Here is a 46,782-nt window from a genome sequence, read left to right on the forward strand (position 1 = left end):
GCGCCCAGGCTTTCTGCACTGTCAACAATGAGGCGCACGCCGTATTGCGCGGCCAGCGTCTCGAGCGTGTCGAGATCGGCTGATTGGCCGTAAAGGTCGGTCGGCACGATGGCCTTGGGTAGCCGGTCTTCTGCCGCGGCCGTGGCGAGTTCGGCGGCAAGCCGTGCGGTGTCGATGGTCCAGCTTGCCGGGTCGAGGTCGAAGAAGCGCGGCGTGGCGCTGAGGTAATTCACGGGGAAGATGCCGCCAGCGAAGGTCATGGACGAAATCCAGACCTCATCGCCCGGGCCGACACCGGCTATGCGCAGCGCAAGATGCAATGCGGCGGAGCCCGACGACAGGCCGACGCAGTACACATCCGCCTCGAGGTAGTCGCGCATAGATGCCTCGAAGGCATCGAGTTGTGGCCCGAGCGGGGCGACGAAGTTCGACGCAAAAGCCTCGGCCACGTGGCGCTCCTCATTGCCGGACATATGGGGGCGGGAGAGGTATATACGCATGGATCAATCCTTGATAAGAGGTTTTGCCGGATTGCCGACGACGGTCACGCCAGGCGGCACATCGCGGGTGACAACCGCACCCATGCCGACGATGGCTTCCGCGCCGATCGTGATGCCCTGGCGGACAATGGCTCCTGAGCCAATGTAGGCGTGGTCGCCGATGGTGACATTCCCGTTCACCTTGGCACCCGGTGCAAAGGTCACGAAATCGCCGATCACGCAATCATGCTCGACATAGGAATAGAGGTTGGCATGAAAGCAGCGGCCAATGCGGATATTCGCGGTCAGGGTCACGAAAGGGGATAGGCAGGCACCATCTCCGATCACTACATCATCCAATTCAACAACATTGGCTGCTCGTGCTTCAAAAAGCGGCACGCCAGCGGCATCGCATTTCTCGGCAAGACTCTTACGTATCCGCGAATGGGAAATAGCCAGCGAAACCAGTTTTCGATCAGCTTTAAGCGCAAGAAAGCCAGTCCAGTCCACAATATCATGACCATTGGCGCGATCCGGCACCAAACCATCATCAATAAAAACATGTGTTGCAAGCGGGTTGTGGGCCCGCACGAGCGGCATTATCCCCCTCCCGCAACCCGAAGCCCCGTATACACCGATAAGGTGGGTCATGAGCCGCCCTTTCCCATCATGGCCTGCATGGCGTCGACTGTCTGCTCAAGGCGGGCAAGCCGCGTTCTCAGGTCGAAAATCTCGGCCTCTGCGTAATAGCCAAGCAGCGCACCCACTTTAGGTATCCAGCCTGTGCCGGATTGCCATTCGGTGACATGTACAATACCTTCGCCCGCCTGAACAACAAACCCACCATCAGAATGAATGGCCAGAATGCGCCCCGGCACGCCGGTTTCGCGCCGGTCAGAGGCGATCGCCTTCAAGACAAGGATCTTATGGTTTTGACAAAAGGTGAAAGCCCCGGGGTGCGGCGGGGCGCTTGACCGGATGAGGCGGAGCAGGTCATCACCCCTTGCCTGCCAGTCCAGCCAGCCGTCCTCGGGGGTGCGGCGTCCATACCATGTCGCAGCGCCGTGGTCCTGCTCCTGGGCCATAAGATCACCCTGAGCAAGCTGCGGCAGCCAGCGATCCAGTGCAATACGCTCGGCCTCCAAGAGCTTTGCCTCGACATCGGCGGTAACGTCGCCCTCAACAACGACAAAATGTTCCTGTACGAAAACCGGGCCGTCGTCGACGCCGTCGCGCAGCTCGAAGAACGTGGCTGCGCCGTTTTCGCCTTGTAGGATCAGCCACGCCAGCGCCGCGCGGCCCCGCCCACGCGGCAGCGCGGTGGGGTGAAATCCGATATTGGCCTTGGCGGCGATGTTCAGCATCGTCGGCGGCACGATCTGCGACAGGCCGACCACGAAGAGTATGTCAGGGACAAAGGTCCGTAGGCTGGCTTCACATTCGGTTACTTTGCGAAATCCTTCAAAAGGCAGGCCGAGCCCATCCGACAGGCGACGCAGGTCACGCCAGCCCGACACCAGAGAGGTATCCTTGGGCTCGTAGCCCCAAACCGCAATCTCTCCAACTTTGTGGCGCACCAACGCCTGCACTAGCACCTCGGTCGAGACGACTCCCCCAACGACGGCGACCTTCATTTAATTTCTCCGAACTTCTCTTCGCCGAGGATCACCACAAGGACGGTTTTTAGAACCAGCCAGACATCGAGCGGAAAGGATAGGCAATTGACATACTGGATATCCTGTTCCCAGCGTTTCTCCCAACTTAGGGCGACATTGCCCTGAGTCTGGGCCAGACCAGTGATGCCGGGACGCACTTCGAAACGCCGCCTGGCCCAGTCTGGCATCTCGTTGTGGGTTTCTTCCAGACAAGGACGCGGGCCGACGAAACTCATGTCACCGCGAACAACGTTGAAGATCTGAGGCATCTCGTCGATCTTGAAACGGCGCAGAAAGCACCCCGCGGCAAAGACACCGGGATCGTTCTGCCCAACCTGTACAGTGGCCCGCCGCGTAGGGTCCACGGTCATGGTCCGCAACTTGTAGATGCGGAAAGCCTGCCCTTTACGGCCGACGCGGGTTTGGAAAAAGAAGGCCGGTCCGGGAGAGCTAAGTTTGACCGCGAGGACGGCCAGCAGGATTGGCAGGGCGAAGAGTGCGACGGCGCATAACCCCAAAGTCAGGTCCAGCAGCCGTTTTCCACCGTTTCGATAGATCATCGCCGATACTCGCCCAACAGAACAAATCCTTCGGCTGCCTCAACCCCGATATGCGTGCCCCGGAACGTCGCGAGCGCTCGCAGTGCGGCAATCGACCTAGGCAGATTGTCCGGTTGCAACTGGCTGGCATAGGTGCGCATCGCCTCCAGCTTGCGGTCGATCTGTGCCGAGACATCGACAAACACATTCGGCTGGAACGCCGGGGCCAAGTATGGCGGGGCCAGGTGGGTTTCCGACAGGGTTTCATAGGCCAGTACCCGGCGAATGTTGCGGGCCGAGGCCAAGTAGGGCCGCGCAGCGACTGAAACGCCATAGGCTATGGCGCCGTGATCCTTGTGCAGGTCGAAGGCGAAGGGCACGTAGATTTCGTGCGGGTCAACTTCTGACACAAGAGCGTTAATGACTTTGTTGATCTGGTGCGAGGGCGTTGCATCCAGACAGGCTGCTGGCAATTCCCGGAACAACGGGGGCTTGCAGCCCAGGACTTGAAGGGCAGCGCAACACTCGGTGCGAATGATGTCCCAAGTCTCTGGCGGCCAAAGGGGGTGGGGCGCCTCTCCGTGCCCGGTCAGAACTGCGACTTGCACGTCATGGCCTTCATCCACCAAACGGGAAATTGTCCCGCCCATACCAAGAACTTCGTCATCCGCATGCGGGGCAATGATTAGAATTTTCATACCGCTTTCCCAGATTCTAAACTGTGAGACGTCTTTGTTGATACACTTGCGTCGGGCTCAGCCCGCCCTTCAGCATGTTCCAAAGTTCGTCCAGTGAACTTGAGCGCAGGAAACTCCCAAGCTTGGTGAGCCGCTACCCATCTGGAAGCGGGTGCCGATTGGCGTCAAGCGCGTCGCGCATGGTGCGGAGCTTGATCATCTGAAATGGTGTCCCGTGGCGACAGGGCCGCGTCTGGCGAAACATCACAGGAGAGCCCATCTCATGGCGGATTTTATAGGCCACGATCGCCACAACTGGCGACAACAGCAATAAACCCAAGCTAGCCCCGAGAATATCAATAATTCGTTTCATCTATCTCGCCGTTTCGAATTCCCCGCCACTTGCCTTAAAGCTTAACGCGCAGCACCTGTCACCCATTGAACCCAATCGGAAGACAGTTTCGCGCGATCAAAGCGTGTTTTTGCGAGCTCTTGCGCATTGTCCCCTTTCTGTCGCAACGCGTCCCGACTCTCTGCAGCCGCAATCAGAGCGTCTGTAAAGGCGGCAGGGTCATCAGGCGGCACAACGAAACCGCAATCGGTTTCTTTGATTAAGCCCGCAAGCCAGCCCGGATAGTTGTTCAAAACGGGCAGCCCTGCAGAGATGTAGTCGAAGAATTTGTTCGGAGACGTGCCGAAGTAAAATGCAGGAACATTCCTCAAAACTTGCAGCCCTAAATCAGCACCCGCCATCAATCCAGTGAGTTTGGTCTTGGGAACAGGATCTAGGAAAAGAACATTGTCGAGGCCACGTTTTTCAGCATCGGCTATAAGCTTTGGCTTCTCGCGCCCTTGCCCGACCAAGGCGATCCGGATGTCGTCGCGCCCGCGTTCTTTCAGAACCGCAGCAGCGTTTAGAACAGCATCCAAACCGTTCGCGTTCCCATGCGTTCCCGTGAAAATCGCGAGCAACTGATCATCCTGCACGCCGTCCGGCCGCCAAGCCGCTTCGGACGTTGAGAAGAGATCCATATCGCAACCATTGGGCACCAAGGCGATCCGCGATTTATCCACGCCTCGGGCTGCAATTCCCTCTACGATCCCCGGAGAAAGGCCCACCAAGCGATCCGCCGAACGGTACGACGCCCATTCCAGCACGGACATAAGCCAAAGCAACATGGGGTTTGTGATCACGCCCATAGCTTTGGGCAATTCCGGCCAAAGGTCCCGAACTTCAAATACGAAAGGCTTGCGCGTCAGCCAACGCGCGAAAATGCCCGGAATGCCTGCGGTCAGCGGGGTCGTCGTCGCGAACACAACGTCAGCAGGCTCCCGCAGGGCTACCCCGACAGAACCCATAGCAAACTTCAGAAAAACGCCTAGTCGCTGCACAAACCCCATGTGATTGCCATAGTTGAGATCGAACTCAATGACATCAATCCCATCGACAACGCCGCGCCTTCGTCCCTTTTCAAACGGTGCGCTCACCCCCGTCTTTCCTTGGGCATAGCTGCCACACACTATCGTAACGCTGTGCCCAGCCCGGATGAGTGCCTGGGCCATCTCGTAGGAGCGGGTGCCGGCCGATCCCTGTGGGGTAGAGAAATGCTGGTGGAAATAAAGAACGTGCATGATCAGAAGGTGACTTTCGTGACGAGTGTTCCCGGTCGGCTCACCTTGACCGAGATTTCCGGAATCTCTGTTTTTTGCAGGTAGTAGCGAGATTCCACTGTGGTGCCGAGTGCCGGGGAGACCGGCACGCCATCGAATTCAATCGCAATCGAGTAGGCTCCGTTGCGAACGATGTCACCTTCAATGTGCCATTCACCAGGAGCCAGGCGCCAACGCAAGCGTGCCACTTCAAAATTCCCGGATATCGTATCCCGGCAAATCAAGGAACCAGCGCTCAGGGTGATCGCCCGGTGATGCCGGGCACCGCGGGCGTCGGTGTATGCCGCCGCTGCAACTGCTTTAACTCCATCATCCAAAACAGGCTCAACAGCTTCGGCCTTGAGCCAGTCTCCAAAAAGGAAACGCCCAAGTCGGGGCATCTGGTCGCGCCCATCGAACTCGATGGTATTGTGTGCTGCCGTGCCTGCGAACCATTCGGCTCCCTCGGCATTGTAGCTGAAGGTTCCGCCGTCGCGCAGAAGGTTGCGCCCCGCGTGCCACAGGTCGAGATGCAAAGCATCCGCCTGGCTGGGCCGATAGCGGAAGCGGGGATAGCGCAAGACCGCCATGGCCTGTCCGACGCGCAACACATGATAGCCGCCGACATCGGAACTGCGCGACGTAGGTGAGGGCCAGAAATGATCGCCTTGTTTCAAGCCGAGCGCGGACACTCTGGGATCATCGTAATCCGGCCATGGTCGCTCGTCGTCAAACAGTACCGCCGCCAGCGCCACAGTCGGGCGAAAATCGCGGTAGTCTGCTTGCGACACGGTAAACAGGTGCGAGCCGTCGTTCGGACCCAAGTTTGGCGCATCCCCGGTTGCCGGGTCGACGATAGCCTGCAACCAGCGCGCCCCGTCCAAGATACGTGACCGCGCCTCGGTTCCCAGTCGCGGTGCACCGGTCTTTTCCGCCCACAGGCCGGCCAGGCAGAACCCCTCGAGATTGGCTCGGTGATAGGTCGTCGAATACTGACACGGGCTGCCGTCAGCCTGAATCATCCGCAGCGCACGATCATTCAGCCATCGCAACCCGGTCCGTGCACACCGGTCGGCGTCCGGCATCGACCAGCGTTTCCCCCAGCTACCTGCGACGTAGATCCCGCAGGCTTCAGCGGTGCCGTGGTTGTTGTCCTGTCCAAGGGCATATGACAATGTCGGCCGGATCCGCCGTGCATGGGCTTCAACGAGCCACCGCATTGTCGGCGATGGATCGCGCCAGGTGTCCAGGATCAACGCCGCCAGTGCGAGGTTCATCAGGCGAATGGAGGCCTCCTGTCCGCAGGCCCAGTTGATACCACGATAGGACGGGTTTGCGTCAACCCAGTCTCGCAGCCAGTTTTCTATTCGAGTTGCGGCATCCGCGTCCCCATCACGCGCTGCCAGCGCAAATTGGGGCAACCAGTAGAAGCGCGACAGCTCCCAATACCTCTTGACGTCCCCGTCGCCGATCCGTTGCAGCGCGGCGACCCAGTCGACATCGGTATCCTGCCGGGTGCCCGCGCCAAAGGGATCGGCGTGCCAATCTGGTGCTGCCCCCAATTCGACTGGATACCAGCCAAAGAGCTTCAGCGTGACTGAACCGCCCTGTCGGTCACTGTCACCGAGGCCGTAGACCGCACCCTCCGGGCAAGGTGTGTCGGGCGGCCTCGGCCGCCACCCCGACTTAAACCTTGCACGGTAAAGTGCCACGCGTGCGACGTTGCGCAAGCCGAGTTTCGGTGCGGTTCTGGCGATCAGGCCGTAACGTGACATTGCATCTGCTTCTTCAGGTCCTGTTCGATCTCGGCAGCGGTGCCCATCCACAGTTCAAGGGCAAAAGGCGCAAACACGTCACGGAACCAGACATGCCCCCGCCCGGCGCAATAGGCATCGAAGCGTTCGAGGTAACCGGCCTTGTCCACCAAGCCGGTTTGATAGACCCGCGCGTCGTTTCGCCCCATCAAGTCGCGGACAACGGGTTGCAGGTTGCCCTTCAGCCAGTCGTCCTGGGGGTTCACAAACCCTTTCTTGTCCTTGCGCCACGCGATCGAGGGCGGAAGGTCGCGCTCGAAGGCCTTGCGCAAGGCGTATTTCGTCCAGCCGCGCGACAGTTTCAACCGCTCGGGCATTCGTAGCCCCATATCCACGACGCGATAGTCGAGGAACGGAGAGCGGACCTCGCGCGACCACGCCATCGACATGCGATCCTCATAATGGCACAGGTAAGGGACCGAATATTTCGAAACATCCAGCCACTGCCGCTCTCCCAACGAGGTGATCCGGCCGAGAGGTTCCAGATCCAGCGCGCTCGCTGCGGCTTCCCCCAAGATCGACTTGTTCGAAGCACCAGTATACCGCTTGGCGTCGTTCAGGTTGAATTGAGGAAGGATCGTGCCGTTTGCGATGAACCCCGCCGCGAGTTTTGTCGCTTCACCCACACGGCGCGCCCTGAGCAGACGTTTGATTTCCAGGATCGGGTATTTACGATAGCCGCAAAAGGCCTCGTCCGCGCCCTGCCCCGTCAACAAAACGGTGATCCCGGCCGAGCGCGCGCTTTCCATCAACTTGTAGAAAAGCAGATTCGAGAATGACGTGACCGGTCCGTCGGCGTGGCGAATGCAGGTCTGCAAGAGACCGAACAATCCGTCGCCCTCCTCGGGGTCCAGGCGGAAACGACGCACATCGCTGTCCAGATGTCGTGCCATCATATCGATATGTTCGGACTCATCCTCCTTCGAGCCTGGGTTCACGGCTGAAAAATGTTCGGTGCGCTGCCCCCGTGCGCCAACGGTCTGCGCCGCCAGAACCGAGATGATCGAACTGTCAATCCCGCCCGAAAGGGCCACACCGACAGGCACGTCCGCTTGCAGACGCAGGCGAATGGAATCCTGCACCAGCGAGCGAAGTTCCTCGACGGTTTCCTCAGAGCGCTGCTGCGGCAGTGGGGTTTCGTAGCGGGGCATCCAAAAGCGGCGCATGTTGCGCATTCCCGCACCCGGCTCTGCGCCATCGATTTCGGCTATGGATGCGGGCGGAAAGGACTTGATACATTCAAGCCAGCTGCGCTCATCGACATTCTGCAATGATTGCGCCAGGAAGCGCGAAGCCGTGACCGCATCTGGTGTCAAATCCACACCAGGTAAACCCAGAAGGCTGTGCATTTCGGACGCCATGTAGATCCCGTTTGCGTCCTGATGCACATAGAGTGGCTTTTTGCCGAACCTGTCGCGCGAAACATAGAAGCGATTGGCCCCGATATCCTGAACAACCATTGCCCACATGCCGTTGAAATGATCCACGGCGGCATCGATCCCCAGGCGTTCAATCAGTTCGACAATTACTTCCGTATCGCTGCCTGAACGCAGATGCCGTAGCCCGTGTTGCTCGGCCAGTTCACGGAAATTATAGACTTCGCCATTGAACAGAATCCGGAACCGGCCCGAAGCCGAGAGCATTGGCTGCGCGCCAAATTCGTTCAGCCCTACAATCGCGAGCCGCTCATGGGCCAAGCCCAGATGGACCCCTGCCGTCTCTTCGAAACAGAAACCTTCGCCGTCCGGCCCGCGGTGAATTTGCCGCTGATGCGCGGTCGTGACAAAATTGCGCACCGGGCGCGTCGAAAGTGCAAAGACAAAACCGCACATATTATTTGACCTCTGTCAGGTGTATAGTTCGGACGCCTGCGGTGCGGGCACCAGCGCGACGCGGACGTCGCAAGGTCGCGCCCGCGACAAAAATAGGCGTGAAAAACGAGATGAAGAAGGAGAATGAAAACATCGAATGAAACATCATCGAAATAAATCCAAGCATGCATGCAGTCTGAAAATACGACTGGGAATCCCGCCTTGAAAACAGGATGCCGAGAACCTGGACAAGCCAAAGTGCCAGCCCGACGACGCCGAATTTCGCGACAATCGCGAGAGGCGTGAAATGTGCGTTTGACACGGTATTTTCCGAGGCTAGCCTGCCAAAATCCGAGAGAAAGTTGGCATCCAGATTGTAGCGAAAGCCAAAGCCATTTCCAAACCAGAGGGCCCATCCTTCCAGGTAAGGTTTGAGGGAGACATATTCGACAAACCGGCTCGGGTCGAGAAACATGAGGAGTTCCAGCCAATCCTGTGTTTCATTCGCGGCAGATGTGATGGTGGCCAAAGTTCCCGTTAATCGGCGTACGAATGGCGCGTCGCCCGGCAAACTGCTGGCACCGAAAACGGCCACAAAGACGAAAAAAACAATCGCCAGAGCCAAAACGCTCAACACCGCTTGGCCGAGATTCCGGCGCCTCATTAAGCCGAGAACGCCTATGGACATAATTCCAATCATGGTGCCGCGTTTTCCGCCCATCGCCGCTAGCGCCAAAATGATCAGATATAACGGCATTTTCCCCCGAGCGACCGCGAGCGCCGCGGCCAAAGTCAGTTCGGCGGGCGCCTGATAGTAAAACCTTATACCCGAGGACCATGCGGCAAAGGCGAGCATGAGCATCAGGAGCGCCGCGAGGATGGACCGGCTGATGATCCGCCGAGCATAACTCAGAAAAACCTCATCGAAATCGGTCTTCTCCATGAACCGAGTTATTAGGGTTCGAATGACTAGGACCTTCAGCGCAAAGAAGACGAAGATGGCGATGTCATTGAAAAATGTGATGTTGAGATTTCCCTGACCGATCCCAATCAGGATCGGAGAAGGTATCATCAACAGGAACGGTAGGTCGTGCCAGCGGATTCTCAACCTAGTGCCACAGTACAGGAGGAACGAACCGATGACCAGCAGGTCAAGTGTGCGATAACCAAGCAGCAACAGTGGCGGAATGCCGGGCACACCGAACAACCGAAACATCGAGGCCACCTGCAAGAACAGGTAGATGATGCAACAAAAGACCAGCACCCGCAGGACGATGAACTCGCCGCGAAGCTCATGCCTCAGCGCGTATTGGGATGTCAGATCATTCATTGTATCACACTCAGTCGGTCGAAAAACGCCCACCGAGAGCCCTTCGCGAAGCTCTCGTAAACCCCGCGACATGTCATGACCAGTGCCCTTGCCGAATTGATTTGAGCGGACCAAACGCAAAGGCCATCCGCCCGGCTCCAATTACGGTGGTCGCGACGACGAAAACGCCGAAAGCTTCGCCGACCCCGCCTCCCTTCAGCACCAGTAGCGCATATAGCATCACGGCCGCCACGGCGCAGCAGTAGATGGCAAGCAATGCACGGTCTCTCCGCAAGCCGAACAGAACATAGTGGAATGGAAGCGATGCTGAGATCGCGATCGCCCCCAGCAGGATCCAGTGAAGATGCGCCAGCCCGGCGTGATAATGCGGCTCAAGGAAATTTAACACGATGTACTGGATGGCAAAATATGCCGCCAGACACATCACCACCGAACTGACCAGATTTGTAATCAGGAAACTGCTGAACTGTATGATTACCGCGCCGGAATCGCGATGCAGGATGGAGCGCACAAGTGGCGGATATTTCCACGCCGAAACCCCCGCTTCGAGCACCGAGACGATTCCCATCCCGAAAGACACGTACAACCCGTAGATGCCGGTTGTGCCTAGTCCCGTCATGCTGGCAACGATGAAGCGGTCGATGCCGAACAACACCCGAAAAACCAATGTCGCCGCAAAGAAAGCCGCGCTTGCCTGAACCGTTGTGCGAACCCATCGCAGATCAAGCCGCAGCAAGGTGTCGTAATACGATCGGGCACGAAACATGATCAGCACGATGCCGATAACCGGGACGGCCGGGCCGAAGGTGATCACGATGGTTTTGAGCAGGGTCAGATCGCTCCCTGAAAACTCATTAAGAACGAAAATGATCGCCAGCGGTATCGCCTGCCGAACAAAAAGAAGCACCGAAGCAGCAAAAGGATGCTGAAGAGGCGGCAGCAATCGGGTGATGTCATTGGCGTAAAGCTCGGTCAGAAAGAACACCGGAAACACCAGATATACGGCGATTGGAAACTGGCCTTCATAGGCGAAAAATGCCAGACCGACGAGCGGCCCGACGATGACGCCAGTGGCACCCAGAAACGAAAAATGCCTGCTCAGGATGTTCTGCCGTTGATCGGGCGCATCCAGAAATAGGCGGGTTGTTTCGGCATATACATCCATCGAGGCGGCGGCGGTGCCGATCTGAAGCGTCGCGACATACAGTATGAAAAACCCAAAGCTGTCCGGCGGCAAGGCCCGCGCCACCACCACCACCAGCAGAAAACGCGCAAGCAGCGACGCCGAGCGCAGAGAAAAGGCCGACAATTGCAGAATTTTGTCTTTCATCGGCTCACAAATTCCACAAACTCTGGAAATCCGCGCCCGTTGAAAAGTCTGTCTTGCAACTGAACACTGGTTTCTTTCAATCGAACCGGATCACAGATACGCGACGCCATTGCATCCAGATCCGTAACGACATGCGGCAGGGTTTGGCCATCGGCCCGGATGTAGTCGGCCTGCACCCGCTGGTCGAGATCACTCAAAAGGACGGTCACGCAAGCACATCCGCGCGCGATCGCCTCCTTGGTGACGCTGGAGGTGCGGGTGATCGACACATCGACTGTATCGACAAATTGTTCAAGCAGTTCGGCTTTGGCGATGGTGCAAATGCCCGAGTAGCGTTCCAGCACAGGGTCGAACTGTGCGGCATCTTCGCGTGGGTGCAGCCGCAAAATGACCGTCCAGCCGCGCGATTTTGCGACCCGGCACAGCGTTTGCGCAATCGCCACATTGTTTTGGGTTTCGTAAGGCTGCGTGAAATACCCCAGCGCCATCGAAGGGCGCGGCGTTCTTACCTCGCGCACCTCGAAGGGCGGCCCCTGAAAATCGACCGCGCCCAGCCGCACCCCGCCAATATCCGCCAGATCGGCGCGGTTCGGCGCACTATCAGCCAGAAAGCAGTCGGAGAACGGGAATACCGGAAGGGGACGATTTTGTACAAGGACCGGTTGAATTGTCCGAGTGGTCAGCCCGGCGCTGCGCGGAATGCAGCCTTCGGTCCAGGCAAAAGCCCCCTGAACCTCGAACCCCGCGGTGAAGCGTGCCGATGGAAATGTGCGCAAGGCATCCCTAAGCAGCGCATTTTGAAATGCGTAAAAGCGCACCGCATTGAAGTCCCGCTCAAGTTCCGTAAGGCAGGCGGTGAATGCAAAGGGCCCGCAGGTGATCTGTTGGGTCTTGCTCAACCCTGTGCGCGGCGTTGGCGCCAGTCCGCGAAACAGGCTGCGAAGCAGCGAGGACGCCTTAGGCACGAATAAGGGCAGATGGCCTTGTAGGCGGGTCTCAATTTCCGCACTGCTGCCTTGCGTGAATTGCGGCGTGACCAGCGCGCCCACGTCCTCGATGCCGGAAAACACCCGGGCCGCGTGGCGGGCGTGTTCAACCGAACGGACGAGCGCCAGACCGCGAATGCCATCGCGATCCTTGGCCGTCTCGCGACCGAGGTCGGATCGAAGCATTCTGAACACGAAACGCAACAGGATCAGCGACGACGCGACGCGCAGGGCCGCGCGCCGTGTCCAGCCATGCGACAGGGCATCGCCCCGAAGCTTATGCGACACCACCGGCAGCTTCGATACACCGGCCTTCACCGAGGCCGCGATGAGCGAGCCCAACACGTCGCGCGATCCGCGACTGCTTTCAAGCGTTACGATCCCGGTGGCCGGGATATGCGGCCCGCGCGCCGGGGCATGAAACAGCAGGATCTGGCTGGGCCGGCGGCTCTCGATGATGCCGGCGATTTCGGTCAGGGCGGAGGCGACGGGGATGACGCTGTAGATGAACTGATCGTTGATGAGACTTGCAAAGGGCAGCGAGGCCAACCTATCCTCAAGTCCGGCAAACAGGCCCAGATACTGATCGCGCAACACTCCTATGTCGCCCTGCGACTGCGGCAGTTCCTGCCAACCGTCCCGTTGCGACACGGCGGACAGGTGCGGCATCCGATAAAGGATGTCCCCGTCCTCCAGCAGCCCATCCTGGCCGTCGGTCCATGCACCCGAAAGGTGAAGTACCAATCGAGCCGTCATTTTATTGTGGCCAGGTGGAGCATGGTATTCAAGCCCGTCTTTTGATTTTCGGGATCGGCGCTGGTCAGGGCCGCGCCGGTCCCGGTTTTTTTCATTGATTAGGGGGATACATCGTCCCAAGTCAGTGGCGCACCGCGTCTTAGGTCGTGCGTGGCGCGCTGACCGAGAACCGTATCGTAGTGTTTCGGAGCCAGGCCGTATCCTGGACGGATCGAGCGTATGTTGTCTTTGGTGATCATCGTGCCTCTGGGAATATCCTCGACGATATATAGCGATCGGCGGAACACCGTGTTTGAGCGTTCGCTGGATTTCAGCCCGTAGTCCACCGTGCCGACTGCTTCCCAGGTAATGCGTGCGTCGCGACACAATTGCCTCAGGTCCTCGGGTTCCAGCGAGAAGCTGTCATCCGGGCCGCCGCCGTTGCGGTCGAGCGTGAAGTGCTTTTCGATCATTGTCGCCCCCAGCGCGACCGAGGCGATGGCGCTGACGTTGTTCAAGGTGTGATCCGACAGCCCCACCGGCACGCCGAAGCGTCGCTCGATATCCACCATCGTCGCCAGTTTGTAGTCCTCGGGCGGGGCGGGATAGCCCGAGACACAATGCAGCAACACCAACTCCCCGCAGCCCCCCTCGCGCGCCGCCTGCAACGCCTCGCCGATTTCGTCGAGGTCCGCCATGCCGGTCGAGATGATCATCGGCTTGCCCTTGCCTGCGACGTAGCGGATCAGCGGCAGGTCGACGGCCTCGAACGAGGCGATCTTGAAGGCCGGCGCGCCGAGTTCATCAAGCAGGTCGGCGGCGGTGGTGTCGAAGGGGCTCGAAAACATCGTGATGCCGCGTTTTCTGGCATGGGCAAACAGGGTCTCATGCCAGTCCCAGGGGGTGTAGGCCTGCTTGTATAGGTCATAGAGCGTCCGGCCATCCCACAAGCCGCCCTTGATCCGAAAATCGGGTGCATCGCTGTCGATGGTCAGGGTGTCAGCCGTGTAGGTTTGAATCTTCAGCGCATCCGCCCCGGCATCGACAGCTGCGTCGATAATCTTCAGCGCCTGATCGAGCTCACCGTTATGGTTCGCCGACAACTCCGCGATGACATAGGGAGGGTGGTCGCGCCCGATTGGGCATCCATCAATCGTCACACTGGGCTTCATCGTTCATACTCCGTTTTCTCAAATCGCCCGGGGAAGAGGCTGCCGGCGGTGTCCTTACCCTGGGCTTGGCCATGTTTCAGGACAGTCTGGTCCGTTTCTTGAGACGAATTTCATAAATCTCGCCATGCAATCGGAAGAATGCAGGATACCGGTCGGGGTCGCTGACACGGATCGCATCAAATTGACTGGAAATCGACTCTTTGGGGTCGATCTCGCTGTCTCTTGGCGTTCTGCGCGGCCAGTAGCTCGGCGCGCGATCATCCTGAGGCTGCGACTGTTCACCGGCTTCTATCATGTCGCAGACCTTGGCCATCAATTCGAGCGTCGCGTCGAAAAGACGCTCGTTGATCTCGTCGCACAGCGCGGTCTTGGGAATTTCAATCTGAGTTTTTGCCCAGATGGCTCCACTATCCACCGGTTCCTTCGCATCAAGCGCCGAGACGACGATTGCGTCGCCGCCGCTGAGGATGGTCCAGACATGCGGGCTCCAACCTCGACCCTCGGGGAGATCGCTCGCGTGCACAACCACAGTATGCTGGAACCGTGCACGAATATCCGGCCCGATCAACTCCGATACGGAAATCAGGAACAACAGATCACCCGATTGGATTTGCGATTTGTCGTGAACAAGATTCACGGCGTCTTGGGCCGAACGCCCCTTGATCCACCGACGCAGCCACTCATTCACCGGGTGATCCGGCGAGGAGCAGAGGATTTCGATCTTCAGGCCCATGTGGGCTCCTCCAAGAATTGCGCGACAAACTCGGCCCCGTCCCCGGCGCACAGGTCTGCCGACGCGCGACTCAGCCGCGCGTTGTCGTCCGGGTCCATCAATCGCTCCAGGGCAGCGACCAGGCGTTCCCTGAAGTCGGGCGCGAACAGCGGCCCCGTGCCCAGGGCGGCGCCGGCGTATTCCATCGCGGCCACGGCCCCGGCTTGGTTTGCGGCGGTTTCCACGATGATCGAGGGCAGGCCGAGGCAGCAGCGCTCCCAGGTGGTGCTGCCCCCCGCGCCGATGGCCAGGTCTGCGTCTGTCATCAGAGCGGCCATGTCGCGCACATCGACCAGCACCTCGGTCGGCCAAGGCATGTCAGCGGCCAGCGCGCGCACGCGCTCTAGCGCCGGGGCGCGGCTGCCCATGACGACGCTGATCCGCAGCGCCTCGGCCAGGTCGGCGTCTTTAAGCGCCCGGAGCACCTGCGAGGTGGCGTCGATGGCATCGGTACCGCCCATAGTGACCATCAGATGTGCCAGCTGCGGCGTCTGTCGCCGGGTCAGGGACCTCTCCCGTTGTGCGGCGAATTCGGGCCGCAACAGGGCAAAGCGCGGTCCGGTCAGGATGCGACAGTCATCTGACACCAGCCCGTCGTAATCTTTCGCCTCGCGGCCGAGGTTCTGGTCGAGCAATAGCGCCGCGGCCTGCGGGCGGTCAGCGAGGTCGTCGATGACCATGATCCGATCGACGCAATCAACAAGCCCCCGCTGCCAGCGTGCGTCGAGGGCATAATGGTCGACGATCAGCCAATCGGCTTCTGCAATGACCGCGCGGGATTCAGCCAGGTCTCGCTCCCACGACACCCCAGCCCACGCAGCATGATCGGGCGGAGAGGCTGGAGCAGGGCCGTCGGGCACGGACAGAAGTGACAGTTCGAAACCCAATTGAGCGATCAGATCTGCGCGATGCCCCTGATGAGCGCGCGTTACGAAATGGCAGACCGCACCCCGCTTGCGCAACTCTTGCGCGAGCGTGAGGCAGCGCATCATATGGCCATTGCCGATTTCCACAGACGCGTCAGCCCGAAAGCAAATTTTCATGCGCGACTACTTTCTGGCAGAATACGTGCCATCGCTTCTGCTCGAAGCCAATCATCTTCAGTGTCGATATCTTGCACCCTGTATCTTGGAAGTGGCAATCCTCGCGCGCCTGGTTCGAAAACGCCGCGCTGACTTGCCCATGTTTCTGCAAGTCCCCAGTAAAACTGTCCGGCGTCATGCCAGGCTTCCTCGAGATCTTGCGACCTAGTTTGCATCTCCGCGGGATAGAACATCTCTACACGACCCATCGCATCGCGGCGCAGTGCGCGCTGAATAGGGAAATCGTAGCTTGTGACACTAATCACATAGGGCGCAGCACTGGCCTCAAGAAGGTTCAGCCCAGACCTGAGGTCGTCAGGGCTGACAAAGGGTGAGGTCGCGTAAAGACAACAGATAGGCGTGTGTGGCTCAGCGCCCAAGCGGGCGACGGCGTCTGCAATTACCGGAACAGTAGGCGTATGATCATCCGACAAGTCCGCTACGCGACGAAAGGGCGCTTCCGCTCCATAGTCCTCAGCGATGCGCGCAATCTCATCATCATCGGTGGAAACAACGATACGGTCGAAGCAACCACTCTTGATTGCTGCACGAATGGGCCAGGCGATCATAGGGTCGCCAAAGAAACTACGAATGTTCTTTCTCGGGATGCGTTTTGATCCCCCACGCGCCGGGATGATGCAAAGGCTCATGCAAGCACTTCGGAAATAGCTGAAACGACCTGTTGCTGTTGCTCGTCGGTCAGTCCTGCATAGAGTGGGATTGAAATCGCGCGCATGTAATAGTCTTCCGCAAGAGGGAAATCCCCTGGATTGAACCCGAGCGCTTGGTAATAGGGTTGGAGATGGACTGGGATGTAATGCAAATTGACACCAACGCCTTTGTCGCGAAGGGCCTCAAAAGCGTTTCGGTGACGTGTCTCGTCCTCTAGTCGAATGACGTAGAGGTGCCACGAGGAAGCTGCCCCTGTCAGCCGACTGGGACGTCGAAGTGGCAGGCGAGCCAAGGCAGTGTCATATGCATCGGCAAGGTCGCGCCGGCGCGCGATGAATGCGTCGAGCTGGTCCATCTGACTCAGGCCCAGAGCTGCCTGCATCTCGTTCATCCGATAGTTCCACCCCAGCTCCAGCTGCTGATAGTACCACGGACCATCCGGCGTATGGGTCATCTGCGTAGGATCGCGAGTGATCCCATGGCTGCGGAGGCGCTCCATACGCTCTGCAATCTCAGCGTCGTTGGTCAGCGCAATACTGCCCTCAGCAGTCGTGATGATCTTGACCGGATGGAAGCTGAAAACAGTGATGTCGGAATGCGAACAATTCCCTACGGGCTTACCAAGATAGTCGGCGCCGATCGCGTGGCTTGCATCCTCGATAACGCGAACGCCATATTTGCGCGCTAGTTCGTTGATGCGCACCATATCAGGCGACTGGCCGCACATATGAACGGCAACGATTATTTTCGGTAAGCGGCTGTCTTCCTGCGCTCTCCGTAGTTTTCTCTCCAGAGCGTCAGGGCAGATATTGAACATTTCAGGATCAATATCCACGAAATCGACATCTGCACCGCAATAGCGCCCGCAATTGGCTGAGGCGACAAAGGTGATCGGGGATGTCCATAGTATATCTCCGGGGCCCAAGTCGAGCGCCAGACACGCAATATGCAAAGCCGAGGTGGCGGAATTGACCGCCACCGCATGACGCGCACCGACCCGCGCTGCAACAGATTTCTCAAAGCGCTGAACCACCGGGCCTTGCGTCAGGTAATCTGACTTCAACACATCCGTGACTGCACGGATATCGGCATCGCTAATAATCTGGCGCCCGTAAGGGATCATTAGATTGCTCCAATCTTGTCGCGATTTGCGTCAATCCAGTCTGCTAGATCGGCTTTATCCATCCATTCGGTGTTTTGATCGCTGTTGTAGTAGAAGTTGTCGTCAACCTTGCGACCGTTCTTGATCCGCTCTGGATCTTTCGCCCATTGATTGATGTTTGGAAGGATCTTGAAGTGCTTGTCATACTCGTAGGTGTAGGGTGCGTCCTCGATGCCGATCATCTGCTCGTGCAGCTTTTCTCCGGGACGAATACCGATGATTTCCTGTTTGGCACCGGGTGCGATAACCTGCGCGATATCCATAATGTTCATCGATGGGATTTTTTTGACGTAGATTTCGCCACCGATCATGTCGTCAAAGGCGTGCCAGACAAGCTCGACACCGTCTTCCAGCGAAATCATGAAACGGGTCATGCGGGGGTCAGTAATGGGCAGAACCCCCTTGTCCTTGATGGACTGGAAGAACGGGATGACCGATCCGCGCGAGCCCATCACATTGCCGTAGCGGACGACCGAAAAGCTCGTTTCGTGTTCACCCGAATAGGCATTTCCGGCTACGAACAATTTGTCGGAAGCCAGTTTCGATGCACCATACAAGTTGATAGGGCTCGATGCCTTGTCGGTCGAAAGCGCCACAATCTTTTTGACGCCGCTGTCAATCGCCGCGTCGATCACGTTCATCCCGCCGTTTACGTTGGTCTTGATGCATTCAAAGGGATTGTATTCGGCGGTCGGCACGATTTTTGTGGCAGCTGCGTGGACGACATAATCAACTCCGTTGAATGCGCGGTACAGCCGCTCACGATCGCGCACATCGCCGATAAAAAAGCGAACGCGCCGGTCGCTCTCGAATTTCTTGGCCATATCCCATTGTTTCATTTCATCTCGCGAGAGGATGATGATTTTCTTGGGGTTGTATTTCTCAAGTGTCATCGGGACAAAGGCATTGCCAAATGATCCCGTTCCACCTGTCACGAGTATGGTGCTGTTTTCCAACATTTTCTTGTTTCCTATACTAAAATGATGCCGTCTATGATCTAGCGGCGCCAGATCCCTCGTGTGTCTATGATCATATTATTGGGGGCCGTCGCAGCCTTGAACGATGTGTGATCGACGAGTGCGACGTGAATATCAGCCTGCTGCAGGGCGTTGTCGTAGTCCGTGAGGATAATGCCATCGTCGATAAGTTTATCCATTTCTGCAATATTCGGCTCGACGGCCAGCACCCGGCCAGGATGGCCCGCTGCCAGCGTCTGTGCAATAGCCAGCGCGGGGCTCTCGCGCAGGTCGTCGATATCAGGTTTGAAGGCTAGGCCGTAGATCGCAAGCGTCACATCAGTGGCGGTTTTGTCTGGATTTGCGGTTAGGTGGGCGCCGACCGCAGCGCGGACTTTCTCGATCACCCATCTGGGTTTGTTGTTGTTGACCTCGCGCGCGGTTTGGATCAAGCGAGACTGCTTCGGCGCCGAAAAGACAATAAACCAAGGATCCACCGCTATGCAATGCCCGCCGACGCCAGGACCCGGTTGGAGGATGTTCACGCGCGGATGACGGTTGGCGAGCTCGATCAACTCCCACACATCCATACCTAGTTCATCACAGATGAGCGACAGCTCGTTGGCGAAGGCGATGTTGATGTCGCGAAAGCTGTTTTCAGTCAGCTTTGCCATTTCCGCCACGCGCGGTCCCGAGGCAACGACGCATTCGGCAGTAACGAAGGTCTTGTAGAGTGCCGCGGCACGCTCGGAGCAGGCCGGCGTCATGCCGCCGATGACACGGTCGTTGGTGACTAGCTCCTGCATCACCTTGCCGGGCAGAACCCGCTCGGGGCAATGCGCGATACGGATGTCAGAGGCTGCGCCCGCGTCTTGCGGGAAACTGAGGTCGGGCCGGGCTTCGGCTAGCCAGGCGGCCACCGACTCGGTTGCGCCGACGGGCGAGGTGCTTTCCAAGATTACCAGATTGCCAGCCTCCAGCATTGGCGCGATTGCGCGCGCCGCCGCCTCAATGAAGCGTAAGTCGGGATCGTGGTTCTCGCCCTCGAAGGGAGTGGGGACCGCAATCAGGAAAGCCTCGGCGGGTTCAGGTACCGTGGTGGCCCTCAAATAGCCCTCTTTCACCACTGCGCGTACCACCAAGTCGAGATCAGGTTCTACAATATGAACCTCGCCACGATTAATCGTGTCGACAGCGCTCTGGTTCACATCGACACCCACCACCTCAACTTTGCGCGAGGCGAACATGGCAGCGGTTGGTAGACCGATATACCCCAGTCCGATGACGGAAATGCGTTTGAAAGGAAGCTCAGGCATTATTGCTGATCCTGGTTGATCGTATGAAATGACAAAACGGCATCGCGGACCCGCTGAGAGGCCAGCCCGTCGCCGTAGGGATTGTGCGCGCGCGACATCGCGTCGTAGGCGGCTTGATCGTCGAGGAGCCTACTCGTTTCTCGTATGATCAAATCGGCATCAGTCCCGACCAGCTTGACCGTTCCGGCGTCCACCGCCTCGGGCCTCTCTGTGGTGTCACGCATCACGAGCACAGGTTTGCCGAGCGACGGGGCTTCTTCCTGCACTCCGCCCGAGTCAGTGAGGATGATGTCAGCGCGACGCATCAGATGCACAAAAGGCAGGTAATCCTGCGGCGCAATGAGTTTAACACGCTCAAGCTCACCGAGGCTGATCTCGACAGGGCCCTTAACATTTGGGTTCAAGTGCACTGGATAAATGATCTGGACGTCTTCCCGCTTCGCTAGGGTGGCAAGTGCAGTGCAAATACGCTCGAAGCCGCCCCCAAAGCTTTCGCGACGATGCCCGGTGACCAAGATAAGGCGCCTGGTCGGGTCGATGCCGAATTCACTGTCGTAGACTGCGCTTTGCTGTGGATCGTTCTCGAGCCTCTCAACCACGTCAAGCAATGCGTCGATCACGGTATTTCCAGTGATCGAAATCCTAACGGAAGGTACTCCTTCGGATTTCAAGTTGGAGGCCGCCTTTTCCGTCGGTACGAAATGCAGACGCGCGATGGTGCCGGTCACCTTGCGGTTGATCTCTTCGGGCCAGGGAGAATATATGTTGCCAGTCCGCAGGCCCGCTTCGACATGGCCCACCGGAATCTGCTGGTAATAGGCCGCAAGAGAGGCCGAAAGCGTGGTCGTTGTGTCACCGTGCACCAGCAGTAGGTCCGGCGCGTACTCTTCGAACACCGGCTTGAGCCCGGCAAGCACCGCCGCGGTGATCTCGGTGAGCCCCTGTCCAGGTTTCATAACGTTCAGATCGTAGTCGGGTTCGATCCCAAACAGAAGCAGAACCTGGTCCAGCATTTCGCGGTGCTGAGCAGTGACCGCCACACGTACATCAAGGCCTGGAGTTGCCTTGAGGACTTCGTAAACAGGCGCCATCTTAATGGCTTCTGGGCGAGTCCCAAAGACGAGCAACACTTTTTTCATTGAATCCTCAAAGCTTTCTTCTTGTCGACGCCGACAGCATTAAAATCCTGCCTGAGCAGAAATTCGTCGTTTCTCGTCAGAGGTAGTCCACCAAGCGAGTTGCTAATGCGATCAAGACAGCTTCTGTGAAGCGTTGGCATCTATCTCGAATTGAAGAGCCTCGATCTCTTCCTTGAGCGCCTCGTACTCTTTCATCTTCCGAACCAAAAACGCTCGCGTCAGGGCTGCCTTCCGCGCGATACCTTTCGGCGTCAAAACGTAGGCATATCGACGTTTGTCTTCCGCTGCTGTGAAATTCCCCAACTTCACGAGCCCTTTGTCGATAAGGGCGTTCAGCACGTAGTGGATCCCGCCAACACTGACGCCGACCGCGTCAGCCAGCTCTCGCTGAGACAGTTCAGGGTTCTCTTGCAGGAGCCGAAGCACGCGAAAATGCGTGTCTTCCTGCAGCTTGGTGCGCTTGCTAGTCATTTTAGGATTTTCTCAGGCTACCGCACAAGGACTGCCCGCAGGGCGCCTTGTTGGATGCAAATTGATGATGAGAAAAGGTTCAACATCGCTCAGTTACGAGCGGTAGCGAATGCTGCGCGCGCAAACAAGAGGGTATTTCAGAGTTTCAGAGACTTTCGCCACTTCGGACGCTTAAGTAGCCACCAACCCTCAGGGGCTGGCCCAACAAGAGGCGGACCTCACTTACTTTGAGGACATCGGCGGGCCTTCAACTGCGCACCGATAGATAGCCTGCTTATGTGACAAGTTCATAACTGAGCCACCCCGCCAACACAAGGTATGGTTCATAGGCGCCGTGGTGCGCCAACACCGGCCAGGCGAAACGGCCGCCCCACGATACCCGGCCCCCTGTCGCTCGAAAATCAAGCACCCGAGCCAATATGCTGCAAGTCGGACGCCTGCCGCGCTACCTAGGACCGCACGGTCTCGTTTTCCAACAGTTTTTCAGGTAGCCCTTGGCAATGACCAGGTTCAGCAGCTCCGAGCCATATTTCTCCTCGGCATGCTTGTATTTTTCATGCACCTGGCTCATTTCGCGCTCGAGCTTGACGATCTGTTCCAGCGGGTCGCCCTTGAGTTGTTCCGGTTGCGGTGGCTTGTAGTCGGTGCGCAGTTCTGGCGGGCTCGCCTTCAAGGGGGCGTCCGCGTGTGCAGCGGTGATCGTGTTCGCCGCAATCATCAATTCCACCGCCTCGATCTGCCTCGCGGCCTTCATCTTGCGCAGGTGCCGTGTCACATCCGGGGTGAACTGATGGTCCTGCAGCAGTTCCACCGTTTTAGGACAGATGCCGTGCAGCAGGTTTATCCGACTGTTGATCGTCGAAAGGTTCACGTTGAAGGCGCGCGCCAGCCGTTCCTTGCTGACGCCTTTGTCGATTGTTCGACGCAGCATGTATTGCTCCTGCACTCCCGGCTGTATTCTACTGCTGCCATGGCGCGTTTGACGCCTTTGACGATGGTCGAGACCGGCAAGCCATCATTCTCGAACTGCTCGGCACATAGGCGACGTTGATGCCAGCGCGCTTGCAGATGTATTCGTAATAGGCGCTCTCGTCCGCGTCCTGGAACCGGCCCCAGCGGCTGACGTCATAGACCAGGATGACATTGAAATCGGCCGCGCCAGATTCCACATCTGCGATCAGCTGCTGCTGGGCTGCACGCCCGCCGATGGAAAGGCCGCTCTTGCCGTCATCCGCATAGGTCTTCATGACCTCAATGCCGCGCTTTTCGGCGTATTCGCGGATCTTGTCGGACTGGTTGTGGGTTGAATACTGCTGGTGCTCCGTCGATATGCGCACACATTGCGCCGCCCGAAACTCGGTAATCTCGCCACTCCCGTCCAACTCAGCCTCCAAGTCGGTCGGACGTTCGCGTAGGCAGGAAAGGCTATCAAGCTGATAAAGCGTTTCGAAGAAAACCTGAATCGCTGGGGATTCCCAAACTGGTCTGATTGTGATCCATCCTGTTTGGGAGGATGAACTATGTCAGCACCTTTGCCATCAGCGCTTCGGGCGCGGTTTCAGAAATATATTGAGGAAGGGCTAAGCGGGCGAGCGGCGGCAGCGCGCTTGAAGCTATCGCCAGCAACGGGCGCCCGATGGCGGCATCAGATCCAAACGACGGGCCGGGCTGATCCTGCCGTACAGGGTCGTCCAAAAGGGTCAGGGAAATTGGCACCCCATGTTGGTTTTTTCGAAGAGTTGATCACCCAAGACCCTGATATCACACTGTTTGAGTTGCGTGATGCGCTTGCTGATGCAACCGGATTGCAAGTCCAGCACTCTGCTATCGGGCATCTGCTAAAGCGCCTCGGATTTACACACAAAAAAAGTCACTGGTCGCTACCGAACGTCACCGTGCCAAGGTGAGGCGACGACGTGAGGACTGGTTCACACACCGTTTGCCAGCCATTGCGCGGATGCCGGAAAGCGTTGTCTTTCTTGATGAAACAGCGGTCAAAACGAACCTCACCCGGCTGCGCGGTTGGGCTCCGCGTGGCGAACGCCTGACGATGGATGCGCCCTTCGGCAGTTGGGGAACCCAAACCCTGATTGCGGGGCTGACACATGAGGCTCTGATCGCACCTTGGGTGATCAATGGCGCGATGGATGGTCCTGCCTTCGCGGCCTATGTGCAGAAGGTCCTGATCCCTGAGATCGCGCCAGGCACGGCAATCGTTCTCGACAACCTCGCGACCCATCGCAACAAAGAAGCCGCTGCGGCGCTCAAGGCTCATGGATGCTGGTTCCTCTATCTGCCGCCATATTCGCCAGATCTGAACCCGATTGAGTTGGCTTTCTCCAAATTGAAGTCCCACCTTAGACGCATCAGTGCACGATCATTCACCTCGGTGTTCGAAGCCCTTGGCGATATCTGCGCAATGTACTCCCCGCAGGAGTGTTCAAACTACTTTCAGGCTGCCGGATATGCCTCAGGTTAAATTAGAAATGCTTTAGTGCTGGATTATCCCATTATATCAATGCTCTGCGCAGTGAATGCCGAGAGAAGTTTATCAAAATGTCACAGCACGCCCCGAAAACCATACTTGCATCCGTTCAAGTTCGAGCGATATGTGGGCGGTAAGGTTTTAATGAGGTTTCGACATGACATTCCACGATCGCGGCAAAAGCTGGTTTCTGGCACAGTTGAAGCCGAACTGCGCCAATATCGCGGACAAGAACCTCAAGCGCCAGGGCTTCCAGACTTTTCTGCCGATGGAAGAGGAAACAAAGCAGCGGAACGGCAAATTCGTCACCGCCACGCGGCCGCTGTTTCCAGGCTACATCTTCTTGGCTTTCGATGTGGCCCGCGGGCTCTGGCGGACGGTCAACTCAACCTATGGCATCACCCGGCTGGTGAGCTTCGGTAAGGAGCCGACGGCGGTGCCGTTGGATCTGGTCTCGCAGCTCATGCTGCGCTGCGACGCGCGGGGCAAGTTGCTGCCGCCGAAGCTTCTAAAGCCTGGCGATCAGGTGACCCTAACCAAGGGACCGTTTGCCAATTTTGTGGCAGAGGTGGAAAAGATCGCGCCCAACCGGCGCGTCTGGGTCCTCATGGACATCATGGGAGGACAGACCCGAGTAGCCGTCGGGGCGGATCAGCTGCGGGGGGTGTAACGCTGCTTCCGATAGGTTTCGGTCTGCAGGGACATCAATTTCGGGCCCCAAGAGGCCGACGCATGACAAGGTTCTTGAAAATGTGTAGCCCATGGGCTACATGAAGCGTGCCAACGGGAATCCCGAGTTCGGCACCGTGCTCAAAGTATTGGCCTCGCTCAACATCAAGCTGATTGCACAGCCTGATGGGTGTAGGTTCGCATCATACGGCGGCGTAAGGCGAGCCATTTTTGAGTTGGGGGCGAGCGGCAGCGTATTTCGCTGCCAGACCCGCTCGGGCTAGATGACTGCCGAACTCAATATAACACCAATGATTACAATGACTTAAGTGGTGTAGGGGGGGTCTGATCCGAGTCGCGTCCCCTCCGTCAAACCCCCAATAACGCAAACTATCGGAGGTCTTCCGGAGCCCCCTGCCCGATCACCTCGGGGTTAATCTCCTGCTGCAGCGCCTCGATCTCCGCGATCAAGGCCTCGTGTTCAGCCATGCGGCGCTTCAAAAACGCCTTCGTCAGTTTCGCCTTAGCCAAGACGCCGGGCGGCGTCAGAACATAAGTATAACGCAGTTTATTCCCAGACGCGCGGAAGTTTCCAACCTTCACTTGGCCCTTCTCGATCAAACCCTTCAGGCAATAGTTCACCACCCCAAGGCTAATGCCCAGAGATTTGGCTAAATCTCGCTGCGAGAGCTTCGGATCAGCTTCAAGCTCCCGCATCACGCGGAACCGGATATCTTCACTAACTGGTTTCGCCATAGCTTTCTACAGACATAGCTACCGCACCAGAGGTCGCTAGGGCTACCTCCGAGAATGAACGGCGCAGCGTTCACAGATGAACACCTATCTTCAATCGAAAGCTTGGAAAAGGCAGAATCCAATTTAGACGCCAAATTTATTGCAGTCAGCTTTCAGTCTGAAGAAAAATGCAGGCGCCGGCAGAGATATGGGCAGCGGTCAAGTGTCCAGTTCTATAGGCGCCAGTATCGAGAGAGACCCGGCTTGTATAGATACCCGGCTTCTCCACGATCGTATGACCGTGAACAACCACCTCCCCGTCGTCGCGCGGCTCTCTGAAGAAGTTTGGGTGCCCCCATAAAAGCGCTTCTTCGCGCTGCGCCCCGGGGTGACGCTTTGGGGACATCGCCGCATGAACGCAATGCATATTGCCGCTCGACCATCGCAGCGGCAGACCACGCAGCCATTCCTGCATCCCAATTGGCAGCGCGGCTTCCAATGCATTTGCCAGTTCAATCGATCCGGCGCTGTCCAACCCACGCTTATCGACAGAGACCCCAAAGCTTTGCAGGGTCTCCACACCTCCAAATTTCAACCATTCCAAACCTGCGCCTGCGGGATCATCAATGAAGTCGAGCATCATGCGCTCATGATTACCCATCAGGCACACGACTTTGTCCGGGTATTGCCGGGAAAGGGCGAAAAGCCGCGTCAGCACGCCCTGCCCGTCTGGACCGCGATCAATATAGTCACCGAGGAAAACGCATACCTCTTCACCGGTGGCGACCGCCCCTAGCTTTTCCAGCAACTCTTCGAGGAGCCCCGCACAGCCGTGGATATCACCAACAGCAAAGAAGGGCGTCTCGGGAGAGAAGTTGTCAGGGACGCCCTCCGCTTCTGCCCCACCGCGCCTTCCCCAGCCCATTAACCACGACGTAATCCACGCGCGCATTCCGCCCCCTAAGTGCTGTCTCGTTCCAGTCATCTTGCGAACCCTTCGGTTAACGCGACTGCGACCGATAGGCCACATCAAACTTCCGAAGGCGTCTGAATGCCAGAGCGTCGCCCACAGAGATTGCCCTGTCGCGGCTGAACAAGTATCCCTTCTTCTAAGGAACGGAGAGAGATATGACTCACAAGCCTTGCGCAAAGCCCACCTCACGTCGCCGAACTCAGCGCGCGATGGTCGGCGTTGGCTTGCTCTTGCTGCCCGCCGCAGCGCAAACGCAAGGTTATTCATATACAACTTATGGCACGGTCGGTTTGGTTGACATGCCGACAGCACAGAGCGCTGAAGACGCTGAGCTGACGGCGACATATAGTCAGTTCGCCAACACAGCCCGCACGACGCTGAGTTTTCAGATTACTCCGCGCCTTTCCGGTAGTTTCCGATATAGCAAGATTGATGACTACCTACCCGATGGCGGCGCTACTTTTGACCGCTCGTTCGATTTGCGCTATCGCTTGCTAGACGAAACCAGCAGCAGACCGGCGGTCGCGGTTGGCTTGCAGGATTTTATTGGCACTGGCATTTACTCTGGCGAATATATTGTCGCGACTAAAAGCATTTCTCCCCGCCTAACCTTTACAGGTGGTATCGGCTGGGGCCGGCTTGGCAGCTACAATGGTTTCTCCAACCCGCTCGGTGTCATAGACGGTCGATTTGATACCAGACCCGACCGTGATACCGGTCGTGGCGGTGAAATTGAGACATCGGGTTGGTTCCGCGGGGATGCTGCGCTCTTTGGCGGCGTGGCCTGGCAGGCCAGTGACAAGCTTACTTTGAAGGCCGAGTATTCCTCGGACGCTTACGGGCGCGAATCCCGATACGGCTCGTTCGAACATAAGTCGCCATTCAATTTCGGCCTCGACTACCGCGTTCACGAAAATGTTCACCTTCAGGCACATTACCTCTACGGGTCGACATTTGGCTTCTCCGTAAATCTACGAAACAATCCGAAGCATCCCGTTGTGAACGGCGGTAAGGGCCCCGCACCTTTGCCGGTTAAACGGCGCGCGCCGGGAGCGGCATCCGACCTCGGTTGGACTGAGAACGCTGGCATCGAATCCCGTCTGCGCCAACAAACTGACACCCTGCTAACAAACGACGGTATGACGCTTGAGGCAATGAAAATTAGCCCGAATGCGGTGACCGTCCATATCCGCAACGAGCGTTATCTCGTCCGCTCCGAAGCCATCGGACGGACTGCGCGCATCCTCACACAGGTCGTGCCGGCATCGGTAAAGACCTTTACGATCGTCCCGATGGAGAACGGCATTCCGCTTTCTGCGACGACATTGCACCGGTCGGACATCGAGGATTTGGAGCATAAGGCGGATGGTGCGTGGCAGAGCTACGCACGCGCTGACATTGACGATGCCGCGGGCAGCCTCAGGAATACAACCTACCTCGAAGGCCATTACCCAAAGCTGACGTGGTCAGTAGGCCCATACTTTAATGCAGGCTACTTTGACCCTGATGAGCCCATTCGCATAGATACAGGCATCCGGCTTCAAGGCCGCTATGATATTGCGCCGGGGTGGATTGTTTCGGGCAGCATTGAGCAACGTCTCGCGGGCAACATCGGTGACGCAGATCGCGGGGCCAATTCGGTGTTGCCAAAGGTTCGCTCTGAGACTTCCATTTATGCGCGCGAGGGTGACACGGCGCTAGAGCATCTAACGCTCGCGCATTACTTCCGACCCGGCAAAGACCTCTATGGACGAGTAACAGCGGGCTACCTGGAATCGCAGTTCGGAGGCGTCTCAAGCGAATTACTCTGGAAGCCCGTCGCCAGCCGCTTGGCCTTGGGGGCCGAGGTGAATTACGCGGTACAACGTGATTTCGACCAAAGGTTTGGCTTCCGTGACTACGAAATCGCGACAGGCCACCTTTCCGCCTACTACGACTTTGGTAACGGCTACCTCGGTCAAATTGATGCGGGGCGCTATCTGGCCGGCGACTACGGCGCGACCTTCACCCTTGACCGGGTGTTCGCCAATGGGTGGAGCGTTGGCGCCTATGCCACGTTTACTGATGTTTCTTTCGACGATTTCGGCGAGGGGTCCTTCGACAAAGGTCTTCGCTTCACCGTGCCACTGTCACATGTCTTGGGACAGCCTTCTGACAAGACTTATAAGGCCGTGATCCAACCGCTGACACGTGACGGGGGCGCTCGGCTGAAGGTCAGAAATCGTCTTTATGAAAGCGTGCGGAGCTATCATACACCCGAATTGAAAGACAGCTGGGGCAGGTTCTGGAGATGAAAAACATATCTATCGCCGTCTTGTCGCTTCTAGGGCTCCTGTCCGCCTGCGGGCCGGGTCAATCCCAGCAAAGCTTGCTGGGGCCAATCACTCAGACGCTTTTTGGTTTTACCAAACCCGCCTCGAAACCCTCTAGCATGGCAGACATTCGGCGACAGGTGACCCCAGAGGTGCGCCAACGGTTTCGACACACCTCTCTGATGATCGCCCAACTTGAGCAAAATGAGCGGGCCTCAATCCTCGTGCGAAAAGGGCTGAATGAAGGCGTCGAAACCTATTTCACCCCCGACAACATCTCACTGAGCCTAAAAGAAGGGGTGCTTGTCGGCACCCGCGGCCTTGGCTTTGACTTGATGAGCGGCGATGTCGCCGAAGTACTCGCAGGTTTGCGCGATGGCGGCCAAGCCGTCCGCGTTCATCGCTACCTCGATGGCGAAGATCAGATTGTGATCAAGAGCTACATTTGCGACTATAGCGGAAATGCCCAGATCACAGAAACCTGCTATGGCAAAGATCACAGCTTCAAGAACAGCTATAAAATGTCGGGGGGTAAGATCGTCGCGTCCCGGCAGTGGGTTGGCCCGGATCTCGGCTACATTCGGCTGGAGGATGTTTGATGCCGAGCACGAAAACTCATGCCGATTAGCGAACTTCAGTTCCTAATTCCGTCTCGCGGTCGTACGCTGCCGTTCGTTTTTATTCCGAGGTTCCTTAATGTTTAAACGTCTTATCGCCGCCTCTACTCTGATACTCCTCAGCGGTTGCGGGGTGGCCTATGTCTCTCCGAAAGTCACGGATGCTGGCAGCAAGGTCCGGATTGTACCTCTGAACTCGGAAACCGTTCTCGCGGCGAATAGGTCTACCTATGAACCCAAACAGCTTCCAGCTGTGTTTTTCCAGACTGCCGGCGGCGCGGGTGGTCTGCGCGGCGCGGGGCCGACCCCTTCGCCTGTTTCCCAAATTCAGACGAAGCCCGGCACCCTCGCGCTTCGCGTCCCCAACACCCCGCCGAACACGACCTATCATATTGGCGTGGGGGATGTCCTATTGCTGGCGACACGCAGTGGAAGCAGTACGGTCGAAGAACTCAGTGGCCTGCTTGCAGCGCAAAATCGGCGCCAAGGTTACACCGTTCAGGATGACGGCGCGATCGCCATTCCCGATGTCGGTCGCGTCAAAGTCTCTGACCTGACATTGGAAGAAGCCGAAGCGGCACTCTTTCAGCGCTTGCTGGAGGCGCAGATCGACCCCTCGTTCAGCCTTGAGATCGCAGAGTTTAACTCCAAACGTGTCTCTGTCGGCGGTGCCGTTGGAAATCCCACGGTGATCCCAATTACTCTGACCCAACTTACTTTGGACCAAGCCGTCGCGGGTGCGGGTGGCATCCAAACTCCTGATCTCGAATACGCATCGATCCGACTGTACCGCGACGGTGATCTCTATCAGATCCCGCTTGAACAGTACCTGCGTCGCCCAGACCTACAAAAAACCCGCCTTGTCGCTGGGGACAGTGTGTTTGTCGATACGGAGTATCAACTCGACCGGGCGCAGGCATATTTTGCCGAGCAAATCACCCTCCAGCAGTTCCGCCAGCAGGCGCGTGCTCAAGCTTTGGCCGAGCTCACTGCTGTCGTCGATCTGCGCCGTGCTTCACTCCAAGAAGGCAGAGCCAACTTCGAAGCCCAACTTGCGAACGACGCGGTAGACAGGGATTATGCTTATCTCGCAGGTGAAGTGACCAAATCCGGTCGTTTCACCCTGCCCTTCGGCCGAAAATCTACCCTTGCGGATGCGCTTTACTCCGAAGGCGGGATTGACACGATGACCGGCAACCCCTCCCAAATTTACGTATTGCGCGGCTCGAACGACCCTCGGGAGTTCGGCGCAGTGACGGCATGGAACCTCGATGCACGCAATGCGACCAATCTGATATTGGCTACGCGAATGGAGCTACGTCCGAACGACATCATTTTCGTCGCCGAGCAGCCAGTCACGCGGTGGAACCGGGTCATTACCCAGATCACTCCGTCGATTATCTCCAGTGTAGCCACCTCGGTTAACTAAACTTGTGGCGGGCTTTTCCTGCCAACCTCTTAGCCTCCTTCCAACGGTCTGCGCGCGCCACTGGCGCGCGCTTTTACCTGTCAGCGCAAGAAAAAGACCAGAGAGCTATAGATGTCCGATAAAAACAGATCAGGATGGTTCGTTGCCCAACTGCGCCCGCATGGCTTGTCTCAAGCACGGGTACATCTTAAGCGACAGGGATTTGAAACTTACTCGCCCTTGCTTATGGAAAGCTCTCGCAGTCGGCCGGGCAAAGGCAGCCTCGAGCGCCCGCTCTTCCCCGGCTATCTCTTCGTGAACTTCGATCCAAATCAAACTGGCTGGACAGCCATCAACAGCACACGAGGCGTTTCACGCCTCATTCTGAACGATCTCCGCCGGCCCAGACCACTTCCAGAAGGACTGATCCGCGCCCTACAGAACCGTTGCGATCCCGAAGAGGCTTACCAAGGTGAAAATGACCTTGAAGTCGGAGATCGCGTGCGCGTCCTCACCGGACCTTTTGCCGAACTCGTGACAAAGATCGAAGCTCTGCCAAGCGCAGGGCGTGTCGGCGTACTGATCGATTTGATGGGCAGGGAAGTCCGCTCTTCCCTGCCCCGAGGTCATGTGGCCAAGGTTGAAAAGTAACTTTTAAGTGAACTCTTGTGCCGCCTATCTGCATTCCGATGTGACCTGACATTGGGGAGTAATCTCGTCTATGTCACTTTTTTCAAATGGTTTTTTTAGCTCCAGCGACCTACTTTCGAAGGTAGTGACTAGCACGCAATGGTGAACCGCTTACGATTTGCCGGTGGGTAATTACTCAGTTTCAAGTGACTTCAACGGAACTGTTTCCTCGCCCATAGAATGTCCCTCCGATTTTGCTGAAGCTCTTACCCGAGCGAAAGCTTCTGGGAAGCCCCGGGCAGATCAACAGCCTAGGCTTATAGGCCCGCTGGTCCTGAGCGCACTTCGATAGGTGCGAACGAGTGCATATTGGCCCGCATCATTATCGAGAGACAGTGGCGAGTCTTGAAATACGATTGAGTCTACCTCATCGGAGAGGCGAGATTGGAGATGAAAAGAACATTCGGAACTGGGTGAACTTCTACACCCAACGACGCCCTCATTCCGCCTCGAGAGACAAAGCTCCGACGCCGGTTTGTCGGCAAAAATATTTGCGTAAATCAACCCGGCTAAACAGGTGCCACGCGTAGCGAAGTCTGCGTCAGATCTATTTGGGAGGTAGAGGGTAGTTTCGTCACTCTCACCCAGGTTTATGCGGATCCTGCATGGCATTGCTAAAGTTACCGTTGTAGTGAACGATTGATTAGCCGATTAACATGGGAACAGGCATTTCATGACCCAGCAACAAGTATTTTCCGACGGTACCCATAAAGATCGCGAGAATGATGATGAGATCGATCTCTCCAGCCTGTTTCGCACCCTCTGGCGGGGCAAACTCTGGATTGCGCTTTGCGGTTTGCTCGCACTACTGCTTGGGGGATACTATGCCTACGGCATGGCCGTACCGGTCTATACCGCCAAGGCCGCAATCGCTCTAGAAAGCCGACAAGAACAGGTGATGGACATCGAAAGCGTCGTGACCGGCCTTGGCGGCGATCAATCGACGATCAATACCGAGGTTGAGGTGCTCCGCTCGCGCGGTCTTATCGAAGATTTGGTAATGGACATGAATCTTCTTCAAGATCCGGAGTTCAACACCAGACTGCAACCTGATCCGAGTTTTTCCATCGGACAGGCGGTCAGCTTTATACGCGGCCTTATATCCGAACCGCAAGAATCCCAGCCTGCCACGGAGCGGGCTATTCTTGATTCTACGATCAATACTGTCCTCGATTCGATTTCGGCCTCTAACTTGCGTCAGAGTTTTGTCTTTGAAATTACTGTGACCACCGAGGATCCGGATAAATCCGCGGCGATGGCAAACAGACTTGCCGAACTCTACATCCAAGACCAAATTTCCGTTAAGTTCGAAAAAACAGAACAGGCCACGAGCTGGCTCAGCGAACGTGTAAGCGGTCTTCAGATCGAGCTAGAAACTGCGCAGGCTGAGCTAAAAGACTTCTCTACCAACACAGAGCTCGTGAACGCCGAAACCTTGGCTGCACTTAACCGCCAATTGAAAGACCTGCGGGATCGTCGCGCGACGCTCGCAACACAGGCCGAGGCTACGGAAAGCCGGTTGCAGATATTGGAAGACGCACGCGAAGCCGGTGCTGCTGCTTTTGTTGAGGTTGCAAATGATGCCGCTCTTAACCAAGTTTATCGGCGCCTCGAAGATGCCAGCGTCGGAGCCGAGACTGCATTCGAAACTCGCGCGAACGCCCTGATTACCCGCGCAGAGCTTGAAGCCACGCGCTCCTTGTCTCAGTTGAGCGCTATTGACGAGTCCATAGCCGAGGTCAGCACCCGGATCGATAATCAGTCCGAAGAACTGGTCATCCTTGAACAGCTTCAGCGAGAAGTTGAAGCAAGCCGGCTGCTTTACGAAGCGTTTCTAAGCCGCCTTAAAGAAACCAGCATCCAACAAGGCATCCAACAGGCCGACAGCAGGATCCTCAGCCGGGCCGTGGTGCCAGCTAACCCCTCCGCTCCCCGCAAATCCCGAATATTGGCGCTCTCCTTGATCCTGGGTCTTATGGCTGGCTCCGCCGCTGTACTGCTCCGGGAAATGGCTCAGAACACGTTCCGCACGGCCGAAGATCTTGAGGCGAAGACCGGCCATTCCGTCATCGGGCAGATCCCAAAAATTCCAGCCAAGCATCGGCGGAACGTTTTAGAGTATATCAGTCAAAAGCCTAATTCAGTTGCTGCCGAATCCGTTAGAAACCTCCGTACATCGCTGCTCTTGGCGAACCTCGACACACCGCCAAAAATCATCATGTCGACATCCTCAGTTCCTAGAGAGGGTAAGACTACGCAATCTATTTCACTTGCACAGAACTTCGCAGGGCTAGGTGCAAAAGTGCTCCTGATCGAAGGTGATTTGCGGCGCCGCGTTTTGGACGAATACTTCGGACACGACCAAAAGCACGGCTTCCTATCCGTCATTTCCGGCGAAGTTCCTCTTGAAAAAGCCATTGTACATGACGAAACGTTGAAAGCTGACATACTCTACGGTGAGCAATCGACCATCAACGCTGCCGATTTGTTTTCATCGAACACATTTGCTGACTTCATTAAGGGGCTTCGCGAACACTACGACCATATCATCATCGACACGCCGCCTGTACTAGCCGTGCCGGACGCCCGCGTGATCGGCCAGTTGGTCGATGCCGTAATTTACACCGTTCAATGGGATTCCACCCCCCACCGTCAGGTACTGGACGGGCTTAAATCGCTGCAGAGCGTCAACGTTCGCGTGAGTGGTTTGGTGTTGAGCCAGATTGATGGCAACAAAATGAAACGCTACGGCTATGCCGATAGTTACGGGGACTATTCAAGCTACTATCAAAAGTAGGACCGCGTTTTGGTTTGCCCCTACGATCCTCTGACCAGAATAATTGTAGGGGGAAATCGCACTGTTTAAACAAACCGGCGGTAGCTCTTGTTTCCGACAAAGGCGGCCCTCGAGCATTCACCCTGCGCCGCCTGATTAAACACGGTGCCAATGATGCTCTAGTCAGAAGTTCGGAATGCCCGCATCGCTTCCTCAACCTTCTCGCAGCAAGTGCGGTCAGACCGGACCACCAGAAGGGTTGCGTCGGCCTGTTCCGCAACGATACGCGATGTCGGTGCAAGAAGGATCGGCGGCGTGTCGATGATCACCGTGTCATAGGCTTGCCCCGCCTTGTCGATCAGCCGTTTAAAACAGTCCAAAGCGAAAAGATCGCTCATAGCAGGGTCAGTCATCACAGAGCAACGCATCCAGCCCATAGCCGCCAATGTCACGTATGCCCTCTTCAAGAGTCGCCTCTTCTCGGAAAACTAGACCGAGTGCTTTGACAGGCGGTTCCGACAAATGCCGAGTTAGACCGCAAGCGCGGATGTCCCGGTCGATCAGGAAGCTGGAGCTCCCAAGCCCATGGAGACTTTGCGCCAACGCTATCGCAATGGTGGTCTCCCCCGCGACCGAACCGGTGATGACGATAACCTGGGATCCGCCGTCTGCGTTCAACCGTAGGACCGACGTGCGAAGGTCGCGCAGGGCCTCTGCTGCGGCGGAAGAGGGTGCATCGGCGATATCCTGTGCCACATTCGCGCCTTTCAATACCATTTTGGGATCTGAGCCAATACAGGGTGGCCTGTTGCGGCCTCCAGTTCGCGCGCGGTGCGGAAACCATCGCGCTGCATTTCGCGGCCTAGAACGACCGCCAAACTCGCGAGCAGGCGAGACACCGCCGACATCGCTAGGATCAACATCCGGCGCGAAGTCGATGGGCGAAGAGGCACCACCGCATGAGATAGAATGCAGCTGTTCGCCCAGTGATTTCCCTACAAAGCCGTCGTTTCATTCAAGCGCGACAGGAAATGCTCGTTGAGCATACGCGCCGCCTCAGCTTCTCGGGTAAGCTGTTGGAGGATGATCAAATCGCGACCTTGCTGAGAGGTGCGCGCTTAACTCAGCTTTCGAAGCGCAGAGCGCGGCCAGCTGTTGTTGCAACCGAAACAAATCACCCCGGCTTAGTTGAAACACGGTTTGGAACCTTGCCTCAAATGCACGCGCAAGCCAGTTCCTCCTTCAAGCCGTCGAAAAGTCCGGCAAGCTGCGCATCCGCAGAAGCATTGACCTTCTCCGCAGATGTCACTGCGGCTTCCAGAGCCGCGCTCTGTCTTTCCGAGGCTCCACGCGCTTTCTGCGCCGTCGCAATACTGCCACGCAACTCTTTGATCTGCCGCTCCAGCCTGCGAAGGGCCGCCACCGATACCAGTTCCGTTACAGCACTGAACGCGGAAACCTTCGCTTCTGGGGTTTGGAGGCTTGTCTGCATGGCTGTGACACGCTCAGTTAACCAAACCACCGCCTGTTCTGCCGCCTTTGCCTTTTCTTCGATCTGGTGAGAGACGTAGAGCTCCACGATGGTATCAGCGATCAGCGCGGCTTTGCGGGCATCTTCACTTTCGACCGTGACCTGAAGCTCCCGGCTCTGCTGAATGTTACGGAAGGTGACTGATTCGAGCAATTTCAAGATCACCGCATCCCGTTCCCGCTGCGCTTCTTCCGGTTGACCTGCCCCCCGCGAAATCCCTCACCGTAATGTAGAGTCTGCGCCGACCCTGAAGGAGCAGACACATGCGAAAGAGCCGTTTTACCGAGGCGCAAATCATTGGGATGATTAAAGAACAGGAGGCCGGAATGCCGACGGTTGAGGTATGCCGCAGGCATGGCCTGAGCACCGCCACGTTCTACAAACTGAAGGCCAAGTATGGCGGGATGGAAGTGTCCGAGGCTGCAAGGTTGAAGGCGCTCGAAGACGAGAACGCCAAGCTCAAACGCCTGCTGGCCGATACAATGCTCGACAACGTGGTGCTGAAAGACTTGCTGGGAAAGAGCTGACGACATTGGCGAAGCGGCGAGACGCGGCGTTCCGGGTGATGCGGGATCATGCGATCTCGCAGCGCCGGGCATGTCGGCTTGTCGGTGTCGATCCAAAGACTGTTCGGTGTGAACGCCCGCCGGACTGTGCTGAGATACGCAAGGAGATGCAGGAGATCGCCGGCAAGCGGCGCAGGTTCGGTTACCGCCGGATCGGCGTGCTGCTGGAGCGCAAGGGCATGACCATGAACCACAAGAAGCTGTATCGCATCTACCGCGAGGAAGGGCTGTCCGTGAAAAGGCGGCGCGGTCGTAAGCGCGCACGTGGGACGAGGACGCCGATGCCGATCGCGGGACAACCCAATGCGCGGTGGTCCCTGGACTTCGTGTCCGACAGCTTCGGCACCTCGCGGAAGTTCCGGATTTTGGCGGTGATCGATGACTGCGCGCGCGAGTGTTTGTGCCTTGTAGCAGACACGAGCCTGTCCGGCGCACGCGGCGCCCGGGAGCTCAGCGCTCTGATCCGGATCTACGGTAAGCCCGGCTGCATTGTCAGTGACAACTATGGGACGGAGTTCACCAGTCGGGCCATCCTGAAATGGGCCGACGAGAACGAGGTGCCGTGGCACTACATCGATCCGGGTAAGCCGCAGCAAAACGCCTTTATCGAGAGCTTTAACGGCAGCCTGCGGGACGAGCTGCTGAACGAGGAGATATTCGACACCCTGGATGACGCACGGCGCAAGCTGGCCCTGTGGCGATACGACTACAATGCGGTCAGGCCAAACTCGTCCCTGGCCAACCAGACACCGCAGCAAGCGCGCCGGACGCTTGACCAATTTGAGGGCTCCGCGCCCGGCGCGCTTGCGCCAGACGGGCAACCAGAATACCCAGATCCAACCTGCAGGCTCTCGTTATGAATGAGGGAACAGCAGGGGGCAGGTCACGGTCAAAACCGCGCGCCGAATTCCGAGCCTTAGGTAAGGCCAAGCCGTTCGACCACCTTCGCCAGCAGCATCTGGCCCCGCAACACTTCGACTTCGGAATTCAACTCCGCCCTGTCGCCAGAAAACCGCCCTACAGCCTTCGGGAAGTCGATGATCTGCTCCTGCTCAGGCAGCAACCGAAGCACCGCCGTCGCACGGTAAAGCGGCGTGGCGAGGATATAGGCGTAAAGAGTGCCGATCAGCAGCGCGTAAGAACGCCCGCCGCAACCAGCCATTTCTCCCGCCAGATGATCCTGAATAGCCCCTCGGACTCGAGCCAGCCCGCTCCGTCGGAAGCCGCGGGGGACTGAGACCAGATGAACCCTACCTCCAATGGCGCGCGACAATTCCATAGATCGAAACTTTTATCCTTTAGCATGCGAACCATCGCGCTAGACTACCGCCCGGTCAGCGCAGCGACCGGCGTCAAGGTTTTAGAAAGAATGACGATATCGCCGCGCCGAGTCATCTTCTTGGGATAGGGCACACCCAAAACCACGCGCTTGCCATAAGCCACGTTGCTGCGGCCAGACACCTGCCACTTGCTCGTAACGCCGGGCCGCAGGCTCTGGTAGATGACAGCGCTCATACCGTAGCGCCGCAGTTCCCCAGACTCCACAGGGCGAGGGCCGACAAAACTCATTTCTCCGCGCAGCATATTGAGGAACTGAGGGGGCTCATCCAAACTGCTCCGCCGCAGAAAGTAGCCCAGTTTGGTGTTCCGGGGATCATGGTTGAGCTTATAATTTCAGCGTCCATTCCTCAACAGCGACGGGGTTTTCGTCGAGATATTGGACAAGGTGCTCCTGGGCGTCGGCCACCATGGTGCGGATCTTCCAGCAGCGAAACCCGCGCCCCCCTTTTCCCACCCGCCGGTGCCCAAAGAACGGCGCCCCACCATCGAGCGCGACCACCCCCGCGAGGACAAGGATCACAGACAGGAGAACGGGCAGCAGGATCACGGGAAGCGCGATGTCGAAGGTGCGCTTCCCCCATCGCGCATAGGCGGTTCCAGACCGGCGCGATGGGAAAGACCGCGCCCCCACCGCGACCGGGCTATGGGTAACCTGATGTTTCATAACGGCTGCCTCCCAACCCGCGCCAAAGCGGACACGGTTGCTGCAAGAAGCGCTGCCGGGAAACTGGGTTACAACCAGCCAAACGGCACCTTCGTGCAAAAAATTTGGCTAAAATATTACGGATGCAGGTTAAAAAAGTCTTAAACGCCGAAGGGCGCCTCATCCGCGAAAGCATCCGGGATCAGATCTTCCCAGAAGGCCCGCATCTCCGACGCGCAGAGCGCCGCCTTCCAACCCAGTCGAGAGAACTCGGATTTCAAAAGTTCATCGCTCAGCCAAGCCAAGAACAATTTTCGGTCCGCGTCGCGCTGTGTGGGAGAGCGGGATTCGACGATCTCCTGCACCCGCTCCATGATCGCGGCCCGCGCTTTACGTTCTTCTTCAACCACTTGCGCGCGCTCTTCTTCCGCAGCATCGCTCTGCGTCGTTTGCGCTTTGCGCACCACCACCGCCGCGGCTTTGGCCTTGGGCGATGGGGCAGCAGGCTTCTCTGATTTATAGTCGTTCTGAAGCGCAGCCCTCAGATATCCCACCGGGCTGTCGACGCCCCCCCTGCCCTTTAAATAGGTAATCTTTTCCGAAACATAGTCCTCACCATGTTCGGAAATCCATTGCCGCGCCAACCGGTCTGAGACGCCCAAATCCATAAGCGCGGTATAGACGGCCCCCTGCCGCAGCCCTTCCCCATCATCAATGTCGAGCATGGCAAGCTGCGGGTTCTCTTTTATGAGAAACCGGATCTCACTGACCTGCCGCCCCATCTTGTGCAACTCGGGCGTGATCAGGATGTTCGAGGTCTTGTTCACCTCCGCCACGGCTGGCTTGATGATCTTGGCATTCAAGTGCTTAAAACTTTCGTAATAGGCACTTCCATCCACCCCCATGAGCCGGCGAAACAGATCAATCGGCCACCACCCCGTCGATCCGGTGCGCAGAAACCGATAGCAGTTTTCATAGAGCGCCAGCGCATGGCCGGAGGTGAACCGCCGCTGGATAGTCAGATTAATGAGCGCGAAAACCTTCGGATCATGCAGTTTTTGCGCCAAAGCTGGCGAATAGGCATATTCACAAACCCCCGCCGACAGCTTCGCATAGGACAAAAGCGCTGAGACGCCCCATTCCTGCCGCCCGTTGGCGTCCAACATATCCCATTCAGCCGTCGTCTCGGCCAAACTGCGGAGGGACTGTTTCAACGTGTCCATGTCGTTGGAGTTATAGCCCACCATCATGCACAGGGTCCGCGCATCAATCTGATGTTTGTTGCGCGTCACCAGCGTGTCATAGGCATTGAGGAGAAGAACATTGCTCAGCTTCCGCTGTAGTAGCGTCAGCTTACCCGAGACGTGGATCGCCGCCACGTTCTTCTTCACCGACTGCCGGCGAAGCGCGCCGGTCAATTTGTCATAGGGGATGCTGCTCATCTCGGCCTCTACGCTGCCGCCACCGCCCCGACGCTTCGCGCTCTCAGGTGACCTCGCCCATTATTGCGCAAAAGGTGCCCAATCTCAATCAATCAATGGGGACCCGTTTACAGGGAAAAGGCATCCCGGAAACGGGTCCCTTACGGTATATTTGCCTTACTCGCGGGGGCCGAGCGAAGAAAACGCGGGCTTGGATGCCCGGAAAACGTTCCAAAACGGCCTTCCCGACGATCGGTCCCCCTCCTCCCGCGAATCGGACCCCATTCTACCGCTTACAGGTACTGGCGAACCTGTAAGCAGGTACCCATAGACCCGCAAAGTGGTACCTAACTTGCCGTAGTGCGTTGATAAGAAACGGTTACCCAGGCCCAAAGATTCTAAATCTAATAAACAATAACAAACTATGTGAGCTTCTCTTAGTATGGATTCTGGTTTGAAGACACCGGTTTCGCATGCGAAACCGGCAAGACGCTCTCAACATGTACAGCGCGCCTTACTGATTCACATTTCCGAAAAGATGTGCGACAATAAGTGTGATAACATCGAATAATGATGATCTGACCGAGGCATCGCAACATGGACAAGAAGTCGGGCACCCGCCTGCCCCCCTATTTCAATCTCGACCCTGAAACCGCAGCAGCGAAGCTTAGCGATCCGGTAGACACCGCCCGATTCGCCAAAGCCGCCGCTTTTGCTGGGCGCGGAAGGGCTGATCTCGCTAAACGTGGGTATGCCCCAGACGGCCAGAAAAAGCTTCGAAAATTTTCGACATGGGAGATTTGCCGCTACCTCATCCCCGTGGCCCCTGCCCACCTGCGTAGGGTGCTGAACAAACACCCCGAACTTCCCCAAGGCGAGGGTGCCGGAAACGCAAAGCGGTTCAGCCTCGAAGAAATCCTTACGCTGCGAAACCACTTCGCCGAAGAAGGTGTCAGCACCAAAGAATACCGCCCCTATCGCCCCAAAGGCCTGCCGGCAAAAGTGGTCGCCGTGGCGAATTTTAAAGGGGGTGTTGGTAAGACCTCAACGGCGGCGCATTTGGCCATGTCTGCAGCTTTGGACGGCTATAGAGTGCTTGTCGTCGACCTCGACTCCCAAGGCTCGATGACCTCAATCATGGGCGGTCAGGTTCAGGATGAGTGGCAAACCATCTTCCCTCTCCTCGCACGCGATTATGCGATGCAGGTGCAGGCCGAAAACCGGGTTCGCGCCGCGGCCGCGGAGCCCGAAATTCCTATGGACGAAACCCTGACCGAGGCGCTGACGATCTCACTCAAAGACGTCGTTCAAAAGACCCATTGGCCCAACATCGACCTCATCGGAGCCCAGCTCAATCTATATTGGGCGGAGTTCCAAATCCCCGTCTGGCGGATGGCATTGCGGCATTGGGCCCTTTGGGACGCGCTCTCTTCGGCGCTGGATTCGGGGGGAGCGTTGGATGAATATGATATCATCTTGCTCGATACGCCCCCTGCCCTCGGCTATTTAACAATCAATGCTTTGGCCGCAGCAGACATCATCATGGTGCCTTTGGGCGCCTCGTTCTTGGAGTTCGATTCCACCGGTCGTTTCTTTGACATGCTCTATTCCACCTTCGCCTCGATCGAGGAGGGAGAGAACGCAGCGCGGCGGCGCGAAGGCTTGCCGGAGATGAAGTTTGAGTGGGACGTCGTGCGCGCAATCATCACGCGCTTTGACGCAAGCCAGCAGACCGATTTGGCCAACGTGATTCAGGCTTATTTCGGTGATATGACAAACACTTACCGGCAGGAGTTCACGGCAATGGTCGGGCAGGCCGGAGAAAGTGTTAACGGGATTTACGAGGCTGATTACCGGGATTTCAACCGTGAGACCTATACCCGCGGTCGGGAGACCTTTGATCGGACCTATGCCGAGTTCAAAGAGATATTGCTGGGCGCATGGTGGCGCGATGATCAAGAGCGGAAGGAGGCCGAGAATGGCGAAACGCAGACAGCTTGAAGTCCCCTCTGCAGAGGCGCTTAAAGAGATCGAAGAGGGTTTCGCACGCGAAACCTCCCGGATTGGCACCCGGGCACCGATCGCCGATGTCGCGGCAGATGCGGCCCGGCATAAAGACCCTCTGCCCCAGCATCTGCGCGAAGAGAATGCGCGGGACAAAGCGGATGCAAAGGCGCTTCGACTTGCGCGGGAAAAGGGCCTCGTTCTGACTGAAGTGCCGCTGCATGAGATCACTGCCGATGCGCTAAATCGTGATCGTTTGAAGATGGACGAAGAGGACCTGGCCGAACTCCGGCGGTCAATCGCGGACCATGGGCTTCGCTTGCCGATCGAGGTTTTTGAGTCGGCCAATCCTGACGCCGCGGGGAAATATGCTCTGATTTCAGGCTTTAGACGCCTTGCCGCCATGCGCGAATTGAATGCGCTTTCGGGGGGTGAGCGGCATCAGACGATCCCGGCTTTTGTGCGCAAACCAGATACGCTTGCCGATGCAATTGTGGCGATGATCGAGGAGAACGAGGTCAGGACTGGGCTCAGCCAATATGAACGCGGGCGGGCAGCCGCGATCACGGTGCATGATGGGGTTTTTGCCACTGTTGATGAGGCCGTCGCAATGCTGTTCTCCTCGGCCAGCAAGGCGAAGCGGTCGAAGATTCGATCCTTTGCTTTGGTTCATGAGGAGCTTGGGGACATGCTCCGTTTCGGACCCGAATTGAGCGAACGCCAGTGTCTTCGTATTGCCACCGGCCTACGCGCGGGGCAAAGCGAGGCGATGCGAAAGGCGCTGGAGTCTCACACTGTGGCTACCGCGGAGGATGAATGGGTGGTCTTGGAGCCGTTGATCGATGCCGTCGAAGGTGTCGGCACCGATCCCAAACGCGGGGGGCGGCCTCGAAAAAGCGTGAAACGGTCTAGGCCGGTAAACTTGGCCAATGATGTCACGATGGAGCGTGCGCGCACCGAAGACGGTTATACGATTCGCATTCGTGGCGCGCATGTGAACGAGGAGATGATTGATCTGGTCATGGACCGGCTCAAATATTTGCTTGAAGAAGCCTGATGCGGCGAGGGAGGTTTCGCGCGCGAAACCTCCCTCGCCGCCTACCCGAAATCAACGGGGTTTCGCACGCGAAACCCCTCCCCAACCCGAAGCGTAGCCTCCTTCAAGGTGCCGTTAATTCGCGCCTCCAAATCAGAAATCCTTAGTTCTAAAAGGAGGCCTCGACGCCCATTCTCGATACCTTCAAAGAGCACCACAACGGATTAACCGGCCCTGTCTACGGCGGGTTCGGCGTGGCGCCAAGTGATGCGGCAGACCTTCTTCGGATGAACCGCGGGGTACTGGTGCTTCTGCTGCCGATCTGCCGGTGGTGCTAAAAAGCGGGGACGCGGTCACCCTGCCCGCCCTTTCGCCCGGCGTGTTCTATCCAATCCGCATCACAAAGGTGTTGGCGACGGGAACCACGGCTACAGGCGTCAAGGGGCTGATCTAATGTTGGGGGTCAGAATGCACCTCTCCGCGGCATACCGTAGCTGGGTACCTATCGCTTTTCCAGCAGGGGTCAATTGGGATCGGGTGCACTTTGATATTGGTATCGAACAGTTTTGCAGGGCCTATCGCGCGGCGGTTGAACTACGCGATCTGGTTGACCCGGGGATCTGGACCGGCGCAGTGATCCATGTCGATGGCGCGGCCGGTGATGACGCCAACAGTGGCCTTTGCGGGCAGGACGATGATTTCGCTGATGCCAAGAGAGCGTTCCAAGCGGCCTTCAACGCCGGCAACGCCACGGGCGGAGCTTATCGCGCTTTGGTTAAGCCGAACACCTACGCCAAGGCGGCTTTCAACCATCACGTTAGTGACATGCCGAACCCGCCTCTCGCGGTGATCGGTTGGGCAGGGCCGCTGCGCTATCGCGCGGTGTTGTCAATCGTAACATGGCGCGATGCGCGAATGAAAGCTAGGTGGGCGGGTGTTTCGCAGCGATCTTCTGACACTGGCGTGGCTGTGTACCGAGTTAAGCGATCGCTCGGCGGTGCCATCTGTGCGGCGACGGAGAATACATACCCGCGGTTACCGACTTGCACGTTGTAAGAAAGAAGCCGTCCGGAATTCTTTGTGTGGGCGGTGTCCTGAACAATCGGGATGTTGTGTGTCGGGGTGGAGGACAGCATAGACGAAAGAACAGTCTATCCGAGTAGGCGTGAAGCATGGCGCATGGCCGCTTAGACAAGTGAGCGATTGTGGCTCCCTTTGGTCCCACGTTGCCAGAAATACAGCGAAGGCGGAGTGGCATCTCTGGACGGCTCTTTGCGGAGCATAGTCGAGATGGCCAGGGTGTCAGAGCCCGGCAGCCTTGGTCAGGTTCACCCTAAAACCGTCGCGACGGCGCTGCTACCGCCGGGTCATTTCCGCGCTCGTGTGTCCAAAATGCTTTTGGACATAGCGCTCGTCGACTTCGGCTGAACTCGCCAGACCGGCGCGCAGCGAGTGGCCGGAGAACAGCGCCAAACGTTCTTCTTCTGGTAGTTCCGCTCGGATGCCTGCGTTCAATACGGTCTGTTTGATTAGTCGGGCGACATGCTTGTCGTTGAGCCGTGTCTCCGTGGCGCGTTTGCCATCCCGCGAGGTGCCGACGAAAACTGGCCCGAAATCGATCTTCGCAAAGCGCAGCCATTGCTCGAGCGCAATATACGGGGCAGCTCGGTTCCTTGGTGCCGCGGCCGATCTCGACCTCGCGCCAGCCGGTCTTGGCGTTAAGGGTAAGGAGGGCGCCTTTGCCGGAGAACTCGATCCAGCCGCCGGAATCCGGCGTATCGTCCTTGCCGGCATCCAAGCTGACGATCTCTGAGCGGCGCAGCCCGCCAGCATATCCCAGAAGCAGGATCGCTCTGTCACGCAGCCCACGCAGATCGAAGGGCAGGGTGGCGACCATCGCCAAGATATCCTCAGGCAGGATCGCCTCTTTCTGCACCGGCGGGCGCGCGTGTTTGCGTTTGATCCCGGCGAGCACTGTCGCGATGTGGCGGTTTTTACGATTAAAGACGAACCCGCGCTGCGCATAGTTCCAGGCAAGCCCGGATAGGCGGCGTTCGATTGTCGAGACCGATAGAGGGCGGGACGCCGACTGCGACGCGGAGGGGCGTGAGCCGGACGCCAGGTCGGCGAGGTAGAGGCCGATCATCTCGGGCGACGGAGGCACCGCTTCTGTGCCCTTCATCCGGCACCAACGTGCGAAGTGCGCCCAATCCTTCGCATAGGCCTTCAGCGTATTTTCAGACACTGAGGCCCGGGCATAGTCTCGGGCCGTGTCCACCAGTCGATCGAGCGTACCGGACCCCGCGACATGGGAGGGCAGGGCGATACTGTCGCTTTCGTCCTGATCTTTCCCCTCGACGCGAGCGTCATTCAACTTATCAGAGGGCGCTGATCTCGATTTCTCGGTCTCTGAAGGCATTTCACTGATGTCGGTCTGCCGGAATTTCTGAGACTGCGTTCCATTTGTTTTCAATAGCTTGCCTGTGTCTCATTTCTGTAATCGATTCAGGGTATGTGAGACTGGACGCCGATTTGAGTCACCATTGGTGAGACTATCCGGCACCCGCGCATTGAGCAAGTTATGTCCGATAATTTTCCGGCTGACAAGGATTGGGAAGAGGCCGAGTACCGCGCCCGCGTGATCGGGGAACTGCCGGCCCAGCTCACTCATGGCAATGTCGACTGGGCCATGCGCCAGCTGAATGTCAGCCGATCCACGCTCTTTCGCCTGGTGAAGCAGTTCCGCGAGGACGGGCGGACCAGCTCACTTCTGGCGGACACCCGGGGGCCCAAACCTGGCATGCAGCCGCTGAACCCGGCGGTGGAAGTGATCGTGTCCCGCCACTTCAAGGAGCTTTATGCCACGCGCCGCAAACCTGCCAAGACGCGGTTCTGGCGGGAGGTCGCTGCCGATTGTCGGACTCAAGGGTTGGCACCGCCCTCGATCCGTCGTCTGGGGCGCTGGCTGGATTAACATGACCAAGCTAAACTGATGGCCCGGCGAGAGGGCAGGGACAAGGCCGAGCGGCGCTATCTGGCCACGCCTGGAATGCTAGTCGCCAATGATCCGCACGACATCGTACAGATCGACCACACCAAGGTCGATGTGACAGTGGTCGACCCGGTGACGCGTCGCCCGCTCGGTCGTCCGACGCTGACTGTGGCAATCGATGTGAACACCCGCATGGTTTTGGGGTTTCATCTGTCTCTGGAGCCGCCATCGCTGCTGGCCGTCGCACTGTGTCTGACCCATGCGGTGATTGACAAATCGCATTGGCTCACAGCGCGCGGTATCAGCACGGATTGGCCAACGCGGGGCATCCCGCACGCGATTTACGTGGACAACGTCCTATGTCGGGAACTTCCGGCTGTTTAGGTCAGCAGGTCATGGGGCATCCGGCAAACCGGATGCCCTACAATCCTTGCCCAGACGGGCTCTGCCGTCAAGAAATGATCTCTTCCATAGCAAACACAGGGTACGCGCGATGGCGGCCCTCACCGTCCTTAATACGAGATCCCATTTCCCAAGCAGAAGGCCCAAACATTATCTACGAGGTCAGCACACTGCCTCCACGGCTCATCAGAGAGAGGTCCTTCCGCCTGGGCTCACCCCCTCGAAGAAGGGGCGATAGGGTTCGCCGTGTTTGACCACGGCGTGTACGGTGCGCGCCATCTTTGCTGCGATTGCGGTGTAGGCCTTGCGATGCAGATGGGCATTGTGACGGTCTTTGGAGATGTAGCGCTCGAACTTGTCGCGGAAGCTGTTGGTCCGCTTCAGTACTGCGGTCTGGCCGGCCATCCAGAGCGTGCGGCGCAACCGGGCATTG

At 57.6% G+C, this 46,782-nt stretch carries 47 protein-coding genes and 2 pseudogenes (1 of these 49 cut by a window edge); 15 read left to right on the forward strand and 34 right to left on the reverse strand.

Going from position 1 to position 46,782, the window contains the following annotated elements; genetic code table 11:
* From ACGYK9_RS17020 to ACGYK9_RS17130, 23 genes are all read right to left on the reverse strand, one after another.
* A protein-coding gene (locus ACGYK9_RS17020) for a DegT/DnrJ/EryC1/StrS family aminotransferase (RefSeq protein ID WP_394413881.1) crosses the window boundary here: on the reverse strand, window positions 1-500 show its beginning. The gene continues 634 nt to the left of window position 1, outside the view; 500 of the gene's 1,134 nt are visible here — the first part of the coding sequence; it begins with the start codon at window positions 498-500; the stop codon falls past the left edge of the window.
* 3 nt (window positions 501-503) lie between these two features.
* A complete protein-coding gene (locus tag ACGYK9_RS17025; protein WP_394413878.1) occupies window positions 504-1,130 on the reverse strand; it encodes an acetyltransferase in 627 nt (208 codons plus the stop codon).
* Window positions 1,127-2,113 carry a methionyl-tRNA formyltransferase gene (locus ACGYK9_RS17030; protein ID WP_394413875.1) on the reverse strand — a complete coding sequence of 329 codons (987 nt, stop codon included), beginning with the start codon at window positions 2,111-2,113 and terminating at the stop codon, window positions 1,127-1,129. Before ACGYK9_RS17030 ends, ACGYK9_RS17025 begins: the two co-directional genes overlap by 4 nt.
* Complete coding sequence (locus ACGYK9_RS17035) at window positions 2,110-2,694, reverse strand: sugar transferase (protein ID WP_394413872.1); 585 nt, start codon at window positions 2,692-2,694, stop codon at window positions 2,110-2,112. The genes ACGYK9_RS17030 and ACGYK9_RS17035 overlap by 4 nt, the downstream gene beginning before the upstream one ends.
* A complete protein-coding gene (locus tag ACGYK9_RS17040; protein WP_394413869.1) occupies window positions 2,691-3,371 on the reverse strand; it encodes a PIG-L deacetylase family protein in 681 nt (226 codons plus the stop codon). The genes ACGYK9_RS17035 and ACGYK9_RS17040 overlap by 4 nt, the downstream gene beginning before the upstream one ends.
* A gap of 133 nt (window positions 3,372-3,504) precedes the next feature.
* Complete coding sequence (locus tag ACGYK9_RS17045) at window positions 3,505-3,723, reverse strand: sugar transferase (RefSeq protein ID WP_394413866.1); 219 nt, start codon at window positions 3,721-3,723, stop codon at window positions 3,505-3,507.
* Between the two features lie 41 nt (window positions 3,724-3,764).
* Window positions 3,765-4,982: a glycosyltransferase family 4 protein gene (locus ACGYK9_RS17050; RefSeq protein ID WP_394413863.1), complete on the reverse strand. Its 1,218-nt coding sequence runs from the start codon at window positions 4,980-4,982 to the stop codon at window positions 3,765-3,767.
* 2 nt (window positions 4,983-4,984) lie between these two features.
* Window positions 4,985-6,775: an alginate lyase family protein gene (locus ACGYK9_RS17055; protein WP_394413860.1), complete on the reverse strand. Its 1,791-nt coding sequence runs from the start codon at window positions 6,773-6,775 to the stop codon at window positions 4,985-4,987.
* Complete coding sequence (asnB, locus tag ACGYK9_RS17060; RefSeq protein ID WP_394413857.1) at window positions 6,757-8,646, reverse strand: asparagine synthase (glutamine-hydrolyzing); 1,890 nt, start codon at window positions 8,644-8,646, stop codon at window positions 6,757-6,759. Before asnB ends, ACGYK9_RS17055 begins: the two co-directional genes overlap by 19 nt.
* Before the next feature lies 1 nt (window position 8,647).
* The gene (locus ACGYK9_RS17065; protein WP_394413854.1) at window positions 8,648-9,955 is read right to left on the reverse strand and encodes a hypothetical protein; all 1,308 of its coding nucleotides are present in this window, start codon (window positions 9,953-9,955) and stop codon (window positions 8,648-8,650) included.
* 73 nt (window positions 9,956-10,028) lie between these two features.
* Window positions 10,029-11,285 (reverse strand): lipopolysaccharide biosynthesis protein, encoded by a 1,257-nt coding sequence (locus ACGYK9_RS17070; RefSeq protein WP_394413851.1) that lies wholly within the window; start codon window positions 11,283-11,285, stop codon window positions 10,029-10,031.
* Complete coding sequence (locus tag ACGYK9_RS17075; RefSeq protein ID WP_394422619.1) at window positions 11,282-13,015, reverse strand: hypothetical protein; 1,734 nt, start codon at window positions 13,013-13,015, stop codon at window positions 11,282-11,284. The genes ACGYK9_RS17070 and ACGYK9_RS17075 overlap by 4 nt, the downstream gene beginning before the upstream one ends.
* Window positions 13,016-13,125: 110 nt before the next feature.
* The gene (pseI, locus tag ACGYK9_RS17080) at window positions 13,126-14,178 is read right to left on the reverse strand and encodes a pseudaminic acid synthase (RefSeq protein ID WP_394413846.1); all 1,053 of its coding nucleotides are present in this window, start codon (window positions 14,176-14,178) and stop codon (window positions 13,126-13,128) included.
* 76 nt (window positions 14,179-14,254) lie between these two features.
* Window positions 14,255-14,911, reverse strand: coding sequence for a formyltransferase family protein (locus ACGYK9_RS17085; RefSeq protein ID WP_394413843.1), 657 nt, complete (start codon window positions 14,909-14,911; stop codon window positions 14,255-14,257).
* Window positions 14,902-15,993, reverse strand: coding sequence for a UDP-2,4-diacetamido-2,4,6-trideoxy-beta-L-altropyranose hydrolase (gene pseG, locus ACGYK9_RS17090; protein WP_394413840.1), 1,092 nt, complete (start codon window positions 15,991-15,993; stop codon window positions 14,902-14,904). Before pseG ends, ACGYK9_RS17085 begins: the two co-directional genes overlap by 10 nt.
* The gene (pseF, locus tag ACGYK9_RS17095) at window positions 15,990-16,682 is read right to left on the reverse strand and encodes a pseudaminic acid cytidylyltransferase (protein WP_394413837.1); all 693 of its coding nucleotides are present in this window, start codon (window positions 16,680-16,682) and stop codon (window positions 15,990-15,992) included. Before pseF ends, pseG begins: the two co-directional genes overlap by 4 nt.
* Window positions 16,679-17,827 (reverse strand): UDP-4-amino-4,6-dideoxy-N-acetyl-beta-L-altrosamine transaminase, encoded by a 1,149-nt coding sequence (gene pseC / locus ACGYK9_RS17100; protein WP_394413834.1) that lies wholly within the window; start codon window positions 17,825-17,827, stop codon window positions 16,679-16,681. Before pseC ends, pseF begins: the two co-directional genes overlap by 4 nt.
* Window positions 17,827-18,825, reverse strand: a complete 999-nt coding sequence (gene pseB / locus ACGYK9_RS17105) for a UDP-N-acetylglucosamine 4,6-dehydratase (inverting) (RefSeq protein ID WP_394413831.1) — start codon at window positions 18,823-18,825, stop codon at window positions 17,827-17,829. Before pseB ends, pseC begins: the two co-directional genes overlap by 1 nt.
* Window positions 18,826-18,863: 38 nt before the next feature.
* Complete coding sequence (wecC, locus tag ACGYK9_RS17110) at window positions 18,864-20,138, reverse strand: UDP-N-acetyl-D-mannosamine dehydrogenase (protein WP_394413828.1); 1,275 nt, start codon at window positions 20,136-20,138, stop codon at window positions 18,864-18,866.
* Window positions 20,138-21,277 carry a non-hydrolyzing UDP-N-acetylglucosamine 2-epimerase gene (gene wecB, locus ACGYK9_RS17115; protein ID WP_394413825.1) on the reverse strand — a complete coding sequence of 380 codons (1,140 nt, stop codon included), beginning with the start codon at window positions 21,275-21,277 and terminating at the stop codon, window positions 20,138-20,140. Before wecB ends, wecC begins: the two co-directional genes overlap by 1 nt.
* Before the next feature lie 111 nt (window positions 21,278-21,388).
* On the reverse strand, window positions 21,389-21,748 hold the full coding sequence (locus ACGYK9_RS17120; RefSeq protein WP_394413822.1) for a MarR family EPS-associated transcriptional regulator: 360 nt from the start codon (window positions 21,746-21,748) through the stop codon (window positions 21,389-21,391).
* 445 nt (window positions 21,749-22,193) lie between these two features.
* Window positions 22,194-22,679 carry a plasmid partitioning protein RepB C-terminal domain-containing protein gene (locus ACGYK9_RS17125; protein WP_394413819.1) on the reverse strand — a complete coding sequence of 162 codons (486 nt, stop codon included), beginning with the start codon at window positions 22,677-22,679 and terminating at the stop codon, window positions 22,194-22,196.
* Window positions 22,680-22,707: 28 nt separating this feature from the next.
* Entirely contained in the window at window positions 22,708-23,130 is a 423-nt protein-coding gene (locus ACGYK9_RS17130) for a recombinase family protein (RefSeq protein ID WP_394422622.1), read from the reverse strand.
* Window positions 23,131-23,268: 138 nt separating this feature from the next.
* On the opposite strand from ACGYK9_RS17130, the gene ACGYK9_RS17135 reads away from it, so the two are divergent.
* The 4 genes from ACGYK9_RS17135 to ACGYK9_RS17150 all read left to right on the forward strand — a co-directional run bounded on the left by ACGYK9_RS17135 (window position 23,269) and on the right by ACGYK9_RS17150 (window position 25,186).
* Window positions 23,269-23,655, forward strand: a complete 387-nt coding sequence (locus ACGYK9_RS17135; RefSeq protein ID WP_394413813.1) for a transposase — start codon at window positions 23,269-23,271, stop codon at window positions 23,653-23,655.
* Window positions 23,652-24,227, forward strand: coding sequence for an IS630 family transposase (locus tag ACGYK9_RS17140; protein ID WP_394413810.1), 576 nt, complete (start codon window positions 23,652-23,654; stop codon window positions 24,225-24,227). Before ACGYK9_RS17135 ends, ACGYK9_RS17140 begins: the two co-directional genes overlap by 4 nt.
* Window positions 24,228-24,390: 163 nt before the next feature.
* Window positions 24,391-24,903: a transcription termination/antitermination protein NusG gene (locus ACGYK9_RS17145; protein WP_394413807.1), complete on the forward strand. Its 513-nt coding sequence runs from the start codon at window positions 24,391-24,393 to the stop codon at window positions 24,901-24,903.
* Window positions 24,904-24,994: 91 nt separating this feature from the next.
* Entirely contained in the window at window positions 24,995-25,186 is a 192-nt protein-coding gene (locus ACGYK9_RS17150) for a hypothetical protein (RefSeq protein ID WP_394413804.1), read from the forward strand.
* Between the two features lie 106 nt (window positions 25,187-25,292).
* Here ACGYK9_RS17150 and ACGYK9_RS17155 read toward each other — a convergent pair whose 3' ends face one another.
* Together ACGYK9_RS17155 and ACGYK9_RS17160 are read right to left on the reverse strand one after the other, a co-directional pair.
* Complete coding sequence (locus ACGYK9_RS17155) at window positions 25,293-25,658, reverse strand: MarR family EPS-associated transcriptional regulator (protein WP_394413801.1); 366 nt, start codon at window positions 25,656-25,658, stop codon at window positions 25,293-25,295.
* Window positions 25,659-25,803: 145 nt separating this feature from the next.
* Window positions 25,804-26,589: a metallophosphoesterase gene (locus ACGYK9_RS17160; protein ID WP_394413798.1), complete on the reverse strand. Its 786-nt coding sequence runs from the start codon at window positions 26,587-26,589 to the stop codon at window positions 25,804-25,806.
* 176 nt (window positions 26,590-26,765) lie between these two features.
* On the opposite strand from ACGYK9_RS17160, the gene ACGYK9_RS17165 reads away from it, so the two are divergent.
* From ACGYK9_RS17165 to ACGYK9_RS17185, 5 genes are all read left to right on the forward strand, one after another.
* On the forward strand, window positions 26,766-28,904 hold the full coding sequence (locus ACGYK9_RS17165; RefSeq protein ID WP_394413795.1) for a YjbH domain-containing protein: 2,139 nt from the start codon (window positions 26,766-26,768) through the stop codon (window positions 28,902-28,904).
* Window positions 28,901-29,521 (forward strand): YjbF family lipoprotein, encoded by a 621-nt coding sequence (locus ACGYK9_RS17170; protein ID WP_394413792.1) that lies wholly within the window; start codon window positions 28,901-28,903, stop codon window positions 29,519-29,521. The genes ACGYK9_RS17165 and ACGYK9_RS17170 overlap by 4 nt, the downstream gene beginning before the upstream one ends.
* Before the next feature lie 97 nt (window positions 29,522-29,618).
* Window positions 29,619-30,968, forward strand: a complete 1,350-nt coding sequence (locus ACGYK9_RS17175) for a polysaccharide biosynthesis/export family protein (protein WP_394413789.1) — start codon at window positions 29,619-29,621, stop codon at window positions 30,966-30,968.
* A 111-nt stretch (window positions 30,969-31,079) separates the two neighbouring features.
* Complete coding sequence (locus tag ACGYK9_RS17180) at window positions 31,080-31,598, forward strand: transcription termination/antitermination protein NusG (RefSeq protein WP_394413786.1); 519 nt, start codon at window positions 31,080-31,082, stop codon at window positions 31,596-31,598.
* Window positions 31,599-32,310: 712 nt separating this feature from the next.
* Complete coding sequence (locus tag ACGYK9_RS17185) at window positions 32,311-34,434, forward strand: polysaccharide biosynthesis tyrosine autokinase (protein ID WP_394413783.1); 2,124 nt, start codon at window positions 32,311-32,313, stop codon at window positions 34,432-34,434.
* A 158-nt stretch (window positions 34,435-34,592) separates the two neighbouring features.
* Here ACGYK9_RS17185 and ACGYK9_RS17190 read toward each other — a convergent pair whose 3' ends face one another.
* From ACGYK9_RS17190 to ACGYK9_RS17200, 3 genes are all read right to left on the reverse strand, one after another.
* The gene (locus ACGYK9_RS17190) at window positions 34,593-34,811 is read right to left on the reverse strand and encodes a hypothetical protein (protein WP_394413780.1); all 219 of its coding nucleotides are present in this window, start codon (window positions 34,809-34,811) and stop codon (window positions 34,593-34,595) included.
* A gap of 7 nt (window positions 34,812-34,818) precedes the next feature.
* The gene (locus ACGYK9_RS17195; protein ID WP_394422625.1) at window positions 34,819-35,169 is read right to left on the reverse strand and encodes a hypothetical protein; all 351 of its coding nucleotides are present in this window, start codon (window positions 35,167-35,169) and stop codon (window positions 34,819-34,821) included.
* A 457-nt stretch (window positions 35,170-35,626) separates the two neighbouring features.
* Window positions 35,627-36,103 (reverse strand): hypothetical protein, encoded by a 477-nt coding sequence (locus tag ACGYK9_RS17200; protein WP_394413774.1) that lies wholly within the window; start codon window positions 36,101-36,103, stop codon window positions 35,627-35,629.
* 104 nt (window positions 36,104-36,207) lie between these two features.
* On the opposite strand from ACGYK9_RS17200, the gene ACGYK9_RS17205 reads away from it, so the two are divergent.
* A protein-coding gene (locus ACGYK9_RS17205; RefSeq protein ID WP_394413771.1) for an IS3 family transposase occupies window positions 36,208-37,370 on the forward strand; the annotation gives its coding sequence in 2 pieces (ribosomal slippage) (window positions 36,208-36,457 and window positions 36,457-37,370; 1,164 coding nt in all).
* 56 nt (window positions 37,371-37,426) lie between these two features.
* Here the strand turns inward: ACGYK9_RS17205 and ACGYK9_RS17210 are convergent.
* From ACGYK9_RS17210 to ACGYK9_RS17225, 4 genes are all read right to left on the reverse strand, one after another.
* Window positions 37,427-37,672: a hypothetical protein gene (locus ACGYK9_RS17210; RefSeq protein ID WP_394413768.1), complete on the reverse strand. Its 246-nt coding sequence runs from the start codon at window positions 37,670-37,672 to the stop codon at window positions 37,427-37,429.
* Between the two features lie 161 nt (window positions 37,673-37,833).
* Window positions 37,834-38,121, reverse strand: coding sequence for a sugar transferase (locus tag ACGYK9_RS17215; RefSeq protein WP_394413765.1), 288 nt, complete (start codon window positions 38,119-38,121; stop codon window positions 37,834-37,836).
* A 55-nt stretch (window positions 38,122-38,176) separates the two neighbouring features.
* The gene (locus ACGYK9_RS17220; protein ID WP_394422627.1) at window positions 38,177-38,515 is read right to left on the reverse strand and encodes a sugar transferase; all 339 of its coding nucleotides are present in this window, start codon (window positions 38,513-38,515) and stop codon (window positions 38,177-38,179) included.
* Between the two features lie 140 nt (window positions 38,516-38,655).
* Complete coding sequence (locus ACGYK9_RS17225; protein ID WP_394413759.1) at window positions 38,656-39,936, reverse strand: replication initiation protein; 1,281 nt, start codon at window positions 39,934-39,936, stop codon at window positions 38,656-38,658.
* A gap of 576 nt (window positions 39,937-40,512) precedes the next feature.
* On the opposite strand from ACGYK9_RS17225, the gene ACGYK9_RS17230 reads away from it, so the two are divergent.
* The 3 genes from ACGYK9_RS17230 (at window position 40,513) to ACGYK9_RS17240 (ending at window position 44,011) form a co-directional block, all read left to right on the forward strand.
* Window positions 40,513-41,916, forward strand: coding sequence for an AAA family ATPase (locus ACGYK9_RS17230; protein WP_394413756.1), 1,404 nt, complete (start codon window positions 40,513-40,515; stop codon window positions 41,914-41,916).
* The gene (locus ACGYK9_RS17235; protein ID WP_394413752.1) at window positions 41,894-42,976 is read left to right on the forward strand and encodes a ParB/RepB/Spo0J family partition protein; all 1,083 of its coding nucleotides are present in this window, start codon (window positions 41,894-41,896) and stop codon (window positions 42,974-42,976) included. Before ACGYK9_RS17230 ends, ACGYK9_RS17235 begins: the two co-directional genes overlap by 23 nt.
* A 432-nt stretch (window positions 42,977-43,408) precedes the next feature.
* Entirely contained in the window at window positions 43,409-44,011 is a 603-nt protein-coding gene (locus ACGYK9_RS17240) for a hypothetical protein (RefSeq protein WP_394413749.1), read from the forward strand.
* A gap of 300 nt (window positions 44,012-44,311) precedes the next feature.
* Here the strand turns inward: ACGYK9_RS17240 and ACGYK9_RS17245 are convergent.
* Window positions 44,312-45,374, reverse strand: a pseudogene (locus ACGYK9_RS17245) (tyrosine-type recombinase/integrase).
* A 162-nt stretch (window positions 45,375-45,536) separates the two neighbouring features.
* Between ACGYK9_RS17245 and ACGYK9_RS17250 the strand changes: the two are divergent.
* Window positions 45,537-45,929, forward strand: a complete 393-nt coding sequence (locus ACGYK9_RS17250; RefSeq protein WP_394413746.1) for a helix-turn-helix domain-containing protein — start codon at window positions 45,537-45,539, stop codon at window positions 45,927-45,929.
* An 18-nt stretch (window positions 45,930-45,947) separates the two neighbouring features.
* Window positions 45,948-46,331, forward strand: coding sequence for a hypothetical protein (locus tag ACGYK9_RS17255; RefSeq protein WP_394413743.1), 384 nt, complete (start codon window positions 45,948-45,950; stop codon window positions 46,329-46,331).
* 204 nt (window positions 46,332-46,535) lie between these two features.
* Here ACGYK9_RS17255 and ACGYK9_RS17260 read toward each other — a convergent pair.
* Window positions 46,536-46,782, reverse strand: a pseudogene (locus ACGYK9_RS17260) (IS110 family transposase); the annotation flags it as partial.

Origin of the sequence: Sulfitobacter sp. 1A15258 (assembly GCF_043557045.1) — a bacterium.
In the GTDB taxonomy this organism is placed as follows: Bacteria; Pseudomonadota; Alphaproteobacteria; order Rhodobacterales; family Rhodobacteraceae; genus Sulfitobacter; species Sulfitobacter faviae.

Coding starts and splice junctions, on each gene's coding strand:
- ACGYK9_RS17025 (WP_394413878.1), bottom strand. CDS start 1,130: ATGACCCACCTTATCGGTGTATACGGGGCTTCGGGTTGCGGGAGGGGG.
- ACGYK9_RS17030 (WP_394413875.1), bottom strand. CDS start 2,113: ATGAAGGTCGCCGTCGTTGGGGGAGTCGTCTCGACCGAGGTGCTAGTG.
- ACGYK9_RS17035 (WP_394413872.1), bottom strand. CDS start 2,694: ATGATCTATCGAAACGGTGGAAAACGGCTGCTGGACCTGACTTTGGGG.
- ACGYK9_RS17040 (WP_394413869.1), bottom strand. CDS start 3,371: ATGAAAATTCTAATCATTGCCCCGCATGCGGATGACGAAGTTCTTGGT.
- ACGYK9_RS17045 (WP_394413866.1), bottom strand. CDS start 3,723: ATGAAACGAATTATTGATATTCTCGGGGCTAGCTTGGGTTTATTGCTG.
- ACGYK9_RS17050 (WP_394413863.1), bottom strand. CDS start 4,982: ATGCACGTTCTTTATTTCCACCAGCATTTCTCTACCCCACAGGGATCG.
- ACGYK9_RS17055 (WP_394413860.1), bottom strand. CDS start 6,775: ATGTCACGTTACGGCCTGATCGCCAGAACCGCACCGAAACTCGGCTTG.
- asnB (WP_394413857.1), bottom strand. CDS start 8,646: ATGTGCGGTTTTGTCTTTGCACTTTCGACGCGCCCGGTGCGCAATTTT.
- ACGYK9_RS17065 (WP_394413854.1), bottom strand. CDS start 9,955: ATGAATGATCTGACATCCCAATACGCGCTGAGGCATGAGCTTCGCGGC.
- ACGYK9_RS17070 (WP_394413851.1), bottom strand. CDS start 11,285: ATGAAAGACAAAATTCTGCAATTGTCGGCCTTTTCTCTGCGCTCGGCG.
- pseI (WP_394413846.1), bottom strand. CDS start 14,178: ATGAAGCCCAGTGTGACGATTGATGGATGCCCAATCGGGCGCGACCAC.
- ACGYK9_RS17085 (WP_394413843.1), bottom strand. CDS start 14,911: ATGGGCCTGAAGATCGAAATCCTCTGCTCCTCGCCGGATCACCCGGTG.
- pseG (WP_394413840.1), bottom strand. CDS start 15,993: ATGAAAATTTGCTTTCGGGCTGACGCGTCTGTGGAAATCGGCAATGGC.
- pseF (WP_394413837.1), bottom strand. CDS start 16,682: ATGAGCCTTTGCATCATCCCGGCGCGTGGGGGATCAAAACGCATCCCG.
- pseC (WP_394413834.1), bottom strand. CDS start 17,827: ATGATCCCTTACGGGCGCCAGATTATTAGCGATGCCGATATCCGTGCA.
- pseB (WP_394413831.1), bottom strand. CDS start 18,825: ATGTTGGAAAACAGCACCATACTCGTGACAGGTGGAACGGGATCATTT.
- wecC (WP_394413828.1), bottom strand. CDS start 20,138: ATGCCTGAGCTTCCTTTCAAACGCATTTCCGTCATCGGACTGGGGTAT.
- wecB (WP_394413825.1), bottom strand. CDS start 21,277: ATGAAAAAAGTGTTGCTCGTCTTTGGGACTCGCCCAGAAGCCATTAAG.
- ACGYK9_RS17120 (WP_394413822.1), bottom strand. CDS start 21,748: ATGACTAGCAAGCGCACCAAGCTGCAGGAAGACACGCATTTTCGCGTG.
- ACGYK9_RS17125 (WP_394413819.1), bottom strand. CDS start 22,679: ATGCTGCGTCGAACAATCGACAAAGGCGTCAGCAAGGAACGGCTGGCG.
- ACGYK9_RS17135 (WP_394413813.1), top strand. CDS start 23,269: ATGTCAGCACCTTTGCCATCAGCGCTTCGGGCGCGGTTTCAGAAATAT.
- ACGYK9_RS17145 (WP_394413807.1), top strand. CDS start 24,391: ATGACATTCCACGATCGCGGCAAAAGCTGGTTTCTGGCACAGTTGAAG.
- ACGYK9_RS17150 (WP_394413804.1), top strand. CDS start 24,995: ATGGGCTACATGAAGCGTGCCAACGGGAATCCCGAGTTCGGCACCGTG.
- ACGYK9_RS17155 (WP_394413801.1), bottom strand. CDS start 25,658: ATGGCGAAACCAGTTAGTGAAGATATCCGGTTCCGCGTGATGCGGGAG.
- ACGYK9_RS17160 (WP_394413798.1), bottom strand. CDS start 26,589: ATGCGCGCGTGGATTACGTCGTGGTTAATGGGCTGGGGAAGGCGCGGT.
- ACGYK9_RS17165 (WP_394413795.1), top strand. CDS start 26,766: ATGACTCACAAGCCTTGCGCAAAGCCCACCTCACGTCGCCGAACTCAG.
- ACGYK9_RS17170 (WP_394413792.1), top strand. CDS start 28,901: ATGAAAAACATATCTATCGCCGTCTTGTCGCTTCTAGGGCTCCTGTCC.
- ACGYK9_RS17175 (WP_394413789.1), top strand. CDS start 29,619: ATGTTTAAACGTCTTATCGCCGCCTCTACTCTGATACTCCTCAGCGGT.
- ACGYK9_RS17180 (WP_394413786.1), top strand. CDS start 31,080: ATGTCCGATAAAAACAGATCAGGATGGTTCGTTGCCCAACTGCGCCCG.
- ACGYK9_RS17185 (WP_394413783.1), top strand. CDS start 32,311: ATGACCCAGCAACAAGTATTTTCCGACGGTACCCATAAAGATCGCGAG.
- ACGYK9_RS17190 (WP_394413780.1), bottom strand. CDS start 34,811: ATGAGCGATCTTTTCGCTTTGGACTGTTTTAAACGGCTGATCGACAAG.
- ACGYK9_RS17210 (WP_394413768.1), bottom strand. CDS start 37,672: ATGGCTGGTTGCGGCGGGCGTTCTTACGCGCTGCTGATCGGCACTCTT.
- ACGYK9_RS17220 (WP_394422627.1), bottom strand. CDS start 38,515: ATGAAACATCAGGTTACCCATAGCCCGGTCGCGGTGGGGGCGCGGTCT.
- ACGYK9_RS17225 (WP_394413759.1), bottom strand. CDS start 39,936: ATGAGCAGCATCCCCTATGACAAATTGACCGGCGCGCTTCGCCGGCAG.
- ACGYK9_RS17230 (WP_394413756.1), top strand. CDS start 40,513: ATGGACAAGAAGTCGGGCACCCGCCTGCCCCCCTATTTCAATCTCGAC.
- ACGYK9_RS17235 (WP_394413752.1), top strand. CDS start 41,894: ATGGCGAAACGCAGACAGCTTGAAGTCCCCTCTGCAGAGGCGCTTAAA.
- ACGYK9_RS17240 (WP_394413749.1), top strand. CDS start 43,409: ATGTTGGGGGTCAGAATGCACCTCTCCGCGGCATACCGTAGCTGGGTA.
- ACGYK9_RS17250 (WP_394413746.1), top strand. CDS start 45,537: ATGTCCGATAATTTTCCGGCTGACAAGGATTGGGAAGAGGCCGAGTAC.
- ACGYK9_RS17255 (WP_394413743.1), top strand. CDS start 45,948: ATGGCCCGGCGAGAGGGCAGGGACAAGGCCGAGCGGCGCTATCTGGCC.